This window comes from Thermaerobacillus caldiproteolyticus (assembly GCF_013761245.1).
Lineage (GTDB): Bacteria > Bacillota > Bacilli > Bacillales > Anoxybacillaceae > Thermaerobacillus > Thermaerobacillus caldiproteolyticus.
The window spans coordinates 287319-344989 of sequence record NZ_JACDUT010000002.1; the positions used below are offsets into that span (position 1 = coordinate 287319).

The 57671-nt window shown below is 41.2% G+C and carries 55 protein-coding genes, 1 CRISPR repeat array and 3 riboswitches (2 of these 59 cut by a window edge); of the genes, 18 read left to right on the forward strand and 37 right to left on the reverse strand.

Translation table 11 applies throughout. The annotated features are described in order from the left end of the window. Positions 1-466 carry the 5' portion of a spore germination protein gene (locus tag HNR31_RS04970; protein WP_181555156.1) on the reverse strand. 1049 nt of this gene lie to the left of the window's left edge, so only the first 466 of its 1515 coding nucleotides appear in the window; it begins with the start codon at positions 464-466; the stop codon falls past the left edge of the window. Between the two features lie 145 nt (positions 467-611). On the opposite strand from HNR31_RS04970, the gene HNR31_RS04975 reads away from it, so the two are divergent. Continuing rightward, a complete protein-coding gene (locus tag HNR31_RS04975) occupies positions 612-2231 on the forward strand; it encodes a methyl-accepting chemotaxis protein (protein ID WP_181555157.1) in 1620 nt (539 codons plus the stop codon). Between the two features lie 48 nt (positions 2232-2279). On the opposite strand, the gene HNR31_RS04980 is transcribed toward HNR31_RS04975, so the two are convergent. Continuing rightward, positions 2280-3320 (reverse strand): YkvI family membrane protein, encoded by a 1041-nt coding sequence (locus HNR31_RS04980; protein WP_181555158.1) that lies wholly within the window; start codon positions 3318-3320, stop codon positions 2280-2282. Between the two features lie 104 nt (positions 3321-3424). Next, positions 3425-4165: a FixH family protein gene (locus tag HNR31_RS04985; RefSeq protein WP_181555159.1), complete on the reverse strand. Its 741-nt coding sequence runs from the start codon at positions 4163-4165 to the stop codon at positions 3425-3427. 214 nt (positions 4166-4379) lie between these two features. On the opposite strand from HNR31_RS04985, the gene HNR31_RS04990 reads away from it, so the two are divergent. After that, on the forward strand, positions 4380-6533 hold the full coding sequence (locus HNR31_RS04990) for an ATP-dependent Clp protease ATP-binding subunit (RefSeq protein WP_181555160.1): 2154 nt from the start codon (positions 4380-4382) through the stop codon (positions 6531-6533). A gap of 29 nt (positions 6534-6562) precedes the next feature. On the opposite strand, the gene HNR31_RS04995 is transcribed toward HNR31_RS04990, so the two are convergent. From HNR31_RS04995 to HNR31_RS05020, 6 genes are all read right to left on the reverse strand, one after another. Continuing rightward, entirely contained in the window at positions 6563-7219 is a 657-nt protein-coding gene (locus HNR31_RS04995; RefSeq protein WP_181555161.1) for a TetR/AcrR family transcriptional regulator, read from the reverse strand. Positions 7220-7232: 13 nt separating this feature from the next. Next, positions 7233-8261, reverse strand: coding sequence for an ABC transporter permease (locus tag HNR31_RS05000; RefSeq protein WP_181555162.1), 1029 nt, complete (start codon positions 8259-8261; stop codon positions 7233-7235). Continuing rightward, positions 8258-8986, reverse strand: a complete 729-nt coding sequence (locus HNR31_RS05005) for an ABC transporter ATP-binding protein (protein WP_181555163.1) — start codon at positions 8984-8986, stop codon at positions 8258-8260. The genes HNR31_RS05000 and HNR31_RS05005 overlap by 4 nt, the downstream gene beginning before the upstream one ends. Positions 8987-9114: 128 nt before the next feature. Further along, positions 9115-9633 carry a GNAT family N-acetyltransferase gene (locus tag HNR31_RS05010; RefSeq protein ID WP_181555164.1) on the reverse strand — a complete coding sequence of 173 codons (519 nt, stop codon included), beginning with the start codon at positions 9631-9633 and terminating at the stop codon, positions 9115-9117. An 11-nt stretch (positions 9634-9644) separates the two neighbouring features. After that, positions 9645-10115, reverse strand: coding sequence for an NUDIX domain-containing protein (locus HNR31_RS05015; RefSeq protein ID WP_181555165.1), 471 nt, complete (start codon positions 10113-10115; stop codon positions 9645-9647). A gap of 89 nt (positions 10116-10204) precedes the next feature. Next, entirely contained in the window at positions 10205-11899 is a 1695-nt protein-coding gene (locus HNR31_RS05020) for a M3 family oligoendopeptidase (protein ID WP_181555166.1), read from the reverse strand. 159 nt (positions 11900-12058) lie between these two features. Further along, positions 12059-12228: riboswitch (Lysine riboswitch) on the forward strand. 98 nt (positions 12229-12326) lie between these two features. On the opposite strand from HNR31_RS05020, the gene HNR31_RS05025 reads away from it, so the two are divergent. After that, on the forward strand, positions 12327-13751 hold the full coding sequence (locus HNR31_RS05025) for an amino acid permease (protein ID WP_181555167.1): 1425 nt from the start codon (positions 12327-12329) through the stop codon (positions 13749-13751). A 35-nt stretch (positions 13752-13786) separates the two neighbouring features. Here HNR31_RS05025 and HNR31_RS05030 read toward each other — a convergent pair whose 3' ends face one another. After that, complete coding sequence (locus tag HNR31_RS05030; protein ID WP_181555168.1) at positions 13787-14353, reverse strand: phosphate propanoyltransferase; 567 nt, start codon at positions 14351-14353, stop codon at positions 13787-13789. 230 nt (positions 14354-14583) lie between these two features. Then, positions 14584-15024 carry a MarR family winged helix-turn-helix transcriptional regulator gene (locus HNR31_RS05035; RefSeq protein ID WP_181555169.1) on the reverse strand — a complete coding sequence of 147 codons (441 nt, stop codon included), beginning with the start codon at positions 15022-15024 and terminating at the stop codon, positions 14584-14586. An 861-nt stretch (positions 15025-15885) separates the two neighbouring features. Between HNR31_RS05035 and HNR31_RS05040 the strand changes: the two genes are divergently transcribed. Both HNR31_RS05040 and HNR31_RS18565 read left to right on the forward strand, forming a co-directional pair. Further along, positions 15886-16737 carry a GNAT family N-acetyltransferase gene (locus HNR31_RS05040; RefSeq protein WP_181555170.1) on the forward strand — a complete coding sequence of 284 codons (852 nt, stop codon included), beginning with the start codon at positions 15886-15888 and terminating at the stop codon, positions 16735-16737. Between the two features lie 67 nt (positions 16738-16804). Continuing rightward, positions 16805-17260, forward strand: coding sequence for a DMT family transporter (locus HNR31_RS18565; protein ID WP_258561012.1), 456 nt, complete (start codon positions 16805-16807; stop codon positions 17258-17260). 438 nt (positions 17261-17698) lie between these two features. On the opposite strand, the gene HNR31_RS05050 is transcribed toward HNR31_RS18565, so the two are convergent. From HNR31_RS05050 to HNR31_RS05070, 5 genes are all read right to left on the reverse strand, one after another. Then, positions 17699-18232, reverse strand: a complete 534-nt coding sequence (locus HNR31_RS05050) for a 1,2-dihydroxy-3-keto-5-methylthiopentene dioxygenase (RefSeq protein ID WP_181555171.1) — start codon at positions 18230-18232, stop codon at positions 17699-17701. A 41-nt stretch (positions 18233-18273) separates the two neighbouring features. Then, positions 18274-18903 carry a methylthioribulose 1-phosphate dehydratase gene (locus HNR31_RS05055; protein ID WP_181555172.1) on the reverse strand — a complete coding sequence of 210 codons (630 nt, stop codon included), beginning with the start codon at positions 18901-18903 and terminating at the stop codon, positions 18274-18276. After that, the gene (locus HNR31_RS05060) at positions 18900-19559 is read right to left on the reverse strand and encodes a 2-hydroxy-3-keto-5-methylthiopentenyl-1-phosphate phosphatase (RefSeq protein ID WP_181555173.1); all 660 of its coding nucleotides are present in this window, start codon (positions 19557-19559) and stop codon (positions 18900-18902) included. The genes HNR31_RS05055 and HNR31_RS05060 overlap by 4 nt, the downstream gene beginning before the upstream one ends. Further along, entirely contained in the window at positions 19556-20797 is a 1242-nt protein-coding gene (gene mtnW, locus HNR31_RS05065; RefSeq protein WP_181555174.1) for a 2,3-diketo-5-methylthiopentyl-1-phosphate enolase, read from the reverse strand. Before mtnW ends, HNR31_RS05060 begins: the two co-directional genes overlap by 4 nt. Positions 20798-20865: 68 nt before the next feature. After that, positions 20866-20973, reverse strand: a riboswitch (SAM riboswitch). 84 nt (positions 20974-21057) lie between these two features. Beyond that, the gene (locus HNR31_RS05070) at positions 21058-22245 is read right to left on the reverse strand and encodes a pyridoxal phosphate-dependent aminotransferase (RefSeq protein ID WP_181555175.1); all 1188 of its coding nucleotides are present in this window, start codon (positions 22243-22245) and stop codon (positions 21058-21060) included. A gap of 96 nt (positions 22246-22341) precedes the next feature. Here HNR31_RS05070 and HNR31_RS05075 point away from each other — a divergent pair, with 96 nt between their 5' ends. The 7 genes from HNR31_RS05075 (at position 22342) to HNR31_RS05105 (ending at position 29943) form a co-directional block, all read left to right on the forward strand. Further along, a complete protein-coding gene (locus HNR31_RS05075) occupies positions 22342-23157 on the forward strand; it encodes a carbon-nitrogen family hydrolase (protein WP_181555176.1) in 816 nt (271 codons plus the stop codon). Between the two features lie 106 nt (positions 23158-23263). Further along, a riboswitch (SAM riboswitch) is annotated at positions 23264-23421 on the forward strand. Between the two features lie 74 nt (positions 23422-23495). Further along, positions 23496-24698 carry an S-methyl-5-thioribose kinase gene (mtnK, locus tag HNR31_RS05080; protein ID WP_181555177.1) on the forward strand — a complete coding sequence of 401 codons (1203 nt, stop codon included), beginning with the start codon at positions 23496-23498 and terminating at the stop codon, positions 24696-24698. Positions 24699-24715: 17 nt separating this feature from the next. Next, positions 24716-25786, forward strand: coding sequence for an S-methyl-5-thioribose-1-phosphate isomerase (gene mtnA / locus HNR31_RS05085; protein WP_181555178.1), 1071 nt, complete (start codon positions 24716-24718; stop codon positions 25784-25786). A 34-nt stretch (positions 25787-25820) separates the two neighbouring features. Continuing rightward, the gene (locus tag HNR31_RS05090; RefSeq protein WP_233414574.1) at positions 25821-26906 is read left to right on the forward strand and encodes a sugar ABC transporter substrate-binding protein; all 1086 of its coding nucleotides are present in this window, start codon (positions 25821-25823) and stop codon (positions 26904-26906) included. Then, complete coding sequence (locus tag HNR31_RS05095; RefSeq protein WP_181555180.1) at positions 26903-28450, forward strand: sugar ABC transporter ATP-binding protein; 1548 nt, start codon at positions 26903-26905, stop codon at positions 28448-28450. The genes HNR31_RS05090 and HNR31_RS05095 overlap by 4 nt, the downstream gene beginning before the upstream one ends. After that, positions 28395-29405: an ABC transporter permease gene (locus tag HNR31_RS05100; RefSeq protein WP_181555181.1), complete on the forward strand. Its 1011-nt coding sequence runs from the start codon at positions 28395-28397 to the stop codon at positions 29403-29405. Before HNR31_RS05095 ends, HNR31_RS05100 begins: the two co-directional genes overlap by 56 nt. Before the next feature lie 82 nt (positions 29406-29487). After that, positions 29488-29943: a chemotaxis protein CheX gene (locus tag HNR31_RS05105; RefSeq protein ID WP_181555182.1), complete on the forward strand. Its 456-nt coding sequence runs from the start codon at positions 29488-29490 to the stop codon at positions 29941-29943. A gap of 122 nt (positions 29944-30065) precedes the next feature. On the opposite strand, the gene HNR31_RS05110 is transcribed toward HNR31_RS05105, so the two are convergent. Next, the gene (locus tag HNR31_RS05110) at positions 30066-30599 is read right to left on the reverse strand and encodes a methylated-DNA--[protein]-cysteine S-methyltransferase (RefSeq protein ID WP_181555183.1); all 534 of its coding nucleotides are present in this window, start codon (positions 30597-30599) and stop codon (positions 30066-30068) included. Beyond that, positions 30574-32814, reverse strand: coding sequence for a PAS domain-containing sensor histidine kinase (locus HNR31_RS05115; RefSeq protein WP_181555184.1), 2241 nt, complete (start codon positions 32812-32814; stop codon positions 30574-30576). Before HNR31_RS05115 ends, HNR31_RS05110 begins: the two co-directional genes overlap by 26 nt. Positions 32815-33000: 186 nt before the next feature. Here HNR31_RS05115 and HNR31_RS05120 point away from each other — a divergent pair, with 186 nt between their 5' ends. Further along, complete coding sequence (locus tag HNR31_RS05120; protein WP_181555185.1) at positions 33001-34770, forward strand: B12-binding domain-containing radical SAM protein; 1770 nt, start codon at positions 33001-33003, stop codon at positions 34768-34770. 8 nt (positions 34771-34778) lie between these two features. On the opposite strand, the gene HNR31_RS05125 is transcribed toward HNR31_RS05120, so the two are convergent. From HNR31_RS05125 to HNR31_RS05135, 3 genes are read right to left on the reverse strand one after another with little or no spacing between them, the layout of a single operon-like run. Beyond that, a complete protein-coding gene (locus HNR31_RS05125) occupies positions 34779-34925 on the reverse strand; it encodes a hypothetical protein (RefSeq protein WP_181555186.1) in 147 nt (48 codons plus the stop codon). Beyond that, positions 34922-35077, reverse strand: a complete 156-nt coding sequence (locus HNR31_RS05130; RefSeq protein WP_181555187.1) for a hypothetical protein — start codon at positions 35075-35077, stop codon at positions 34922-34924. Before HNR31_RS05130 ends, HNR31_RS05125 begins: the two co-directional genes overlap by 4 nt. Before the next feature lie 23 nt (positions 35078-35100). Continuing rightward, positions 35101-35244 (reverse strand): hypothetical protein, encoded by a 144-nt coding sequence (locus HNR31_RS05135; RefSeq protein WP_181555188.1) that lies wholly within the window; start codon positions 35242-35244, stop codon positions 35101-35103. A gap of 99 nt (positions 35245-35343) precedes the next feature. On the opposite strand from HNR31_RS05135, the gene HNR31_RS05140 reads away from it, so the two are divergent. Then, positions 35344-35688, forward strand: coding sequence for a DUF3905 domain-containing protein (locus tag HNR31_RS05140; protein WP_181555189.1), 345 nt, complete (start codon positions 35344-35346; stop codon positions 35686-35688). Positions 35689-35721: 33 nt separating this feature from the next. Here the strand turns inward: HNR31_RS05140 and HNR31_RS05145 are convergent, their stop codons facing one another. The 7 genes from HNR31_RS05145 to HNR31_RS05175 all read right to left on the reverse strand — a co-directional run bounded on the left by HNR31_RS05145 (position 35722) and on the right by HNR31_RS05175 (position 44678). Continuing rightward, positions 35722-36858: a zinc-dependent alcohol dehydrogenase gene (locus HNR31_RS05145; RefSeq protein ID WP_181555190.1), complete on the reverse strand. Its 1137-nt coding sequence runs from the start codon at positions 36856-36858 to the stop codon at positions 35722-35724. Further along, the gene (locus HNR31_RS05150; RefSeq protein WP_181555191.1) at positions 36855-38117 is read right to left on the reverse strand and encodes an MFS transporter; all 1263 of its coding nucleotides are present in this window, start codon (positions 38115-38117) and stop codon (positions 36855-36857) included. Before HNR31_RS05150 ends, HNR31_RS05145 begins: the two co-directional genes overlap by 4 nt. Before the next feature lie 117 nt (positions 38118-38234). Further along, entirely contained in the window at positions 38235-39062 is an 828-nt protein-coding gene (locus tag HNR31_RS05155; RefSeq protein WP_181555192.1) for a carbohydrate ABC transporter permease, read from the reverse strand. 13 nt (positions 39063-39075) lie between these two features. Then, on the reverse strand, positions 39076-39975 hold the full coding sequence (locus HNR31_RS05160) for a carbohydrate ABC transporter permease (protein WP_181555193.1): 900 nt from the start codon (positions 39973-39975) through the stop codon (positions 39076-39078). Positions 39976-40114: 139 nt separating this feature from the next. Then, entirely contained in the window at positions 40115-41386 is a 1272-nt protein-coding gene (locus HNR31_RS05165) for an ABC transporter substrate-binding protein (protein ID WP_181555194.1), read from the reverse strand. Between the two features lie 57 nt (positions 41387-41443). Next, entirely contained in the window at positions 41444-43543 is a 2100-nt protein-coding gene (locus tag HNR31_RS05170; protein WP_181555195.1) for an amylo-alpha-1,6-glucosidase, read from the reverse strand. 118 nt (positions 43544-43661) lie between these two features. Further along, the gene (locus tag HNR31_RS05175; protein ID WP_181555196.1) at positions 43662-44678 is read right to left on the reverse strand and encodes a LacI family DNA-binding transcriptional regulator; all 1017 of its coding nucleotides are present in this window, start codon (positions 44676-44678) and stop codon (positions 43662-43664) included. A gap of 193 nt (positions 44679-44871) precedes the next feature. On the opposite strand from HNR31_RS05175, the gene HNR31_RS05180 reads away from it, so the two are divergent. Beyond that, on the forward strand, positions 44872-45081 hold the full coding sequence (locus HNR31_RS05180) for an alpha/beta-type small acid-soluble spore protein (RefSeq protein ID WP_181555197.1): 210 nt from the start codon (positions 44872-44874) through the stop codon (positions 45079-45081). A 465-nt stretch (positions 45082-45546) separates the two neighbouring features. On the opposite strand, the gene HNR31_RS19235 is transcribed toward HNR31_RS05180, so the two are convergent. From HNR31_RS19235 to HNR31_RS05200, 4 genes are all read right to left on the reverse strand, one after another. Continuing rightward, positions 45547-45666 carry a ferritin-like domain-containing protein gene (locus tag HNR31_RS19235; protein WP_181555198.1) on the reverse strand — a complete coding sequence of 40 codons (120 nt, stop codon included), beginning with the start codon at positions 45664-45666 and terminating at the stop codon, positions 45547-45549. A gap of 127 nt (positions 45667-45793) precedes the next feature. Further along, a complete protein-coding gene (locus tag HNR31_RS05190) occupies positions 45794-46885 on the reverse strand; it encodes an anti-sigma factor domain-containing protein (RefSeq protein WP_181555199.1) in 1092 nt (363 codons plus the stop codon). Then, a complete protein-coding gene (gene sigI / locus HNR31_RS05195) occupies positions 46882-47631 on the reverse strand; it encodes an RNA polymerase sigma factor SigI (RefSeq protein ID WP_228485608.1) in 750 nt (249 codons plus the stop codon). The genes HNR31_RS05190 and sigI overlap by 4 nt, the downstream gene beginning before the upstream one ends. 185 nt (positions 47632-47816) lie before the next feature. Continuing rightward, positions 47817-49232 (reverse strand): amino acid permease, encoded by a 1416-nt coding sequence (locus tag HNR31_RS05200; RefSeq protein WP_181555201.1) that lies wholly within the window; start codon positions 49230-49232, stop codon positions 47817-47819. Positions 49233-49623: 391 nt separating this feature from the next. Between HNR31_RS05200 and HNR31_RS05205 the strand changes: the two genes are divergently transcribed. Together HNR31_RS05205 and HNR31_RS05210 are read left to right on the forward strand one after the other, a co-directional pair. Beyond that, complete coding sequence (locus HNR31_RS05205) at positions 49624-49968, forward strand: DUF485 domain-containing protein (RefSeq protein WP_181555202.1); 345 nt, start codon at positions 49624-49626, stop codon at positions 49966-49968. After that, positions 49968-51509 carry a solute symporter family protein gene (locus HNR31_RS05210; protein ID WP_181555203.1) on the forward strand — a complete coding sequence of 514 codons (1542 nt, stop codon included), beginning with the start codon at positions 49968-49970 and terminating at the stop codon, positions 51507-51509. The genes HNR31_RS05205 and HNR31_RS05210 overlap by 1 nt, the downstream gene beginning before the upstream one ends. A 43-nt stretch (positions 51510-51552) precedes the next feature. Here HNR31_RS05210 and HNR31_RS05215 read toward each other — a convergent pair whose 3' ends face one another. Further along, the gene (locus HNR31_RS05215) at positions 51553-52734 is read right to left on the reverse strand and encodes a GNAT family N-acetyltransferase (protein ID WP_181555204.1); all 1182 of its coding nucleotides are present in this window, start codon (positions 52732-52734) and stop codon (positions 51553-51555) included. Between the two features lie 415 nt (positions 52735-53149). Between HNR31_RS05215 and HNR31_RS05220 the strand changes: the two genes are divergently transcribed. Next, a complete protein-coding gene (locus tag HNR31_RS05220; RefSeq protein WP_181555205.1) occupies positions 53150-53293 on the forward strand; it encodes a hypothetical protein in 144 nt (47 codons plus the stop codon). 374 nt (positions 53294-53667) lie between these two features. Further along, positions 53668-54028: direct repeats of the CRISPR family, unit length 30 nt; unit sequence CTTCACATCATACATAGTTTCTTCAGAAAC. 293 nt (positions 54029-54321) lie between these two features. Here the strand turns inward: HNR31_RS05220 and HNR31_RS18570 are convergent. From HNR31_RS18570 to HNR31_RS05240, 4 genes are all read right to left on the reverse strand, one after another. Then, positions 54322-55596 carry an RNA-guided endonuclease InsQ/TnpB family protein gene (locus tag HNR31_RS18570; RefSeq protein ID WP_258561013.1) on the reverse strand — a complete coding sequence of 425 codons (1275 nt, stop codon included), beginning with the start codon at positions 55594-55596 and terminating at the stop codon, positions 54322-54324. Between the two features lie 530 nt (positions 55597-56126). Further along, positions 56127-56504 (reverse strand): hypothetical protein, encoded by a 378-nt coding sequence (locus HNR31_RS05230; RefSeq protein WP_080862640.1) that lies wholly within the window; start codon positions 56502-56504, stop codon positions 56127-56129. 21 nt (positions 56505-56525) lie between these two features. Continuing rightward, on the reverse strand, positions 56526-57125 hold the full coding sequence (locus HNR31_RS05235) for a DUF4879 domain-containing protein (protein ID WP_181555206.1): 600 nt from the start codon (positions 57123-57125) through the stop codon (positions 56526-56528). Between the two features lie 197 nt (positions 57126-57322). After that, positions 57323-57671, reverse strand: partial view of an N-acetylmuramoyl-L-alanine amidase gene (locus HNR31_RS05240; protein ID WP_181555207.1) — the 3' portion only. The gene runs 338 nt beyond the window's last position; only the last 349 of its 687 coding nucleotides appear in the window; the start codon falls outside the window, past its right edge — the gene reads right to left on this strand; its stop codon occupies positions 57323-57325.

Below are 57671 nucleotides of genomic sequence, written 5' to 3' on the forward strand. Positions count from 1 at the left end.
TCCCGATATTCTCCACAAAGCCGACTTTCGGACCAACAACGCTAAATTCGTTTTCGGAATCATTGTTTGGCCGTAATCCTAAATTTTCACTCGCTAAATTAATGAGAACACAACGGCGCTTGTTTTCGTTCAACTGAAGCATCGCAAAGCCTTTTAACAATTTCGTCTCGATCGTTTCGACATTATCTGTTACTTCAATGCGTTGAACAGGAAGAATTTGTGGCAAATCATCAAGGGAAAGGGAAGAACGTCCCGGCACATCGTTTTGTAGATGGCAAAGAACATTTTGCTGCAGCAACTTCGGGTCGATTAATGAGTCAAAATAATAAATCGAAATATGGTTCCCCCTTGTTTCAAACTGAATGTTCGCAAAGTCGCTTGATTGTTTCAATTCGTTCAATAGCTGTGGCAATGTTTTTGTCTTTTCTTTTGATTTGTTTTTTTTGAAAAAGGAAAAAATGGACATGCCTATCCCCTCGTTCGCTCATTTAACGGGTAGTTTTCCAATCATTGTCTCATTTTATGCACCATGCCCATTTTTTACGTTGATATATCAAAATATTCAGTATATATTGAAAGAAGCAGAAATAGAAAAAATAGGAGGGAAGGCGATGGAACAATTATTACTAAAAAAAAGACAAGCTCAACAAGCGCGGCAAAAAGTCGTCGAAGTGGCGGAACATCTTAAACGACGCATGGATGGAACCAAGCCGATCGATGCCCAAATGGAACAACTTCGGGCGTTTCTTGATGAACAGCTACAACAAGATGAATATTTCCTCATTGTAGACGAAACAGGTTATGCTATCATTCATACGAACCGATTGCGAGAAGGAAGAGTGTTTTCCGATGAGGTCGGGCAAAATGCGGCAAAAACAACGAAACCACTTTTGCAGGCATATATGCGGGATACGGGAGAAATGCTCGTTGACGCCAGTTGTCCGCTATTCACTGACAAAGATGGAAAGCGCTTTAATTTACGAATGGGAAGATTGATTCACCAACCGTATTTACAGCTTCGTTTTCTTGTTCTTTCCACTGTACCAGCCGTCGTTAGTTTTCTTATTACATGTTTTTTTTCTTTGTCTCCTTTATTGGTATGTATCCTTACTATTTTATTCAGTCTCGTCATCAGTGCGCTTTTTTACCAAACGATCGCCAACGAACTGCGGCATTGGTATAGAGTCACCCGCTCGGTTTCTTCTGGAAACCTGCATGCGGAGGTGCAGACCGCTCGTAAACGTAACGAATTTCATCAAATTGCTTATGAATTAAACAAAATGATCTTAGGAATCCGTACAATTGTAGCAGAGTTAGCAAAAGCGACAAAAACAGTTCAACAAGTGAGCCGACAACAGCAGTTGGAAACAAAACGAATTTCTGAATCTTTCGATGAAATCGCCGCTGCTATGGAAACATTTCGCGAAGGTGCCAAACAGCAAACGTCATCCGTGGAACAGGCAAACTTGTTAGTGACGGACATGGTGCAAGGTGTACTCGAAATGCAAACTGGCTTTGAAAGTGTCGTTGTACAGGCACAAGAAGCGATGACATCTGTGAACGAGGGAAATCGTCTCATCGAAGCGACGAAACAGCAAATGGACATTATGCAACAAGATATGAACAAGACGACTGCTTTGATTCATTCTGTCGCTGAAGAAGCCCATCGCGTTGGCGAAATGATTTCCGCCATTACCGCGATCGCTAAACAAACGAATTTGCTGGCGTTAAACGCTTCGATTGAAGCTTCCAGAGCAGGCGAATCAGGAAAAGGATTTGCGATTGTTGCTGCTGAAGTGAGAAAATTAGCTGAAGACACGAATGCTTTTGCTGCACAAATTTTATCGTCGCTGCAAACGATGACAAATGTGCTGAATAATGCGGTACAAGCAGTGCAGCAAAATGGGCACAACGTCAATGAAACGATGCAATCTTTATGGAAAACGAGCAAAACAATGAAATCATTTCACCATATGTTTTCAGAAATGAGAGAACTTTTACTGCGCAATCGCAATGACGTCGACACGATTAAAAACAATGGACATTCCTTACAGCAGTTCATCGAAGAGGTGAATACGATCGCTAATGACTTTACGAACATGGTCCATGAGACCACGGCAGGATTAGAGCAACAAATTCACGGGATTCATGAGCTTGCCAAAGAAGCCGAGTTGCTTTCCGCTTCTGTTCAGCAACTCGAACAAATTGTCAACCGCTTTTATAAAACGTAAATGGATACCGGCATTTGTCATATGAAATGATGACAAATGCCCCTCTCATTATTTAGGAAGTTTGCGGAAGACCAATAAAATCATCATCAGAAAACTCATATATCCAAAGAGCGGATATAACAACGATAATAAGAAACTGTATTGAAATGAACTAATCACATAGAAAATGAGAAACAGTACAAAAAGAAAAAGAACATTAGAAACGCGGAACATCGAGCGAAATTGCCGCTGCAAGCCAAAAATTCCGCCGATAATCGACGTGAAAATCTCACCATAAATAACGACAATATACAGCCAATACAGCAACGAGAAAAACGTATGAATCACTTCCGCCATCGGAATATCGTAGCGCAGCAAATGAGGGAATGATAATAAAACGAAATGGCTGCTTAATAAAATCATCGTTAATAAGATGCCGCCGAGCGTCGCTCCTCGTTTCACCGTTTGTTCATCGGCTGCCTCTTGTGACAACGGAACAAGAACGGTTTGCGCCATTGCTAAATTAAAAGCCGCATAAGAAAACGGAGAAAGAAACGCTTTTAATGAATAATCCGGCATGACCGTACCGGTCCCGCACCACTTTTCACTGAGCAACATTTTTCCTAGAACTACAAAACTAAATAATACCATCATCGGAACAATGAAAACATTGACACTAAATAGCCCCTTTATATCGTAAAGCATTACAATAAACGCTAATAATAACGTAACAAACATCCCCACTTGTTTGGGCAGACCAAGCTGTTCTTCAAACACTGCTCCTGCCCCTGCCACCATGACCGATGTCACTCCAATCACCATCAATGTCATTAATATGGTCATAAGCGGACTCATTGCTCTTCCGAATACATAATCGTTCAATTCTTTATAAGAAACTGCTCCGATCCGCCGGGCCATCATCATCATTCGTGTTCCCATCCACGTAAACAGTCCGCCACTAACTACAATGCCGACCGTTCCAAATTCACCGTATTGTGTAAAGAATTCTACAATCTCTTTTCCCGTCGCGAACCCGGCGCCAACAACTGTTCCAACATATACAGCCGCAATTTGCCAAGCCCCTGACCATTTTCCTACCAACCTCGTCACCTCGTCCTTCTTGTCCTATGTATGTTCCATATATATGTAAAAACAGACAAAGAAAGACGAAAGGAATAAGAAAAAGGATGCCCTAATTGCGGGCATCCCTTTTCTTATTGAACAGTGATTTGTTCCACTTGATGATCATGCAATTCATTGGTTTCTACATGCACTTTAACAAAATAAACTCCTTTGTCTTTGAACGTCGTCGTTGCTTTATACTCGCCTTTGGCTTGTTCATGAGCATCAATAAATTCGTGTTTTTCGCTATTTTCCTTCCATACTTCAAAGCGAACAGTAGCGTTAGTCAGCGGCTGGCCGTCATGCGTAATGTGCGCCGTTAATTCCGTCGCTTCATTCACATGATATTGTTGTTCATGAAGCATGATGGTGACGTCTGAATGATGATCATGGTGTTCTTCTCCATCATGATCGTGGTTTTGTTCAGCTGGCATGTTCGATGCTTGTCCAACAGCGATATCTGTTTTCGGCATGTTATGCATATTGCGTGCCGTTACATGAGCAATAACCGAATATGTCCCCGGTTCTGTAAATGTTTTTTTGACGACATATTTTCCATTTCCTTCGTGTTTTGCCTTTAACATCTCATGTTGGTTGTTACCTTGTTTCCAAATTTCAAACTTTACTTCATCAGCGTCGGTAACCTTTTCATTTCCATATGTAACAAGGCAAGCAATTTCCGTTTCCTTATTTAATTCAATATGATCATCGGTTTTAATTTTTACATTTAGAACCGCCGGCTGATTCTCTTCTTGTTTTTCTTGGTTGCAAGCAGCAAGCAAAACAAAAGCGACCATCGTCATAAAAGCTAAAAACAGAAATTTTCTCTTCATTTTCTCTTCTCCCCTTGCTTCCTTTTTCCTTGTTCACTATATCATATTTGCGTACTCTCATATGCCATTGTTCACATTTTTTTCAAAAACATTTCACGAATCAAACAAAAAATTTTAAAAAAAGACTTGAACGTCAAAAAAGGTCAAAGTATAATAAAATCAGAAAGGTCAAAGATAATCAAAGTCAAACTGTTAAAAAAGGAGGTTATGCCTCATGCTTTGTCAAGTATGCCAACAAAACGAAGCAACAGTCTTTTTGAATATTCAATTCAATCATGAGAAAAAACAATTGCATCTTTGCCATACTTGTTATGAACAACAAAAAATGACGATTCCTTCGAACTTTGGATTCGGAAGTTTTCCATCTTTTCCATTTGAAGACTTATTCATGAATGGATTCACACTCTCTCATGAGATGGACGTTCAACAACCGAACGTATCCCAACATCAAAATCGAAATGGCAAAGGTGGCTTTTTAGATAAATTTGGTCGCAACTTAACACAGCTCGCCAAAGCTGGACTTATTGATCCTGTCATTGGTCGCGACAAAGAAATTGAACGCGTCATTGAAATTTTAAACCGCCGCAACAAAAACAACCCTGTATTAATCGGGGAACCAGGCGTCGGTAAAACAGCGATCGTTGAAGGTCTTGCCTTAAAAATTGCCGAGGGACAAGTTCCGGCGAAGCTTCTTGATAAAGAAGTGTATTTGTTAGATGTGGCTTCACTTGTCGCTAACACTGGCATTCGTGGACAATTTGAAGAACGAATGAAGCAATTGATCGCCGAATTGCAACGTCGCAAAAATATTATTCTCTTCATCGACGAAATTCACTTGCTTGTGGGTGCAGGGTCTGCAGAAGGTTCTATGGACGCAGGTAACATTTTAAAACCTGCTCTAGCACGCGGTGAATTGCAGGTCGTTGGTGCGACAACGTTGAAAGAATACCGCCAAATTGAAAAAGATGCTGCACTTGAACGCCGCTTCCAGCCAGTCATCGTCCATGAACCGACAGTCGAGCAAGCGATTGCTATTTTAAAAGGCATTCAAGCGAAATACGAACAATTCCATCATGTCAAATATACAGATGAAGCGATTGAAGCATGCGTCACATTATCGCATCGCTATATCCAAGACCGCTTCTTGCCAGACAAAGCAATCGACTTGTTAGACGAGGCCGGTTCAAAAGCGAACTTACGCGTTGCCCCAACGGATGAAAAGCAAATTCAAGAGCGGCTCGCCCAACTAGCGAAAGAAAAAGAAAAAGCAGTAAAAGAAGAAAACTACGAATTGGCAGCAAAATTACACGATGAAGAACTCAAATTGGAAAAGCAATTGCAAAACGGTCATGTGCAAGAAACACCAATCGTTGACGTTAGCGATATTCAACAAATCATCGAAGAAAAAACCGGCATTCCTGTCGGCAAGCTGCAAGCCGATGAAAAAACGAAAATGAAGCAATTAGAAGAAAATTTAGCGAAAAAAGTGATCGGCCAAGCAGAAGCAGTGAAAAAAGTTGCCAAAGCAATCCGCCGTAGCCGCGCAGGATTAAAAGCGAAAAATCGTCCAATTGGTTCGTTCTTATTCGTCGGACCAACTGGAGTTGGCAAAACAGAATTATCAAAAACATTGGCGGAAGAATTGTTCGGCTCAAAAGATGCGATGATTCGTTTAGATATGAGCGAATATATGGAGAAACATTCCGTTTCTAAATTAATCGGTTCACCGCCTGGCTATGTCGGTCATGAGGAAGCCGGTCAGCTTACTGAAAAAGTACGCCGAAATCCTTACAGCATCATTTTGCTCGATGAAATCGAAAAAGCGCACCCAGATGTGCAGCATATTTTCCTACAAATTTTAGAAGATGGACGTCTCACTGACAGCCAAGGCCGTACCGTAAGCTTTAAAGATACCGTTATTATCGCAACAAGTAACGCCGGTGCTACCGATAAAAAAATTACGGTCGGATTCGAAAAGCAAGGGTCAACGCACACAAGCGTTCTTGAGTCGTTAAATGCTTATTTCAAACCAGAATTCTTAAACCGCTTTGACGCAATTATCGAGTTTAAACCGCTCGAAAAAGAGCATATGTTACAAATTGTCGATCTCATGCTCGATGAATTGAAAAAAACATTAAAAGAACAACACATCGACATTCATGTTTCGCAAGAAGCGAAAGAAAAATTAGCGGAGTTAGGCTACCATCCAGCGTTCGGCGCTCGCCCGCTCCGCCGCGTGATCCAAGAGCACGTCGAAGACCAAATCGCTGATGTCCTTCTTGACGAAACGGCCAATGTTCACGCTATCCAAATCAGTGTCGAAGATGGCAATATTGTTGCTAAGGCATTGAATAAACAAAACGCCTAATCCGTATAAATCGGATTAGGCGTTTCTTTTTATTTTTTCGCAAGACCGTGCATCAAAACTTGAACCGTCCGTTCCATTTCTGCTTCGTCATCCCATTCGTAATCCGGCAACACGATAAACCGCGTCATCAAAAATCCCGCAATCGCCGTAATCGTCATGCGGATGACCGAATCAATAGGAATCGCGGCAATTTCTCCTTTCGCTTGAAAATGTTCCACGATCCGCTTAAATTTTTCATATACGTGCACCGTAAAAATACGCTGAAATTGCTCCTTAATTTCCGCATGAAACGCGATTTCCTGCCAAAACACCCGGATCGCTGGGATGTATTTTTTTACAAATTCATAACGGTTTTTCAAAAGAGTACGAATGAAATCTTCATAGCTTTGATACTGGTTTTCGAACACTTCTTTGACAAACTCTTTCGCTAAAAATGGGGCGACGGATTTAAACAGCGTTGGAGTGACAATCGCCAAGAGTAAATCCTTTTTTGTTTTATAGTGACGAAAAATCGTCCCTTCCGCCACACCTGCCTTCTTGGCGATTTCGCTTGTTGAAGTGGCGGCATAGCCTTTTTCAGCGAACATTTCAATCGCCGCTTCTAAAATTTTCACTTGTTTCTCGCTTAGTTTTACGTCTTCTCCATTTACTTTCAATAGCTCTTCAAGCCATTGTTGCTCATTCATCCATATTTGCTCCTTACAGTTTTCGATATTTTTTCAATGCTATCACATTTAATACCATAAACAAAACGGAAAAGCCAAGTAAAACATATACGTCTTGGGCAATTTCCTGCCAACCGCTGCCGCGGATCATAATTTCCCGAAGCGCATCCGCTCCGTATGTTAACGGCATGACAATGCTTAATGAACGAAGCCACTCTGCCATTGTATCTAAATTAAACAAGCCGGAAAAGAAAACTTGCGGTATAACAACTAACGGAATAAATTGAATCATTTGTAGCTCATTATTCGCAAAGGCAGACAGTAACGTTCCTAATGTTAAAGCGGTCATTGCCAATAAGAATGTAATCAATAACACGTAGAAGAAAGAACCTTCCATCATCATATCAAGAATATCAATAGCAAACCAAGAAATTAAGCTCGCCTGAAACGTTGTAAAAATCCCAAATCCGATGACATAGCCAACAACAATCTCCCAACGTTTTAACGGCGTCGCCAACAAGCGTTCCAGCGTTCCCCCTGTACGTTCACGAAGGAAAGAAACACCGGCGATTAAGAAAACGAAAAAGAAAACGAAAAAGCCAATTAACACAGGTCCGAAATTATCAAATAATGCCATATCCTCCGAACCGTGTAAGTACGTTGTTTTCAATTGCAACGATTGTGTTTGTGGAGCTAATTCTTGAAACGCTTTTTGTACAGCCATAAGTACCGCTTTATTAACAGTTGGATCGCTTCCTTCTAACGTAATTTTCGGAGTTCCTTCATCCATTTCCATAAATGCATCAATTTGTTGCTTTTCTAGCTGTTTGCGAGCTGTCGTTTTCGTAAGCTCTTTGAGGTCAGCATCGGATTTCGCTAATTTTTCAACAACAACTTCTGGAACATTTTTATCAACAGCAATTGTTGGTTTATATTCCTCTCCATTAAACACAAGATTCATTAAAAACAACACAAACATCGGCGCCACAATCATTAATCCAAGCGTTCGTTTGTCACGGAAAAACTGGCGAATGATTCGAATGACGATCGCGCGAACTCTCATTGTCGTGCACCTCCAAAATGCAAAAATGCCTGTTCGATTGTTTGCGAATTTGTTCTTTTCTTTAGCTCTTCTGGGCTGCCTACAGCGATGAGACGACCGTCACGAATCATCGCCAAACGCTGGCATTTCTCGGCTTCATCCATGACGTGAGTCGTCACGACAATCGTTGTCCCGTTTTGTCGAATTCGCTCAAGCTCATCCCAAATGGCTTGGCGAAGCAAAGGGTCAATTCCGACCGTCGGCTCGTCTAAGATTAATACTTCCGGTTCATGTAACAAGGAAACAGCAAGTGACAAGCGCCGCTTCATCCCACCTGAATACTGATTGACAGTCTTCTTAATATGGTCTGTTAAATTGACAAGCTCCATGACTTCATCAATACGCTGCTTTTGCTTTTTCCCTTTTAATCCATAAATCGAAGCGAAAAACTGTAAATTTTCTAACGCTGTTAACTCACCGTATAAGGCATCAGACTGTGCCATAAAACCAATTCGTTTCATGACATGAAGGCTAGGCATTTTTGTATCTAATACATCAATCGTTCCATTGGTAGCTTCATCAATTCCAGCGATCATTTTGACAATCGTCGTTTTTCCTGCTCCCGAAGGTCCGAGCATCCCAAAAATTTCCCCGCTGTATACCTCAAGAGATACATCTTCAATTACTTTCTTTTTACCAAAACTTTTAGATACATGTTTCATACAAATACACGGCTTTTCTGACATAGCATACCCTTCCTTTCGTGAGTGATTACTCACTTCTATTTTATACGAAAAAAATATTTTGTAAAGTGAGTAATCACTCATTATTAAATTTTTTTGGCCGCCATCATAATTCAGGCAGCCATCCGTTACTACGCTAAACATTCAATACTTCTCCATCCATAGCACCATTCGTTTAACTCTTTGCCACCGATATTTATGACTTCTTCAGCGATTTTCTTTCCCCCTAAACGCTCATAAAACTGCCGCGATGGATTATCGGCAAGCACCCACACGACCATGGAACAAATCCCGTCACTACGAAAATCACGCACTAAAGCTTCGAGCAGTTTCGTTCCATACCCTTTTCCTTGCGCCTCTTTCAGCAAATAAATTGCATAAATTTCGCCTTCGTAATCAGCTTCCTTTCCTTTTGTAGCCCGATTGCTGCCCCCGGAAATAAACCCGCATACCTTTCCGTCTTCTTCAGCAACAAAAATATGATGCTTCTGTTGCTGTAATCCTCTTCGCCAATTCTGTTCTCTTTCACTAACGCGCAATTGTGCTAAATAAGATGATGGAACAATTCCCTGATACGTTGTTTTCCAGCTTTCCACATGCACGGTCGCAATTCCGTTCGCATCATTGATCGTTGCTTTTCGAATGTTCATCATTTCCCACCTCATTCGTACGATAATGTATGTTCCTCGATTAAGTTGAATGAGCGGCGATGGTTCGCGTACTCAATAATATGTTGCGAAATATTCGGATACAAAGTAATCCGGGAGAGATGAGAAAGGGGAATCCATTTTACCCCTGTTTGATTTTCGTCCGGTGAAGTCGGACAAGGTTGGATGGAATCGTTAATCCGTTTACATTCAAATACGATGCTTACTTGATGTGGCGATGTCACAGAAATATTCTTTTGCAGGTGAGGAGCTATCTCATGTACAAATGCAATCGAACCGACCTCTACTTCTACGCCTGCCTCCTCTAATGCCTCCCGTTTTACCGCCTCAATCAATGACTCCCCCCGTTCTACGCCACCTGCTGGAAGATTGTAATGTAATCCGTTTTCGTCTTGAAACTCAACAAGAAGTACAGCGTCATTTTCAATAATTAAAGCACAAGCGCGGACACGAATATGATACATATCGCTGTTCTCCCTTCTTTAAAAACTAAAATTATTTCATTCAACAAAAAAAGGAAGAAATCCTTCGTTGATTTCTTCCTTTTCTGTTGTTAAAGCTGTTTGTCATCAACGCTATTAAGCCACCGTTCGATCTCACCGACTACCGATTGAACGCAGCCATCCTCAAACGGGGAAATGAGGTTAGCGACGCTGACAAGTTCAGTAAACGGCTTGCTTCCACCTTCTCGGCATAATTTTACGTAATCGTTCCACGCTTCTTCATAATTTTCACGCGAACGTTTCCAAAATTGGAAGGCACAAATTTGTGCTAACGTATAATCAATATAATAAAACGCCGTTGTGTAAATGTGTCCTTGCCGCTGCCAAAAGCCGCCGCGTTCTAAATACTCGTTTCCATCATAGTCCCTTATCGGCATATATTTCTTCTCAATTTCGCGCCACGCTTGCTTACGTTCCGCCGGCGTCGCATTCGGATTCTCATAGACAAAATGTTGAAATTCATCAACAGCAACGCCATACGGTAAAAACAGCAATGCGGAGCTTAGATGGTCAAACTTATATTTTTCTGTATCTTCTTTAAAAAATAATTCCATCCATGGCCATGTAAAAAATTCCATACTCATCGAATGAATTTCACAAGCCTCTAACGTCGGCCAGTTATATTCCGGAATTTCATAATGACGGCTTTCGTATACTTGGAACGCATGGCCTGCTTCATGGGTTAGCACATCGATGTCCCCGGATGTGCCCGTAAAGTTCGAGAAAATAAACGGCGCTTTGTAATTTTCGATATATGTACAATATCCGCCGCTTGCTTTTCCTTTTTTCGCGACAAGATCCATCAGCTCATTGTCCACCATAAATCGGAAAAATTCATCCGTTTCCGGCGACAGCTCTTGATACATTTTTTTTCCGTTTTCAATAATCCAGTTGGCATCCCCTTTTGGAGTCGGATTTCCTGTTGGAAACGCAAACGCTTCATCATAATACTTCAACCGATCGACTCCGATACGTTCACGTTGACGTTCGTAGAGCTTCACCGTAATTGGAACGATAAACTCTTTTACCTGCTCTCGGAATTTTGCGACCATCTCCGCGTTGTAATCCGTCCGCCCTAAGCGGGCATAACCGAGTTCGACAAAGTTTTTGAATCCGAGCTTTTTCGCGATGTTTGTACGCACTTTGACAAGCTGGTCATAAATCTCGTCAAATTTTTCCTCATGTTCTTTGAAAAAAGCAAATCTCGCTTCGCTTGCCCGTCTGCGCATATCACGGTTTGGCGATTCAACAAACGGCTGAAGCTGCGCTAACGTCCGTTCTTCCCCTTCAAAGAAAATTTTCGACGAGGCAACAAACTTTGTATATTCGCTCGTTAATTTATTTTCGAGCTGCAAATCTTCTAAAATGTCTGGAGAAAACGTTTTTAGTTCCGTCTCCGCCAAAGCAAACAGCTGCTTCCCCCATTTTTCCTCCAACTGCGCCCGAAACGGAGAAGCGACAAGCGCTTTATAATAATCGTTCACAAGTCCTTTCATCAACGGTTCAACTTCATCGAAAAAGTCTTGTTCTTGTTTATAAAACTCGTCATTTGTATCAATTGTATGACGAATATAACAAATGTTCGCCATCGTGCTGAACTCGTTGCGAATCGCATTGATCTGCTTCATCGCTTCATGCTGTCCTTCTATCGTTGTTGCTTCTTGAAACGTTTGTAACGCCTCTTGAAACGCTGCTTTTATTTCTCCCATGTCCGGTCGTTTATACTGAAACTCCGAAAACTTCAAATGAATCCCTTCCTTTTCTTAAAAATTTCCTAATCCTAATTTTTATTCAATCTTGGAGAGCAAAATTCCTGTTTTTCCAACGAAGAAGATGATTGACGAAATTTGTCGCAGAATGTATAATAATGTCGTTAAATGAATATTTTTTCTTTTTATCAACTTAGATGAGATAGAAGTTGCAATGAATAAAAATAGCTTGAACAAGACGCAGAGATTCAATGAATTCAAACGAAAGGATTCATTGTGAGCTCTGGCGCTGCAAGCTGGACCTGCATTCGAACAGAAGCAGGACTGTCATCGTTTCAAGCAAACGATGGAGAGCTATCAACATTAAGTTGGATGCGGATGTTTCATGCACCCGTTGAAAACTTAAGGGTGTATTTTTTTTGGTTAAAAAGATCTGTGCAGCAACAGAAGGGAGTTTACAACATTGCAGCAACATAAATTAGGGCTTTGGGTATTAACAGCGCTCGTCGTTGGAAATATGGTCGGCTCGGGAATTTTTATGCTCCCGCGCTCATTAGCGGAAGCAGCGAGCCCTCTCGGAGTCATTTGCGCGTGGCTATTAACTGGCGGCGGTGTATTAATGACTGCTCTCGTCTTTGGCAACTTAGCAATTCGCAAACCCGAATTAAACGGCGGGCCGCAAATTTATGCAAAAGAGTTGTTTCCAAAGGGCTCAAATGCTTCCATTTTATCAGGATTCATGTCTTCATGGGGATATTGGATTGGTAACTTCGCCGGCAACGTCGCAATTATTACGACATTCGCTAGTTATTTATCGACCTTTTTCCCGATTTTAACAAGCAAGCAATCATTGTTTACCATCGGTTCTCTTGATGTAAAACTCGGAAACTTGTTAACATTTATCGTTTGCACGACTTTATTGTGGGGCATGCACGTTATTATTTTACGCGGAATTGAAGGCGCAGGAAAATTAAACTTTATCGCTACCGCGGCAAAAGTGCTTGGGTTCTTCTTATTTATTGTCATTAGCTTATTCGCGTTTGAAAAAAGCAACATCGGTTCATTTGTCGCTCCCCGTTATGATGAAGCCGGACATTCTATTGGCCTTTTAAGCCAAGTCAATAATGCCGCTGTTGCTACATTATGGGCGTTTATTGGCGTCGAATCAGCGATTGTTTTTGCGTCACGAGCACAAAAACAATCCGACGTTAAGCGGGCAACGATTCTTGGTCTTTTCATCGCCCTTGCAATTTATATCGGAATTAGCGTGCTGGTCATGGGCTTATTGCCGCAAAAAGAGTTGATTCAATCGGAAAAACCGCTTGTCGATGCCATTGGAACGATTTTAGGACCGAGCGGCGGATACATTCTTGCCGGACTTGGATTGATTAGTTTGTTAGGTTCTACGCTTGGTTGGGTGCTATTAAGTGCAGAAGTACCGTACCAAGCCGCAAAACAAGGCTTGTTTATTCCAGCATTTTTAAAAGAAAATAAAAAAGGAATGCCAAGTTTTTCATTAATTCTTTCAAATGGATTGGCGCAAATTTTTATTTTCTCGACGATTTCCCATTCGATGTCAGCGGCGTTTGATTTTGTCATTTACATTGCGACATTAGCGTATCTCGTTCCTTATTTTATCGCCTCTGTCTTTCAATTAAAACTCACATTAACAGGAGAAACGTATGAACGAGCTCGCCGCACTCGCATTGTTGATGGCATCATCGCTGCGCTGGCCACCGTTTATTCCGTATGGGTGATCATTGCAGGAACAGCGGATTTAAAAACATTCATGCTTGGCGTTGCCTTGCTGGCAAGCGGCATTATCTTCTATCCGCAAGTGAAAAAAGCGGTACAGTCAACGAAAACACAACAAAAAATGTCTGCGTAAAGAAAGAGGGGCTTCAGTTCACAGGCCCCTCTTTTCTATACGATCAGTTCTACATAATCCCCGGTTTTTAATCCGGCCGCATTCGCTTCATCGGTGTCAATATGCATATCTAATGCAAACTGTTCGCTCACTCGGATAATAACTTCATCAAAAATTAGGGCGCGTTCTCCTTGTGTTTTGACCTTCACAACCTGCTTATCTTTCACCCCGAACGTTTCTGCATCGCTTGGCGTCATATGAATATGACGTTTCGCAATAATCACCCCTTTGTCGACGGTAATCGTTCCGTTCGGACCATGAATTGTAATGCCCGGTGTTCCTTCGATATCTCCGGATAAACGAATCGGCGCTTGTACCCCTAGCTTGAAACTGTCGGTTTTGGAAATCTCAAGCTGAGTCATCGAACGTGCCGGCCCTAATACGCGGACATTTTCAATTTTTCCTTTTGGTCCTTCCACTGTAACCGTTTCTTTGGCGGCGAATTGCCCTGGCTGTGACAATGGCTTTAACACTGTCAACTCTGCTCCTTCACCGAACAACTGCGCCAAATGTTCTTTGGACAAATGGATGTGGCGATTCGATACTCCTACAGGAATCATCATGACTATCCCCTCCTTTTCCCTTATAGCTTATCCGTTTTTGAAAAAAATAAGTGGCTGTATCACAACAGCCACTTATTTTTTATAAGTTAAGAAAGTATCAACGTTGAAGCGTTGCCCAGCACCAGCGCTTAGCTCTCTTGTCATAAACCAACGGTCTTGGGAGATGACAAGCTCTTCTGTAAGCCAAGAACATTTGGCTTCGAGAGCAGATTACGGCGCTTCCACTTTTCTTAACGTTTTACGCCATATCCCAATTTTTTTAATAGCGAAATTGCCTGTTCTTTTTCTTCCGATGTCAATCCGGCAAGTGTTTCATGAATCGTTTGTTCATGTTGTGGAAATACATTCTCAATAAATGTCTTTCCTTTTTCGGTAATAGAAGCGTAGGTGACACGGCGGTCTTTTTCACACGCTTTTCGGACAATAAATCCTTTTTGCTCTAATTTATCGACGACATACGTAATACTGCCGCTGGCGAGCAAAATTTTCTCACCAATTTGCTGTAACGGCTGATCGCCTTTATGGTAAAGCAACTCCAGAACCGCAAATTCGGTTGGATTGACACCGAACTCTTGAATGGACTTATGAACTTGATCACTAACGGCTCGATACGCCCTTGATAAGACAATAAACAGCTTTAACGATTGCGCAATCTCTTCTTTTCTCTCCATCTATAATCAAACCCTTTAATCTTCGAATTCGAAGCCATTGTAGCGAAAAATACGATTTTTGTCAATGAATTCCTTCAACGTTCAAATCATTCGCAATTTTTTTATTTTATCTATTATTATATACTATAAATAGGCAGGTTCGATGATTTGGGAGTTTATCATACTTTTTGAGACATATAATGTCAAAAGCGCATAAAGGGGTATTAGATGGAATAAGTACTAACCAGCAACATTCTTTCTGCTTTATCGACAGGATTGGGAGCCGTCCCGATGTTATTTTTAGCCTAATCCATTCCCCAGCGTTGGCGCGATAGTTTATTAGTCTTTCAGCGGGAATTATGATGGTCTCTCTCATTCCTGAGGCGCTAGGAACAGAAGGATACCCTGCTTTAGCAATGGGGTTATATTTAGGGGGGCTAACATGAACTTCGCCCGAAACAACGATTGTCCATATGAATTTAGAACATACGAAAAATCATTCAGTTTAATGAAAAAGCGTCACTCATTATTGCGTCCATTATATTGCACAATATTCATGAAGGGGTGTCTGTTGGCATCAGCTATGCTTCGAAGTTTCAGACACAGGAAATAGCAATTGAATTTCAAAATGCACTTGAAGCGTTTTTAGCAGTTCTTTTTAATCCATCAAAATATTTTCGCCTATCATCGCCACACTCACCGGTGCGATCGAAATTGTAACATTGCTTCTCGTTTTTTGTTTAATATCGGCGCTTCAACAGCTTGTTCCATACGGCCTTGCCTTTGCATCTGGAACGTGTTGTTTATTTGTTTATAAAGAAGCTATGGAGATGGAAACAAGCGGATTGCTTTTCATTAAGACATTTGAAGGAGGGAAGAACGTTGCTGGGAAAAATAGAAAAAATCGATGTAAGCTCCATGCCCTCATTACAGAAACTAGCTGAAAGCGTTGGTTGGAACTTTACTACTGAACGCCTTCATATATATTTGTCACTTGGAACAATGTTTGGCCATCGCCTCCATAACGAATGGATTTCCAGTGCGGCCCTCTTTCAATATGGAACGACTATCGCATCAATTGGCTCCGTTATTGTTCATGCAAATTACCAAGGACAAGGTCTTGGAAGAAGCATTATGAAACGATGTTTATATGAAGTAGAACGCGTCGGCGTTCCTGTCTCGCTTGTCGCTACATCAGCCGGGGTTCCTTTATATCAATCACTTGGATTCCAAACGGTGGAATTCATTCATCGATTCACTCATACTCACTTTGTTTACGAGCCGATTGAATGTAAACAAGTGGAAATCGAACAATTGCGAGAAAAAAAGCATATTACGGAAATCATTCACTTCGATAAAATGGTGTTCGGTGCAAACAGAAGCGAGCTACTTCATCATTTAATGAAAAAGAGAAGCATCGGTTTTATAGCAAGAAATGCCGAAAAATCGATTTGTGGTTTTGGGATCGCCTTTCCCGTTGGTAACTTTCTTCACATCGGACCGTTAATGGCGGATCATACCGATATTGCTCTTCAGCTCATTCAAGCATTTCTCTGTCAATCGGCTATACCTGTGAGAATCGATGTCCCTAGTAGACAAAGCGATTTTATGAGGGCACTATGCCAGCTAGGATTTCAAGAAACATTGGTTTCTCCACTCATGCTTCTTTATGCTCAGCAGCTACCGGGAAAGCGAAATCGATTATTCGGTATCGCTGACCCTGCACTCGGCTGATCACTTTTCCCATGAGATGAAAAAGAGTAGGATTCATGTAGAGAGATGATAGAGTAGGATAAAAAGGATGACAAAGCAGCAGGAAGGAAAGTATTACATTCTATTACTAATCACCAGTTTGTTATGGGACGGGAATTTTGTCGCCGGTAAATTTCTTGTCGGTCATACGACATCGTTCGTTTTGCCGGAAATGCGTTGGTTTGTAGCTGTCTCCTGCCTCATTCCGCTCGTTTGGTGGAAAGAAAAACAGTTGTTGTTTCCAAAACAAGTGCTTTTTCCGCTTATATGGATGGAACTTACCGGTGTTATGTTATTTAATCTCTTGATGTTTAAGGCGCTTGAATATACGTCTGCCGATAATGTCGGGCTTTTGTCCACATTAAATCCCGTTTCAATTGCGGTGGTTTCTTATTTTATCGGCAAGGAAACATTGACGCTAAAGCAAAAAATCGCGATGTTCATTTCGTTTGTCGACGTTATGATCGTCATGGTAATTGACAAACACTCTCTCATTTTCAATTGAATATCGGAGATGTATTTATGCTAGGACCGTTGCGGTATAGGGGCTTTATTCGTTGTTTGCGAAACAAGCAATGCAGTTTGTTTCTGCATTCAAGGCAACGTTATGGCCGGGCATCTTCGGCGCAGCGATACTCGCGCCGTTTCCCGTTTCCACTTTCACCGTTCACGAATCTTCGTTCTCTTTTTGGCTTGCCTTTCTATATTCCAGCGTAGGTGCTACCGTGTTGGCAATGATGTTTTGGAATATCAGATTCAACATATTGGCATTACAAAATCGGGAATGTTCTTATTTTTACATCGATTCTTGCCTATATTACTGCAAGAATCGATGTATCCTTTGCAATTTATCGGAAGTATGATTGTCATTGCTGGGGTCATTCTTTTTACTGCGAAACCATTACATCCCCCCTCTTCCGATTAAGGGGAAGAGGGATGGTTGTTACGCGTTGATTCCTTCTTTTTCGTAAATCGGCACCCATCCTTCTGTTGTGACAAAAATGCGAATCGCGACTACGCGGCGATCTTCTTGCAATGTAAAATAGTGGCGTGTATTTTCTGGAACGGAAATTAAATCGCCAGGATTTAATTCGACATCAAAAAATTTTCCGTCTTTTCCTTGAATCGCAAATACGCCGTGGCCGCTGACGATAAAGCGCACCTCATCATCTGTATGATGATGTTCGCGCTTAAAGTTTTCGAGCAATTGATCTAGGTTCGGTGTATTTTCGGATAAGGAAATAACGTCTTGCGCTTTATAGCCGCGGCGTGCAGAAATATCTGCAATTTCGTCTTTAAATGTCTCTAAAATTTCATTTTTTTCTTCATCCGTAAGTAAATATTTTTCGCGTAAATGTTCTGGGAGTTTGTTGATATCCCATTTTTCGTAAATAACCCCTTGCTCCTCTAAAAATTTGACTACTTCTTCTTCAGTGATAATTCTTTCATTTGTTTCATGAAAACGAATCGTTGCCATCTTCTCTTCCTCCTAAAAATTTTTTTTATAAAAAAGGGATTTTAGGCGAACGCCTTTGCTCCCTTTAGCAACAGTAGCTTGATGTGATAGCTAAATAAAAACTCGCACGCTTCTAAAAACTTTTTTGCTTCAAACGCATTTCGCCCCCATACAGTAATGCCGTGATTACGAATGAGAACCGCACCTGCGTCATCGTTAACATGTTGGGCGAACTCTTTCGCCAGCGTCGGAATATGGGCGTAATTGTTAATAATCGGAATGCGAATAACAGCATCTTCTTCCCAAAGACCGAACGCCTTAATAATTTCTTGTCCGGTAAACACGACTTCCCTGTTGTCACCGTATAATTCGGAAATGACGTTATTATCGATCGTGTGGACATGGAGGCTGCAGCCTGCGTTTGTTTTTTTGTAAATTTCCACATGCAAAAGCGTTTCCGCTGATGGTTTCAAATGCGTTTCTTCCGCTGGATTACCGAGCGCATCCACAAGAAGAAAATCTTCATCAGTTTGCTTTCGTTTATCTTTTCCGCTCGCGGTAACAAGAAAGGTGAGCGGGTCATCGGTTACTTTGATCGATAAGTTACCGCTTGTCGCAAAGAACCAATCGCGGGCTGCTAACTCCGCCTTCACATCAGCAAGCTCCCTCCATTTTTTCACAAGAGAACTCATACTCTCACCTCCATCTTCTCAAGAACATCAATCACATCAAAAAACGTTGTAAATGGTGTATGGGAAATACTAAGTTCATTGCATTTTTCCAGTAAGAAATCGCGAGCAATGACATGATCGGCTAATTTTGCCGCTGCCAAATCGGTAATGGAATCGCCGATGACGATATTGAATGCATCAGGTTTTGATAGCTTCCGTAACAGCGATGGTTTGCAACAGCCACAACCGTTATGACAATGCTCATCACACGAATATGGCCAAACAATTTGAATCGTTTCCCCGCTAAAATCGGAACCGTTGCAGAAAATGAATTCTTTTTCGATAAGCCCGTCAAGAAGCGGATAGACGAAAAAATCGATGCCACCGCTCACGACATACAGAGGAATGCCGTGTTGTTTTGTAAAAGCGACAAATTCACGAAAGCCGTCACGGATACGTGCCGTTTGCAAAATAAAGTCCGTAATCTCTTCCTTCAATCTCGAAGGAAGAAGGGAAAACATTTTTCCGACACCTTCTTGAACGGTCAGGCGCTGTGCTAGTACATCGTCTTTTAGCGTTTCCCATTCTGGCGGGGCAAACTGTTTCATAATCGCGACGATATTGTCGCTATTTGTAATCGTTCCGTCGAAATCGCAAAAAAGGATTGGCTTTTTCATACTGTCACCTCGTGAGCACCCCATAAAGCAATTGCCTTTTGCAGTGCCTCACTATCTTTAGCGGCATCTTGAAGCGGTCTTCCTGCTAACACCGCATCAATGGCTGCGCAGAACGCTTTTCCTCCGCCTTCTGCTCCATCCGGGTGACCATGTACCCCGCCGCCTGCATTAATAACACTGTCGATGCCGAAATCGCGAATTAAAAGCGGTACTAGTCTCGGATGAATCCCCGCTGATGGAACCGGGAACGCTCGTTTCAATTGCTCATCTTCCTTCGTTAACTCAGCAGCAATGCCAAGCGCTTCTCCTCTATCAAGGGCAACGCTTCCATACGGTGATGGGAAAAGCGCAAAATCTGCTCCAGCAAGACGAAGCAATTTCCCAAGCAATAGCGGGCTCTTAATTCCATAAAATTCCGATGGTGTTAGCGCGCCGCTGATTGCCGGATGCGCCATAATTGGAATTGAAATGTCCTCATCTTCACGCAAACCTTGCAATACATCTAATCCATAAGCGAACACGTTAAAAAGAAGCACATCGGCATCTAGCTCCACTGCCCGCTTCGCTTTTTCTTTCAACTCGAACGTTTTCCCTGTTAAATTGACAGCGTACAATATTTTCTTTCCCGTTTTTTCGTATATATCGTTTAACACCGTTTTTCCGGCAGCGATTCGCTTTTCAAACGGAGTTAAGTCATTTTCAAACAAAATTTCGTCATCTTTGACAAGATCAACTCCACCGAGTGCCTGTTGTTTTAACTGTTCCGACAAATAATGCAAATCGCGCCCGATAACGCCTTTAAAAATGCTCATGAGAAGCGGGCGATCATACACGCCAACTTTTTCGCGAATCCCGTCAATTCCAAAGCATGGACCAGGAAACTGCTTTTTCAATTCATCGGAAAATGTCATATCGATTAGCTTCACTTCTCCATCGAGCGATAGCTTGCCAAACACCGTTGTCAATATCGCCGGCAAATCAGCACTGAAATTGACGCTTGGATAAGCAATACGGACAAGCCCTCGCTTCACGCGTTTGCCGAGATACTCATTCACCCGCTCACTTTCTTCTATCTGTGTGACGCTGACGACAACCCCTTTATGTTTTCGTAATTGTTCTTGCTCTAACAGCGGCAAATCGGTCCAAGAACCAACGGTGAGGCCAAGAGCAATCCCTTCTGCTTTTTTCTCTAAATCTTTCTCATCATGAATGAGATATGTGGCAATTACTTGACTCATCATCTGTCCCTCTTTCTAAGCATCAATAAAAAAACCTCTTCATAAGAAGAGGCTAGATGTTCAGACTCTTCTTATCTCTCAGCATATCGCTGCAAGAATTAGCACCGTGCTTAACAACTGTTAAGTCGGTTGCCGGGCTTCATTGGGCTCGTCCCTCCACCTACTCTTGATAAGAATGCTTGAATCATGTATTCACTTTTCGAAATTTTCGCGGTAGTAAATTTAATTTGAATTATGACAGGGATTTTCAACTATGTCAATCATTTTTTTACGGCATGGAAAAGACCAAGCTTGGCAACGCGTTGTGCAGCTTCTTCTAAGCGCTCTTCACTCGTCAATAGACCGACGCGTACATACCCTTCTCCATGTTCCCCAAATCCGATTCCTGGGGCAACAACGACATGAGCTTTTTCAAGCAGGAAATCAGCAAATCGCTCCGATGTCCAGCCGTTCGGTACAGGTAACCACGCAAAAAACGAACCAGCTGGTGCTGTGACATCCCATCCGATTTGTTGAAGCGCCTTTACAAGTGTGTTCCGTCGCGATTCGTATAACGAAACAAGCTCTTTTACGCAATCTTGTGAAGAAAGAAGCGCGGTTGCTGCCGCCTCTTGAATCGCACCAAACAAGCTGACGTATAAATGATCTTGCAACAAGTTAATCGCTTCAATCACACTTTCATTCCCAACGGCAAATCCAACGCGCCAACCAGCCATATTATACGTTTTCGAGAACGTATAAATTTCAATACCGACGTCTTTGGCCCCTTTCGCCTGAAGAAAACTGATCGGTTTTTTCCCGTCAAATCCGATCGCTCCATAAGCAAAATCGTGTACGACGCAAATATCGTGTTTCGCCGCAAACAAAGCCGTTTCCTCAAAAAACTCTTTTGTCGCCACCGCACCGGTCGGATTGTTTGGATAGTTTAAAAACATTAACTTTGCCTTTTCCACTACGTCTTTCGACAGCTCACCGTAATCCGGCAAAAACTTGTTTTGCGCGCGAAGCGGCATCATTGCCATTTCTGCTCGCGCTAAAGCGACACCCGACCAATAATCCGGATACCCCGGATCTGGAACGAGAACGACATCCCCCGGATTTAATAAACATTGTGGAATCTCCACAAGCCCTGCTTTTCCCCCAAATAAAATAGCGACTTCTTTTTCCGGGTCAAGCTTCACCCCATATTCGCGTTCATAAAAGGCAGCGACCGCCTCTTTGAAAAACGAGTAACCGCGAAACGGCGAATATTTATGATAACGCGGATTAGCCACTGCCTTTTGCAGCGCCTCAACAATATGGGACGGCGTCGGTTGGTCAGGATTTCCTTGGCCGAGATTAATGACATCATGCCCTTGTGCAATGACGTTTCCCACTTTGTCAACGAGCGAAGCAAAAAACTGCTTCGGAAGGCTCTGTAATAGTTCTGATTGTACAAAATGTTTCATCGCTTACACCTACTCAAAAATTTCTTGAAATTCTAGTCAAACATCATATATCGTAAAAATCAAAATGTAAAGTTAAAATTTTTGAGGTGAACGATCATGACATTAAAAATCTCTTGTCTCCAGCTTAACATTGCCTTTGGCGATCCAGCTGAAAATCAACAGCGTGTTCAAACCGAAGTAGAAAAGCTCTCTGCCCAACGCCCTGACATCATCGTTCTTCCAGAATTATGGACGACCGGATATGATTTAACGCGCCTTGATGAAATTGCTGATGAAGACGGGGCGCACACAAAAGCGTTCATTAGCGAGCTTGCACGTTTGCATCACATCAACATTGTAGCTGGTTCCATCGCCAAAAAAACAAAAGACGGAATTACGAATACGATGTACATCGCCAATCGAAACGGCGACATCGTAGGCGAATATAGTAAACTTCATCTTTTCCAACTTATGGACGAACACCTTTACTTGCAATCTGGAGAAGCACCGGGATTGTTTACTCTTGAAAACACGTTATGTGCTGGCGTTATTTGTTATGACATTCGCTTTCCGGAATGGATTCGCGTTCATACTGTACAAGGAGCAGAAATATTATTTGTCGTTGCAGAATGGCCTTTACCCCGCCTTCATCATTGGCGCACGCTACTTCAAGCTCGTGCCATCGAAAACCAATGTTACGTTATCGCCTGCAATCGTGCCGGTCACGACCCGAATAATACGTTCGCCGGACATTCTCTCATCGTCGATCCGTGGGGAGAAATACTGGCAGAAGCAAAAGAAGAACCTTGTCCACTCACCGCCGAAATCGACTTGCAAAAAGTCAAACAAGTACGCAAACAAATTCCGATTTTTAGCGATCGTCGTCCAGAGCACTACATTACGAGTGAAAAAAATTTTCCAAAAAAGTATTGACAACATCGCCAATTACGATGTATGATTCGAATCAAACGCAAAACAATCAACAAATTGCAACAATAATGAAAATTTGAACAAAATCGAATATACTTACTGATAAACACTCTTATCAAGAGTTGGCTGAGGGAATTGGCCCAATGAAGCCCAGCAACCGACCGTAATACTATCGTGAGATAGGGCGCATTTAAGCGCCGGAAGTAACTTCCGTAAGGCACGGTGCTAAGTCCAACAGAAAGAGTCATTCTTTCTGAAAGATAAGAGGTGCGAAGAAGTATCTTCAAGCCTCTTTCGATATGCGAAAGAGGCTTTTTATTTTACAAAGGAGGCGTTCATGTATGGCAGTTTCAAAACAATCCGTTTACGAACCTTTAACAGAAAGTGCCGCGATTGCTCTTGCAGTTCGCTTGCGCCTATTCCCAGAAGGGGCACCGTTAGTATGCCGAGAAATCGGCGATGGAAACTTAAATCTTGTTTTCCATATCGTTAACCAACAAACAGGAAAAGGAATTATTATTAAACAAGCATTGCCATATGCAAAAGTAGTCGGCGAAAGCTGGCCTCTTACGTTAAAGCGTGCCGCCATTGAAAGCAACGCATTGCGCACATTTGCCAGCTATGTTCCAGAATACGTTCCGAAAGTGTACTATTCCGACGAATCTCTGGCTATCACCGTCATGGAAGATTTATCCCATTTGCAAATCGCTCGCAAAGGTCTCATTGAAGGAAAAACGTATCCACTTCTTTCGCAACATATCGGTGAATATGTGGCAAAAACATTGTTTTATACGTCTGACTTTGGTATGAATCAACAAGAGAAAAAACAACTTGCCCAAAGCTTTGTCAACCCTGAACTATGCAAAATTACCGAAGACCTTGTCTTTACCGATCCGTTCTTTGACCATGAAACGAACAATTTTGAAGACGAGCTTCGCGAAGATGTAAAAGAGCTTTGGAACAATGATGAACTCCATCTTGAAGTGGCGAAATTAAAGCGAAAGTTTTTAACAGAAGGAGATGCCCTCATTCACGGCGATTTACATACCGGAAGCATTTTCGCCAGCGACGAGGAGACAAAAGTGATTGATCCGGAATTCGCCTTTTACGGTCCTTTCGGTTTCGATCTTGGTCAATTTTTCGCCAATTTACTATTAAATGCGTTGTCCCGCCCAGAACAAGAACAAGAGCCTTTATTCGCCCATGTTGAAAAAACGTGGGAAGTATTTGCAAACGTCTTTTCCGACCTTTGGGAGCAACACAATGTTGAGCCGTACGCAAAAACGCCTAGGTTGTTGCAAGACGTTTTGCACAGCACGTTTGTCGATGCGATTGGATTTGCCGGATGCGAAGTGATTCGCCGTACAATTGGTTTAGCACACGTCGCAGATCTTGACGGCATTGAGGACAAAGAGGAACGCATCCGTGCAAAACGCCACGCCCTTCGTCTTGGACGAAGCCTTATTTTACAGCGCAATTCGCTGAATGATATTCAAGAAATTCGTTCTCTTTTCTTGCAGGCACCATTGGCACCGACTAACTAAACGAAAGGAAGAAACATATGACTGAACGATTCATCATTCCACGTTCGGTTGAATGGAACGATACGCATATCACTATTTTAAATCAACAAAAATTACCTTCAGAGACAGAATATTTGGAATTAAAAGAAATTAGCGATATATGGGATGCAATTGCAACGCTGAAAGTTCGTGGAGCGCCCGCGATCGGTATTACGGCTGCCTACGGGCTCGCCCTCGCCGCTCAACGTTACAAGGCAAGTTCGATAGACGAATTTAAGCAGCAGCTTCAAAAAGACCGCGACTATTTAGCAAGCTCGCGCCCAACGGCCGTTAACTTGTTTTGGGCACTAAATCGCCTTGTATCAAGCATTGAAAACGCTACTTCTGTTAACGAAGCGAAAACAACGCTCATTCACGAGGCAATTCGCATCCAAGTAGAGGATGAAGACGTATGCCGCCGCATCGGGGAGCATGCACTATCTCTCTTTCAAGATGGCGACCGCATCCTAACAATTTGCAATGCCGGTTCCATCGCTACCGCCCGCTACGGTACGGCACTCGCTCCATTTTATCTGGCAAAAGAAAAAGGCATTCACCTTCACGTGTTTGCCTCAGAAACACGCCCTGTTCTGCAAGGAGCGAGACTCACAACATGGGAGCTCATGCAAGCCGGCATTGACGTTACACTCATTACAGATAATATGGCAGCGCAAACGATTCACGCCAAAAACATTACGGCAATCATCGTCGGTGCGGACCGAATTGCCGCAAACGGAGATACCGCCAATAAAATCGGTACATTTGGCCTTGCGTTATTAGCGAAATCATTCGGTATTCCGTTTTACGTTGCTGCACCGTTATCAACGATCGATTTAGCAACTAAAACGGGAAAGGACATTCCGATTGAAGAACGAAATCCAGAGGAAGTCACACATATCGCCGGTACACGCATTGCTCCTGAAGGGGTGAACGTCTACAATCCAGCTTTTGACGTAACCCCTCACGAACTTATTACTGCGATTATTACCGAAAAAGGGATTATTAGCGGCAACTATGAAGCAGCATTACCAGCATTGTTCGAGGGGGGCGAAACAAGTGAAACGATTTAAAATATTTTTTATTGCTGCCTTGTTATTTGGCATCATGCTCAGCGGCTGCACAAACGAACAGGATGCCGTAAGCAGCGAGCCAGCCAAACAACAAGAAACATCCAAAAAAACAGAGACAACAACGACAGCAACAGAACAGGCAGACATTCCTGCCAAACTCAAAAAGCCGATAAAAATCGCGGCCATTATGCAAATGTCTATCGGTACATTTTCTTCCCAGTACATTGCCGGAGTGAAAGAACAAGTGCAAAAATTCGGCGGTGAAGTGCAAATCTACAACGCTGACAATGATTTAACGAAAATGGCTTCATATGTGGAAACGGCAATTACACAAAATGTCGATGCAATTTTGTTAGACCATGGGCGTGCCGATGCGTTGCAAGGCCCGGTGGAAAAAGCAGTCGCTAAAGGAATTCCTGTCGTGGCGTTCGATAACGATTTAAACGTACCAGGCGTCACCGTCATCGACCAAGATGATTACAGCTTAGCATGGAAAACGTTAAAAACATTAGCCGAAGACTTAAATGGAGAAGGACAAATCGTCACTATTTGGGTCGGCGGATTTACCCCAATGGAGCGACGCCACGTCATTTACGATGCGTTCAAAAAACGGTATCCGAACATTAAAGAAGTCGCCAAATTCGGCACAGCAAGCTCTAATACGGCATTAGATACACAAACGCAAATGGAAGCAATTTTAAAAAAATATCCAAATAAAGGCGATATTGATGCCGTCTTTGCGACATGGGATGAATTTGCAAAAGGGGCAACGCGCGCAATTCAACAAGCAGGCCGCAACGAAATTAAAGTGTACGGCATCGACTTAAGCGATGAAGATTTACAAATGATCCAGCAATCAAGTAGCCCATGGGTCGCAACAACTGCGACTGATCCAGCGGAAGTTGGGCGCGTGCAAGTTCGATTTGCTTACCAAAAAATCGCCGGTGAAAAAACGCCAAATATTTATTCCCTTGAGCCACACTTAGTCAAAAAATCTGACTTACCAAACAAACAAATCTCGATGAACGATCTTCATAATTACATTACTGGCTGGGGACAGTCTAATGTCGCCGTCTCTCCTTGGATGAAAACGTTAGAAGAACAGGTGAAAAACAAATGAATGGTCTCTTCATGGAAAATATTTATAAATCATTCGGCGATGTGAACGTATTGAATGGCGTGAATTTCCATGTACAGAAAGGGGAAGTTCACGCCCTTTTAGGAATGAACGGAGCTGGCAAAAGCACATTAATGAAAATTCTCGCTGGCGATCTGTCTCCTAACGAGGGGACTATTACCATTGACGGAATAGAGTATCAATTTTCTTCCCCTTCCGACGCAAAAAAAGCGGGAATCGGGTTAGTCGTTCAGGAAGTCGACACTGCCCTTTTTCCTTCGCTTACCGTGTATGAAAATATTGCCGCTGACGACATCGTTGAGACAAAGCGGCGACCGTTTCTTTCTTGGAAACAACAAAAACAGCGTTCTGAAGAATTATTGCGCCAAGTCGGTTTATCTATTCCGCTAAATAAGCTTATTCATGAATGTACGTTACACGAAAAACAACTCATTTTATTAGCAAAAGTGCTTTCTTCTTCGGCTCGCTACATTATTTTGGACGAGCCGACCGCCCCATTAAGCGAAACAGAAACGAAACGCCTCTTTGACATTATGAAACAATTAAAGTCTCAAGGAGTGTCGTTTATTTATATTTCTCACAAACTAAAAGAAGTAAAAGAGATTTGTGACCGAGTTACAATTTTGCGCGACGGAACGGTCGTCCATCGCGGTGACGTTTCACAGCTTTCCATCGAAGACATGATTCGCCATATGGTCGGGCGCTCTTATGAAACAAGAAAAAAAGAAACGCGTACCTACAGCGATCAAGTCATCTTTGAAGTGAAACACTTACTCATTCCAAAAACAAATACGACTGTTAACTTACAAATTCGCCAAGGAGAAATCGTCGGCATCGCCGGGTTGGTCGGTGCTGGAAAAACCGAATTGGCAGAAAGTTTATTTGCCCATACAAAAACGACGGGCGAATGGTTCATTCGCGGAAAACGGTATACGTTCTCCTCTCCCAAAGAAGCAATTGAAGCCGGCATCTGTTTTATTCCAGAAGAACGGCGAAAACAAGGGCTTTTTATGAGTGAAACCGTCCGTACCAATCTAACTGTACGCTTATTATCATCGCTGACAAAAGGGCAATGGGTGATCAAACGAAAAGAAGCTGAGGTAGCTCAGCAACTAATCGAAACGTTACACATCCGCCCATCTTCCCCTCATGCGCTTGTTAAACAGTTAAGCGGCGGCAATCAACAAAAAGTCGTCATCGGCAAATGGCTGCAAACGAATAGCGATGTATTTATTTTTGATGAGCCCACAAAAGGAATTGACGTCAACGCCAAAGCGGAAGTATTTTCGATCATCCGCTCCCTTGCCGACAAAGGAAAAGCGATTTTATATTTAACAAGCGAATTTCAAGAACTGCTTGACATTGCCGATACGATTTACGTGATGGTCGACGGTCAACTTGTCAAACGCTTTTTAGCCAAAGAGGTAACATACGAACAGCTCATTTACTACAGCAGCGGAGGTGATTTCCATGGAACAACCAGTCCTTTCATCAATAAAGAAGAAACAAACGTTATCTCCTCTTGATTTTTTATACAAACACGGAACATTGCTCGCGATTCTCGTCGTTATCGCCTACTTCGGCATTACGCTTGATCGTTTTTTTACGTACGACAATTTTAGCGATATTTTGCGTTCCATTTCCATCGTGACGCTTGTGGCAATCGGCATTACTTTTTCTCTCATTGTCGATGGATTTGATTTATCAGTCGGCTCTACCGTTAGCCTAGCAACCATCTCCAGCGCAGCAGCACTGGTTTTATACCGCCAAGAAATTTTCGTCACTCTTCTTGTACCGATTTTATTAGGAATTGTCGTTGGTCTCCTTAATTCGTTGCTCATTGTCAAACTCAGGCTGCCCGATTTATTGGCGACATTAGCGACCATGTATGCGATTAACGGCGTGCAGCTAACATATACAAAAGGATTTTCGATTTACAACGATATGCCGCTTCCTGACGGCGGAACCGCACCGGGAAAATTTATTCCTTCCTTTTTATTTATCGGTCAAGGGGAAGTGTTCGGCATCCCTTTTTCCGTTTTGCTCATGCTGTTGATCGTCATCGTATCTCATTTGTTTTTAACATACACAAAACCAGGTCGATTGTTTTATATGACGGGAGAAAATCGTGAGGCGGCTCGGCTTGCCGGGATTCCAGTGAATCGTTATCGAACATATGCCTATGTAATTAGCGGTTTTTTCGCTGCGCTTGGCGGTATTGTCCTTGCTTCCCGTATCGGGACAGGACAAGTGTCTGCAGGGGCTTCGTTTTTAATGGATGGAGTTGCTGCTGCCTATATCGGCTTTTCCGTATTTGGTGCAGGAAAACCGAACGTAATCGGCACGCTGTTCGGCTCCATTTTAATCGGTGTGCTCCTCAATGGACTCACAATGATGAATGTTCCATACTATGCCCAAGACATTGTCAAAGGAGTGATTTTAGTCGGCGCCTTAGCGTTGTCCCATATGCAAAAGAAATAGGAATATTTCCCCATCCGTTCGACCTACAATTTATGGTATGATAGAACTACTAGTGGCCATAGTTGACGAACGGGGGAAAAATATGACAGCAACAACAACAACGATAACTCACATCTTAAACAGTGCAATCGAATCAATTAAAACAGTCATTCCAACGGGGGTCGAAATTCAAAAACCGACATTATACAACACTCATTCGATTCAATCTTCCTTATCCGTTCTCATTGGAATGACGGGACAAATTCAGGGACAGCTAGTTATCGGCGGAACGAGCAACCTTTTCGCACAAATTAGCGAGCTTATGTACGGCATGACGTTAGAGGGCGATATGCTTGAATCGTTTACATGTGAGCTTGGCAATATGATTGCTGGACATTTAGTGACATATGCGTCAAAGCGAGAAATGACGATGGATATCACCCCGCCGACATTACTGATTGGAGAAGCGAGCATGAAAGGGTTTCAAAAAGCAATTCTCGTTCCTGTTACGATCGCGGAAAAAGGAACGCTGCATGTGATTGTTACATTGCACGACTAAGAAAAGCGGAAGCGCCTTGATTTTCTCTCGAAGCCAATGCAGCTATTTGACGCAAGAGAACAAGGCGCTGAAGCTATGCAGCGGTTCAAATTTATTATACTTCTTATCATTGAGCAGAAAAACTAGAAGCGATGATCGCTTCTAGTTTTTTTATTCCCTTCTATCGCCCGATATCGCTCTTCGAGCAACAGCAGCCTTTCCTTCACGTCCGTTCGGTTTCCTGCATATCCAGTTAACGAACGGTCTTTTCCGATGACACGATGGCACGGAACTATAATCGCAAGCTCATTAGCACGATTCGCTTGGCCTACCGCCCTTACTGCTTTCGGACGACCAATTTTTTCAGCAATATCGCTATAGCTTACGGTTGTGCCATATGGAATATCACAAAGCGCTTGCCATACTTGCTCTTGAAAAGGTGTCCCTTTCCATTTAACAGGCAACTGGAACGTTTTTCTTTTTCCATGAAAATATTCATCCAGCTGCCCCAGCGCCTCTTGAAGCAATAAGGAATCGCTTTTGACCATTTCGTATTGGCGACATAGCTTTTTCCATTCATCTTCAAATAGCTCGACATTGACGATCGCTTCTCCGTCTGATATAACGTAAATAAGACCTAGTTCTCTCGATCTATACACATTGTACTCCCGCTTCATCTTCATCCTCTTTCTCGATTCGTTCGATCGGCAATGTAATATGAAATGTAGTTCCGACGCCGACTTGACTTTCCACATCAATTTTCCCTTGATGCTCCTCAATAATTTTATAGCTTACCATCAAACCGAGTCCAGTACCACGTTCTTTTGTCGTATAGAAAGGTTCACCGAGTTTTTTAATCTTGTCTTGTGGAATTCCACAGCCCTGATCCCTAATTGAAATGCAAATTTGATTTCCAGCCGTTTTTTGAATATTAACGTTAATATCCCCGCCTTTTGGCATTACTTCAATAGCATTTTTCAATATATTAATGAACACTTGTTTGAGCTGGTTTGGTTCACAATAAATGAATGGGATATTTTCTTCGAATTCCGCGATAATTTGTACATTATGCATCATGGCTTGAGCGCTAATTAAATCAATGGTGTCTCTCATAATTTTGCAAACATCATTTTGTTGATATTGAATCGCTTGCGGCTTAGCGAGGACAAGGAATTCAGTAATAATGGATTCAATTCGTTTCAGTTCAGACATGATGACATTGAAGTACATGGAGTAGTCTTCCTTAATGCTTCCTTGCAACAACTGAATAAAGCCTTTTAACGCAGTCATCGGATTGCGAATCTCATGAGCAATTCCTGCCGCAAGCTCGCCGACGACGTTGAGAGTATCGGATTTCCGCAGCTGCAATTCCATCTCTTTTCGCTCCGTAATATCTCGAAGTGTCATCATTCCAACACCGGGGATAATTTCTTTTTTCAGTGAAAATTCAATAATTTTTTGCTCCTCTTCCCCGCTTGGAAAGTTCATTTCCGCATATGCCTCTCCTGAACGCTCACATTGGCTGACGAGCTTATAAAAGTTTTTCCGTTCTTTTTCTGGTATAAACTGAATCACCGATTGATAAAGCAGTTGATCTTTCGGTGCCTGAAAAATTTCGCAAGCTATCGGATTGACATCCAAAATTCGATATCCTTCCCCCCATAACAATATACCGTTCATGGCATGGTCAAAAATACTGCGAAACTTTTGCTCGCTCTCCCGTAATTCTTTTTCGATTTTTCTCCGTTCAGTTACGTTCCGGAAAATGGTTAAATGATAACCGTCAATAACACCTTGTTTCATCGTAAACTCAAGTTGCTTATCTTCCCCGTTCGGCATATGGAACGTCAATTCATCACGAATTTCTCCCGTTTTTTGGAACTGTTCAAACACATGGCGTACTTTTTTGTCACTATAGTCGACAAAATCAAGCAAGTTTTTCCGAACAAGCAGATTAAGTGGAAGTTCAAACGTTCGGCTTGCTGCTGGATTCGCATTTAAAATATGACCGTGATTGTTCCAGATGAGAATCGCTTCATGAGCTTGTTCAAAAATCGCACGAAACCGTTCCTCGCTTTTTTGAAGCTTAATTTCCATATTTTTCTTTTCTGTGACATCGCGCATAATCGCCATGTAAAAACCACTGTAGACGTTCGACGTTGTCGTTAGTTCAAACATTTTCACTGTGCCGTCGAAGCGAACTAACGACAGTTCCCCTTTCGCTGTTCCCTTTTCTTTCAATTCAACCAGAAGTTTGACAAAATCATCCGTACACTCTTTCGCGATAAATTGCTGAAACGACAAACTCAATAATTTCGCTTTTTCTAAATTTAAGCTTATGCAAAAAGCAGGGTTTACATCAATAAACCGCCCGAATTCATCAAAAATCACAATCCCATCCACAGCGCGGTTAAATACATCTTTAAAGAGAAACTCATTAATAATCCGCTCTCGCTCTAATGCTTTGCGAGCGGAAATGTCACGCATAATCACTAAATCAAACTCGTTAAAGGCATCCTTTTTCATTGAAAACTCAATGTGCTTGATTTTTCCATTCTTCAACTTCAAAAGCAGCTCATCACTAAATGAGCCGAATTTATGTAACATCGATTGCTGAAATAACAAAATATCAGGAGGGACTAAGTCAAGGAACATATGAAACTGTTTCCCAAGAAGCTCCTCCTTCTCCATTTCAAAGAGCTGACAAGCTGCCTCATTTACTTCAACAAACTCACCATTTTTATTAAAAATCACAATCGCATCCAGTGACCGTTCAAAAATAATGGAGTATCCATTTAATTGTTCTTTTAAACGTCTGTTTTCTTCCTCTAATGATTTTACATTAATCATCAAGTCTTGTTCTTCACGGGGAGAAAGGCTGTTATTCGCCATCTATCTTCCCTCCTTCTCCAACAACTATCAATCATTATATATTCTTCATCAAAACATTTACTCCTTCTACACCTTTTGGAATAAAAATCCCCACAATTCGACAATGTTTTTTTTATTTCTCTTTTGTCTAAAATGTGTTATATTAAAATGTTGTTTTTAAATGCTCTGATGAAGGAGTTTGTACGTATGAACATTATTTGTACTACACTAAATGCAAAGTATATTCATACCAACTTAGCGATTCGTTATTTAAAAGCATACGCTCAACCGGAATTTGATGTCCAAATTGTCGAATATACCATTAAAGACCCTGCCATGAACATTGTCACCGATCTTTACCAACGAAAACCTGATATCATTGGTTTTAGTTGCTATATTTGGAATATTGAAGAAACAATTAAAGTGATTAAAATGCTCAAAAAAATTGCCCCCGACATTACCATTGTGGTCGGCGGCCCTGAAGTGTCGTATGATGTGCGCGAGTGGCTTGAAAAGGTACCCGAGTTTGATTTTATTGTCATTGGCGAAGGGGAAGAGACGTTCAAACAATTTTTATTTCAAATGCATGGAGAGCAAGATTTCACCGCTGTCCACGGGTTGGCGTTTCGTCAAGATGGAAATATCATTATTAATCCACAGCGAAACAAAATCAATTTGGCAAACATGCCATCACCGTTTCGTTTTCCAGAAGACATTCCTCATTTATCCAAACGCATTACGTATGTAGAGACAAGCCGCGGCTGTCCATTTAGTTGTCAATTTTGTTTGTCGTCCATTGAAGTCGGCGTCCGCTATTTCGACCGTGAAAAAGTGAAAGACGACATTCGTTATTTAATGAAACATGGGGCGCGAACGATCAAGTTCGTCGACCGAACGTTTAACATTAGCCGCAGCTATGCGATGGACATGTTTCAATTTCTCATTGAAGAACACGTTCCGGGAACAGTATTTCAGTTTGAGATCACAGCGGATATTATGCGCCCTGAAGTCATTGAATTTTTAAATAAAGAAGCTCCTCCGGGACTGTTTCGTTTTGAAATCGGCGTTCAATCGACAAACGATGAAGTAAACAAGCTCGTCATGCGCAAGCAAAATTTCGAAAAATTAACTCGTACAGTAACAATGGTAAAAGAAGGAGGAAAAATCGCCCAGCACCTTGATTTAATCGCAGGGCTTCCAGAAGAAGACTACACATCATTTCGCAAAACATTTAACGACGTATTTGCCCTTCGCCCGGAAGAATTGCAGCTTGGCTTTTTAAAAATGCTGCGCGGCACCGGTCTTCGTCTTCGCGCCGCAGATCACGGATATGTTTTTATGGATCATGCTCCATACGAAGTGTTGCAAAATAATGTTCTTTCCTTCGATGACATCATCCGCATCAAACAAGTGGAAGATGTATTAGAAAAATATTGGAACGCCCACCGTATGGATGAAACAATTGAATATTTAGTGAGCCATGTATTTCCGACACCATTTGATTTCTTCCAGCAATTCGGCACATACTGGGACGAACGCGGCTGGGCGCGCATCGGTCATCAACTCGAAGACTTATTCCGCCGCCTGCATGAATTTTTACAGGCAAAAAATATAAAGGAACTGCCGACAGTAGAAGCGTTAATGAAATATGACTATTTGCGCAACCAAAAGCATAAACCGCGCAAACCATGGTGGGAAGAAAAAACAGATAAAGAGCTGCGCACCAACCTTTATCGCCAACTGTTAGAAGAACCGGCATTGTTAGGAGAAAAATTCGTCTCACTCCAACTAAACGAGAAAGATTTGTTTAAACATACCGTCATGGAAATTGTTCCGCTTGATGTACAGCATTATGCCGAAACAAAAGAAATTCGCCATATTCCAACCGTCATGATTGCTTATTTTGATCCTATTCAGTTACAAACAATCATCTTTTCCGCTTCGTTATCGGCGTTTCAAGCAACAACAAAAAAGTAGGGGCATCCCTACTTTTTCTTTTTCTTCCGTTTTGTCTCTTCTATTAACTGGATCATTTGATGGGCATTGAAATCTCCAAACTCAAACGCAAATTCCTCACGAGTTTCGTTACGGTTGCGTCCTGTCTCACGATGATTCGTTTTATCGGTTGTCATTCTCCTTGCCGCCCTTTTTTCGAGTTGCGGTTCGCCCTGCGACTCATATCTTCTTCACCTGCATATTGTGCCGCGAATTCCGTATCAGGCAAACTTTCTTTCGGCGTTTTGTTATTGTTTTTCGCCGCATCAAATCCGACTTTTCGTTTCATACTTTATCTCCTTCCTATTTGTTTCACTTTTTTAGACCTGCTTTGTGCTTATACGCAATGAGGACAATTTCTTCCCCTGTTTCTTCTCGCAACGTCTTTTCTAGCTCTCGTACTTTTCTTAGAGCTTGTTCTTGGAGATTCGCTACAGGAAATGAGTCACTTTTCACGGATATCCCCCTTTTCGTTTTTATTACTTTCCGTAAAAGACGTCATTTTTATTCATAACCGATGACGTATCCGGTCACACTACGAATGAGGTGATCACATTGCGCAACGAAAAAGAAATTGAATCACCGATTCTCGATGAGACCCAGCCGCATCAAATTCATGCTCCCTCCTTCAAAGGAACGGGCATTAAAATGCAGCCGCCGTTTATTAACAAATACGGGGTTGTGATTGGCGACAGCAAATACAATTCACCAAACTCACCGCTCAATCAATGGAGCGATGAAACCGATCCTAGCATTATGTCTGGCAACGAGTGGGTGCATCCAACGAATGACATCGGTTGGAACACCGAGGAAAATCGCGAGCTACTTGAAGCCAAAAGGCGACCACAAGCCGCTCCATTTATGCATCCGAGCATCGATACAAGCTACGGACAAGATTAAAGGGATATCCTCATAAAGAGGTATCCCTTTTTCTTATGGCTTTAAGACCACTTTAATGCATCCATCTTTCTTTTCATCAAAAATTTCATAAGCATGTTTTGCTTCGTCTAATGGAAGGCGATGGCTGATGATATCGGTCGGGTCGAACTTTCCTTCAACAATCCATTCGTACAATGTTGGTATATAATGAATGACTGGAGCCTGTCCCATTTTTACCGTAATGTTGCGAGCAAATAAATCCCCCAGTGGAAATTGATTGTATCGCGAACCGTATACGCCGACCAGCTGAATCGTTCCGCCTTTTCTTACGGCTTGTGACGCAATGACAATGGCTCCCATCGCTCCACCTTGTAATTTTAACGCTGAACCAAGCATCTCAAGAGGGGTCATTTTTCCGTCTAACCCGACGCAGTCAATTACCACATCTGCACCGCCTCCAGTAATTTCCTTTATATATTCTCCGACATTTTCATATTGTGTAAAATCAAGCGTTTCAACTCGATTCGTTTTTCGTGCATGCTCCAATCGATAGTCTATATAATCAACAGCAATGACCCGCTTTGCCCCTTTCATCCAAGCAAATTTTTGCGTTAACAATCCAACCGGACCGCAACCTAACACCACGACTGTATCGCCATCTTTTACCCCTGCCTCATCAACTCCCCAAAATGCCGTCGGAATAATATCAGATAAAAATAGCAATTTCTCATCTTCCAATTCGCAATCTTCCGGAATAACAAACGGAGCAAAATTAGCGAACGGCACACGCAAATACTCCGCCTGTCCTCCGGGATAGCCGCCGAATGTTTCCGAATAACCGAAATATGCCCCCGTTTCCCCGTTCGGATTCGAAGCATCACATTGACTTTCTAAATGGTTCTGACAATACCAACATCGGCCGCATGCGATCGTAAACGGAATAATGACGCGGTCGCATTTTTTCACTTTCGTCACATTCGGTCCAACTTCCTCGACGATTCCCATCGGTTCATGTCCGATAATAAAATCGTGCGGCATATTTGGAATCATTCCATGAATAAGATGAAGGTCAGAACCGCAAATAGCGGTGCTCGTAATTTTCACAATGATATCATCTGGCTTTAAAATCGATGGAGCTGGCATCTGTTTCACTTGCACATCTTTTATGCCTTGAAACGTAACAGCTTTCATCCTATTTCCCTTCCTTCTTTTTCAGGTTTGATCGCCATCAATGTGATGATGCTAGACAGCACGCATAATCCAGCAAAACCATAAAACATCGTATTCGTCGCTTGTTTCATTAACAGTGCTGCAACAGGCGGTCCTGCTGCAACACCAATAAACCGCATCGAACTATAAAACGACGTTACCGTCCCCCGCTCCTTTTTCTCAATTCCCTCCGTAATCAAAGCATCTAAACAAGGAAGCACGATTCCAATGCCGACACCTGATACAAAAAAAAGAGCTATCATCCACCAAAGCTGCCGAAACATAAATGCGAATGCAATCGTCGCTGCAGCAATGACTCCGCCAATAACGATGAGCCATTTCATAAGTCGTTTATTTTTTCCTATTTTCTTTCCTGTTATAAAGGAAGCCACACAAAGAGCGCCAAGCGGAATAGCTAATATCCATCCTTTTTTTAGTCCATCAATCCCGTAATCATCTTCTAGCATGCTCGATAAAAAAAAGAGCTCCCCGAATAAAACGAACATAAAAGCTCCCCCGATGAAAAAAACGGCATAAAGCCAGCGTCCTTCCCGATAAAAAATCGCTTTTACATTGCGCAAAAACTCGCGAAATGGCGGCGGTTGTTCCATTTTAGTTGGAGACTTCACAAAAAAAATCATCATCACAATTGAAATCGCGCAAAACAACGGAAATGCAAAAAACAGCAAAAACCAAATGATCCCAGCTAGCACAGATCCTACTATTGGACTTGCCACTTTTCCAAATGTATTCGCGGTTTCAATCGTCCCTAAACAACTGCTGGCTTCACTGTCTTTTTTGAACAAATCACCGACAAGCGGTAATACGATCGGGAACGCTCCTGCTGCTCCTATCCCTTGCAGCATGCGCCCAACGAGAATCATTCCATATGGTTCACTCATCTTCCATGATGCCCATCCGGAAATAATCCCCCCGGCTGCCGCAATGAATAAGCTAGGGATGATCACCTTTTTTCGTCCGATTCGATCACTGAAATATCCAGCAATCGGAATTAACAGAATCGCAACAATAGAATAAACAGTAATGAGCAAACTCGACTGAAATGAAGTAATCTGCAATTGTTTTTCAATTGTTGGCAATACAGGAATCAGCATTGAGTTTCCAAGCGTCATGACTAACGGAATTGAGGCCAGGGAAGCAATGGTCCATCCTTTGCCTGAAATGTTATTCCCCTTTCGTTCCCTGCTCATCTGTTGTGACATCTTCTCTGTCCATTCCATTTACCATTCCTGCCTTATCGTTTATTATTCATCTTTTCACATTTTTATCATCTCCGTTTTCCTCTTTTACATTCGAAACACAAAAAACCTCGCCTAGGAAAAGGCAAGGTTTTTCCATCATTTACTACCTGTAAACGAAATTCCTTTAATAAAATAACGATTGAAAAACGCATAAATGACTAATACTGGCAATGTAAACACCATTGAAGCCGCCATAATGTAATTCCAGTAGCTAATGTATTGCCCTTTAAAGCTATTTAAGCCAAGCGGCAATGTAAAGAGCTGCGGGTCAGAAAGAATAATGAGCGGGCGCATAAAATCATTCCATGAACCCATAAATACAAAAATTGCTTGTGCAGCTAATGCTGGACGAGCGAGCGGCAAAACAATCCGGAAAAAAATACCGAGCCGGCTAAGCCCATCTAATGCTGCCGCTTCTTCTAGCTCTTTTGGAAAATTAATAAAAAACTGCCGCATCATAAAAATAAACGTCGCATTGATCATCGTCGGCACAATCATCCCTTGATAAGAATTCAACCAGCCAAGCTGTTTTAAAATTAAATAGTTCGGAATCATTGTGACTTGTACCGGAATCATTAATACCGCCAAGATGATGATAAACAACGGTTTCTTTCCGGGAAATTGCAACCGTGCTAACGCATAGCCAGCCATCGAATTAAACAATAAGTTTAACAAAGTAACAGTTACCGCAATGATAACACTATTGAACAACCAACGCGGGAACATTTTTTGCTCAATAAAAATTTGTTTATAATTGTCCAGTGTAAAGTGTTTTGGAATAAAATGAATCGTTCCGCTAACAATTTCTTCAAGTGTTTTAAACGAAGAAGACAGCGCCCATAAAAACGGAATCAGCGTAATCACCGCGTAGACAACAAGAATGACATACAGAAAAACCTTTCCAATCCCAGCTTTCTTTTTCATTGCATTTCCCCCCTTAATAGAGAGACTCTTCTTTTGAAAATTTCCGTTGCAATAACGTCGCCACTAAAATGATAATTGCTAAAGCAAACGCCAGTGCCGCTGCATATCCCATTGTTCCTAACGTTTTAAACGCATATTGGTAAATGAGAAGAACGACCGTTAATGTCGAATTGTTTGGCCCACCCGAACCAGAGGAGAAAATATACGACTGATCAAATAATTGGAACGTGCCAATCAATCCCATAATCACAACAAACGATGTGACCGGCCGTAAATATGGCACTGTTACGTACCAAAACTTTTGTAACGCATTCGCTCCATCAAGTTCGGCTGCCTCATAAAGCGAATCAGGCACCTCTTGCAATGCCGCTAAATAAATGACCATAAAGAACGGGGCTGTTGACCAAATGTTCATGACCATAATCGCGTTAAGCGCTATGTCTGGATCGCCTAACCAGTTATACGTCGGCAAACCGATCGCTTTTAAAAAATGGTTAATCAATCCGTTTTGGTTATACATCCACATAAAAATGAGCGTTAACACCGTTGAAGAAGTGAGCGTCGGTAAAAAATAAACAATCCGGAAAAATTTTTGTCCTTTTAGTCCTGCATTTAACGTCGCTGCTAACACGAGCGCTAACATCGTTTGACACGGTACAACGATGATGACGTATTTCACCGTATTCCATAATGCAATTTTTGCCCGTGTATCCTCCAGCATTCTTTGGAAATTGTCGATTCCTACAAATTGAAATGTTGTTGTCCCAAGCAATTGTACTTTATGAAATGCGAGAAAAATGGCAAATACAATCGGACCGATGATAAACAAAAGCAAAACAAACAACGTTGGTGAAAGTAATAAATAGCCAGCACCTGCTTCGCGCCACTCTTTCTTCGAAAATGCTCGTTTCATCTCATTCCTCTCCCTTTGCCAAAGAGAATTCACTAAGCTATTCCCCTCTTTCTAGCAAGGACATAGCCATTACTAGAAAGAAGGGAACAGCCCAATTGCTTCGCTCTGATAGAAGGAATCCTTCTACCAGAACATTACATTACTTGCTTTCAATTTCTTTATTCGCTGTTTCTTGTGCTTCTTTTAACGCTTCATCTAAAGGACGTTCTCCTAAGAAAGCACTTACAAATTGGTTATTAAAGTTGTTCATGATAATTGGTAAGTTCGTTCCATTCTGCCATACGGTTGCATAAGAAGCACCAGCAACAAGCGGACCACGCAATGGATCTTTATCATACCCTAACTCTGCAGCAACAGACTTCCTTGTCGGTAGTGCGTATCCTTTACTTGTCCATGTCTTCATTCCTTCTTTACCCGTTAAGTATGAGATTAATTCCCATGCGGCTTTCTTTTTCTTTGAATCTTTGTTCATCACATAAGCAACAGTGTAAGCCATTGTCGCTTTTTTGCCGTTAATCGTTGGAATTTCTGCAGTTCCATATTCTAAATTCGGGAACGTATCTTGTAAAAATGGAATCGCCCAGTTTCCTTCAATGACCATTGCCGCTTTTCCTTGCCCGAACATCTCGCCGCCCCAGCCGGCTCCTGCTTCACTTGGTTGAGCCGCTGATTTATCTTTCAAATGCATATCCACAATCGGTTGAAGTGCTTCGACCACTTTTGGATCGGCAAAGCTCGCTTTATTATCGGTTACGACTTTGCCTCCCTTTGACTCGGCGATATAGTATAGGCGCGCTAATTCAGGAGCAACACCAAGCCCGTATACTTTTGTCCCTTTTGTTAATTTCTTCGCTGCTTCGCGAAGCTCATCCCATGTTTTCGGCACATCGACACCCGCTTCTTGGAACATTTTTTTGTTGTAAAATAACGCTAATGTCGAATAGTCTTTCGGAAAGCCGTAAATCTTTCCGTCTTTTCCTTTAAACGCATCGAGTAACGGCTTTTCGAAATCGTTAATGTCAAAATCATCGGTGACATATTTATCAAGCGGCTCTAGTACTCCCGTTTCAATTAAAGCAGGAGCTTCAAATGCATCAAGATAAAAAACGTCTGGACCTTCGCCGCCGATTAAGCGCGTTTTAATGACATCCATATACTGTTCCGAAATGACTTCAAGTTTGACTTTAATATCGGGATGTTTCGCTTCAAATTCATCTAGCGTTTGTTGCAATAGCTTTTGTTCACTTGGATTTCCACCCCAACCGGCAAGCGTCACTTCGATCTTTTCGTCTTTTCCCCCACTTGTGTCTTCACCTGCCGTCTTTTCATCTCCACCCCCACATCCCGCTAGCATGCTTCCCATTAATACAGACGTAATTCCAACCATTGTTAGCCACTTTTTTCTTTTCATTTCTCGCTACTCCCTTCTTAGTTATTTTATATAGACAGGGGAAAAACCTATCCCCTGTTAGGAAACGATCACATCGTACCCTGTCGTGTTTTCGTGGATTTCTACTTTCATATCTTCTCCTTGGCGAATCACCGTCAGCGACAACCGGCCTTCACCAATCGCCATATTCTCGACTTTTAAAAATTTCATCGAGTCAAGCAATATTGGTGAAAGGCGAATTTCTTTTCGTAAACTATTCGGAAATAGCCCTAACAGCGTTTGAATGAATACAAGCGGCGTTCCGGCTGCCCATGCTTGCGGTGAGCAAGCAACCGGATATTTGACAGGTTTACCTGCCGAACGGCCATATCCACAGAATAGCTCTGGAAGGCGATTGTATTCAAAATGTGCTGCTGCTTCAATCAATCCATTCATCACAACAAGTGCTGCATCCTGTTTTCCTACTTTACTAAGCCCGAGTAAAATGAGGCTATTATCATGTGGCCAAACACTGCCATCATGGTAGCTCATCGGATTGTATCCGGCTTCTCCCTCAGCCATCGTCCGAATACCGTATCCAGAAAACATTTTTGCTGACAGTAACATGTCAATGACAGCGTTGCATCGATCTTTATCAAGCATATCAGCAAATAAGACATGCCCCGGATTCGATGTAATCGTACCCACTTGTTGTTTCTCTCCATCTAAAGCAATCGCATAAAACTGGACATCTTCCATCCAAAATGCCTTATCAAACTTTTCTTTTAACTCTTTCGCTTGATGTCGAAGTTCTGCTGCTCGCTCCGGCTCGTTCATCTGCTCAAAAATATCGGCCAGCCCCATCTTCGCTTGATACACATATCCTTGTACTTCTACAAGCGCAATCGGCGATTTCGCATACTCTCCATTGCGGTGAACAATCGAGTCACCGGAATCTTTCCATCCTTGATTCGCAATGCCCTTGCTTGATTCTTGATGATACTCAACAAATCCATCACCATCACGGTCGCCATATTGATCGATCCACTCAAGCGCTGCGTCAATATGCTCTCTTAATTGACAGACGATGCCATTATCACCCGTCCACTTCACGTATTCCGTTAACAACACAAGGAATAACGGTGTTGCATCAATCGTTCCGTAATACGGCGTAAACGGAATTTGGTTCGTATTCGCTAACTCCCCAAAACGCAATTCATGCATAATTTTTCCCGGCTGTTCATCTCGCCAATGGTCAAGACGTTTTCCCTGATATTGCGCCATGGTGACTAATGTTCCTTTAGCAACTTTCGGGTTAAACGGAAGCATTTGTAACGCCGCGATTAAGCTATCGCGTCCGAATGGAACTCCAAACCAAGGAAGACCAGCCACCGGAAATTGACCGTATCCTAAATCAGTCAACAACACACGCAAATCATTAATGCCCCGGTCAACAAGACGTTGGAGCGGCTCATAATCTGTCGTTATCTTTGTAATCTGTTTCTCCCAATCCATATAAGAAGATTTGAGCTGATCCAGTGCCGCGTCACAATCCATCATCATTTCTCTTTCCGCTTCATTTCCAATTTGGGGGTGAATCATGAGTGTGACCGCTTGCTCTTCCGCATGGCCGAGAGAAAAGGAAAAGGCGATTTCTCCTTTTTCAGACACTGATTTTGCTTGGCGGTCCCAAATAATTTTTGTCGCTCGCTTGATCCCATCCGCTCCTTCATAATGAAATGTTAATGCATTTCCTTCGATCGTTTGACCTACCCGCATTCCTACGTTTCCTGTCTGAAATCCCCGAACAATGAACATATCAGCAAAATCAGCATCAACATGAACACTTAGTTCGAATTCCACACTTTTTGGAAAATAATTTTTCAACTTAATCGTTTCATAAAGAACCTCGTCATAAATAAAGCGCTTTCTTTCGATCTCTACCGATTCTCTCCATAAAACAATTTCTCCATTTTTTTCAATCGGTGGATTCGTTAGTAAAATCGTCGCTACATAATTTTCCGCGGCATCGGAAGATAATAAAATCGGCTCTTTCCCATTAATTCGTAACGCAAATTCACTTAAAAAGCGTGTATCTTTTGTATACAATCCTAACCCGTACGGATGATGTTTCGGAATATTGCCTTTTTCATCTGTCAGCAAAAATACGTCATTTTCTTTAATCACACGATAGCCCATTAAAACCCTCCTGTTACCGAAACGTTTTGGATTTTGAGAAATTTTACTCCAAAACGTTTTCGATTTTTGATAAAACTCTTCCAAAACGTTTTGAATCGCTGGCCAGTTAAAAACCACACTATTTGTGGTTTTTAACTGTCGATTCGCGCATTTTTAATTCTGTTTCCAAAATTCTAACATGAGATTGTGCCTTTCCTTCTAACATTTGAATGAGCAATTTCGCCGCTTCATAGCCCATCGCAAATTTATTTTGGGCGATTGTCGATAACGTTGGAGTCGCATAAGAAGCAAGAATAATATCATCATATCCGATAACGGCCACATCGTCTGGCACTCGCTTGCCGAGCTGTTTTACCGCTTTCATAACTCCTAATGCCATCAAATCGCTCGCACAGAAAAATGCCGTAATGTCCGGATATTCTGTCAACAATCGTATTGCTTCTTGTTCCGCTTGTTCTTCTTTAAACGCACCGTTTGCCACCCAATGCTCATAAAACGGTAAATCGGCTTCGAATAACGCCTCTTTGAATCCTTTCAGCCTTTGTTCACTAACAAAGGCATATTCATAGCCATTGATCATAGCAATACACTTGTGGCCTAACTCCACTAAATGTCGGACAGCTTTTTTTGCCCCAAGAACATTATCGGTTGTGACATATCCTACTGTCTCTGATTCAATTGGGATGTCGATGAGGACACACGGAATATCGCTCTCAACTACTTCTTGCAAATACGGATCATCGACTCGAATTCCTTGTAAAATTGCACCATCCACTCGTCGTTCACGGCATAATTGTGTATACGTTTTTTCCCGCTGCTTCGTGGAAGTTGTGCTGAATAAAACCATGTCATAATCCACTTCACCGACATATTGGTTAACTCCTGCCAGTACTTCAAACGTAAAATTGTCTTTAGCGCTTTCCCGAGTCAACCCAGAAACAAGCAAGCCAATCGTTTTGGATTTATTCATGACAAGCCCGCGAGCAAGAGTGTTCGGACTATAATTCAATTGTTTAGCAATATCGATGATTTTTTGTCTCGTTTTTTCATTTACATCAGAATACCCATTCAATGCTCTTGAAACTGTTGTAATCGAAACTCCAGCAGCTTTAGCAATATCTTTAATCGTTGTCACAGCTCTTCCTCCAAAACGTTTCGGATTGCTCTCTTGATTGGATTATAACCGAAAATGTAAACGATTTCAATCATTTTTCGCCAATCTTCTTTCTATAAATTTACAACTCCTTCTTCAATTCCCATCATACAAATGCTTTTTTTCTCTCATACTAATGATGCAAGACATATCATGAAACAAGGAGGAATAAAACATGGCAAGAACAAGTAACAAATTGCTTGTACCAGGGATTGAACAAGCCCTTGATCAAATAAAATATGAAATCGCTCAAGAGTTTGGTGTACAATTAGGGGCAAATACCGCTTCTCGCTCCAATGGTTCCGTCGGCGGCGAGATTACAAAGCGCTTGGTTGCGCAAGCCCAAAGCCAATTTGCTGGTTCTGCTCATTCAAAAACTGAATAATATGGCTGCATTTAAAACACTTTTTTGCATAAAGAATGATTACGCGCAAATGTATGTATAAAGCAACGCCTTTTTGACGTTAAATTTTTTCATAAAAACTTTATCTACAGAGGCTGCTTCACCTTTTTCGGACAGCCTCTTTCTTCATTCATTGTGATGGTATATTTTCTATCCGGAGTAAACGTTCTTTTCACAATTTACTATCAAGCATAAAATAGAGTATGACTGCCATTTTCAATTCATTTCAACTTTTGAATGAGGATTCCAAATATTTCCCCTTCCTCGTCTTATCCCACAATAAGCAATTTAAAAAAATTGATCCCAGCATATTCACGTTCGTCCACATAATATCCGATACATGCGTTTTGTCACTTCTTTTTCTTCAATAAATGCTTTTCAACACAATCTACCAAAGAAACAAAGTTGTTGTTTCGAGAGTCAAGTCATGCAATAATGCTCGCTCCCTTAACGCATAACAAAATGATAAAATTTCATCGCATGAAAGTGTTCTTCTTCCGCTTGGAAACGGAAAAAATCAGCTAATCCATTCAAGCTTTCCGCAGAGCAATAAGCCGTCATTTCCATATACGCATGCGCAAAAAAATTTAAAATTCATTGCTCGTTTAAGCTACTTAATAATTTCACTTAATCCACCATCCTGACTCTTAATTATAGCAAAAAGCTCCTTCTATAATAGTGGACAAAAAGGTGTTCATCGCCATTGTTCCGTTCGATGCTCTTCTTTTTGACGTACTCCCTTTTGACGTCCTTCCTTTCGATATTCTTCTCTTTGAAATACTCCCTTTTGGTGTCCTTCCTTTCGATATTCTTCTCTTTGAAATACTTCCTTTTGGCGTCCTTCCTTTCGATATTCTTCTTTTTGACGCACTTCCTTTTGCTGTTTTTCTGCCCTTAGTTTTATTACTTTTTCTTTTTTCTCTGGTTGAAATGAGCGTTCTTCTTGTTTTAATAAATATCCCTTTTCCTCTATCTTTTTGTGTAACGATTGTTTTGGTGTCAGCTGTTTTTCAGAATGGTTTTCCAATTCTTTTTTTAATTGCTTTTCTTCTTTTTTATGATTTGATTCTGTAGGAGCATTGGGCTTAGATTTTTGTAATAAAGGAGTATCGCTTTTTTGTTTTGTCTCTCCTTCATTTTTTTCTTTTTTCTTTTCTATCTGCAAAAATTTTCCTGTTGTTATCCCTTTTTTTATAGCTTCCTTTCGTACCCCCATCGTGCTTGTTGTAGTTTTTACCACAATATTTTTTTGTTGATACGACCGCTGAATTTTCGTTAATTCTGTTGATAGTTCATGTGAAGAATTACGATGATGTTCTTTTTCAACGGTGGCAATTAACACTTGTCCCCCTTTTTGTAAATAGCCTCTCTTCATGCTTAATTCAATAATTTCCCTGGTAACGTCAACAAATTTCTTTTTATTCCAATCGGAAAGACGAGACACGATATCTTTTCCTTCCCGATTATACGCTTGTATTTTGAGCACTTGTAACTGCTCATTGACCCCAATTTCAACGCTCGGATTAATATCAATGGACATATAAGCATACACTTCATTTGAAGGAAGATGAAACAATGTAGCAAAAATAAGCACACATGCAGCCACAAGACTTAGAATTACATATCGAAGCGAATGATGGCGAACAATGGGTTTCCCCATCACCGTTCCTTCAATTTCTTCTCCAATTTCGCAGTCGTGTTCATTTTTTACTTGAACAAACTCTCCTTCAGGGGTCAATAGCGTAACAAAATCATCATCCACTTCTAATACAATCCCTTTTTTCACGATAGAAGCACCCCTTTTATATAATCTTTTAAATAGACGTAGTCCCCCGCTAAAATAATGGCAACTGCAATAATATATTTTCTATTTCTCTCAATGGTTTTTCGGCTTACTTCTGCCTTTGTCTGCAATTGTTTAATGGGCAATTGTTTTTTCTTAAATAACATTTCACATAATTCTTCATTGTCCACTAACAACTTTGCGACTTTCATAGCATTCAAACGGGCATCTTTATGCTTCGGTGACTGTTCGACTAACTCTTGAAAGCTGAGCCCAAATTCCTTTAGCACTTTCTGATAATGGATGATTTCTTCACGGCGTTGCTCTTGCTCAATTTGCCTGTAAAACTCATCCATCGATAATTTCGTGTCTAAATACGTTTGTGCTAATTCCTCTTCCTCCTCTTTATGTATAATAATGTTTCTTGCTTTTGCTTCTTTCCGAATATAATCAATGGTACGTCGTTTAATTAACAGTTCTGCAAAAGCAATGAAAGATCCCCCTTTGTGAGACGCGTATTTCTCAATTGCTTCATTAAAAGCGATTAACCCAATGCTTAATTCATCATCCCCCTCCCCAATAAATCGTTTACATACACTTGAAACTGTTTTTGCAATAAATGGTTTATATTGATCAATTAATTGATTATGCAGTGTTTTATTTCCACGCTGAATTTCAGCGACTGTTTGTTCAATCGTTTTCTCTTTTTTTATTTTTAATGGAAATAATATACTGAGCATGTACTTCACCTCATTTGTGAAAGAGACGAAAGATACCTCTCCCTTTGAATATCATTCGTACATCTTATCGAACTTTTGTCTGTCATTCAATCGGAAATTTGTTACATCTTTTGATTTCCAATATAAGAAAAAAGACCTTTGCAATGGTGCAAAGGTCTTCGTGTAGAAATTTGTTACAGCATATTTTGTCACGTTTAGCTTACCTTTTCGTTTAAACTTTGTTCATTGTTTAATGTGCTATGCTTGCGACCATAGATAAAGTAAATAACAAGTCCAACGAGCAGCCATGAGACAAAGCCAATCCATGTCATCACTGGCAGCTGTAAAACTAAATAGCCACAAAAAGCAACTGCTAATAACGGAATGAGTGGAACCATTGGTACTTTAAATGCACGTTTTAAGTCTGGTTGTGTTTTCCGTAAAATGAGCACACCGATCGAAACAGTAATAAACGCGAATAGTGTTCCGATATTCGTTAATTCAGCCAATTTACTTAAAGGAACAACTCCAGCAAAGAAAGCGACTAATACGCCTGTTACCCATGTATTCACATACGGAACTTGTCGCACAGGATTTACCTTTGAAAATAACTTTGGTAATAAGCCATCGCGGCTAATCGCATAGAACAAGCGAGTTTGTCCATACATCATCACAAGCAATACTGTGGTAATACCAGCAATCGCTCCTAATGAGATAAAACCAGCGACCCAATCTTGATGAATATAGTTTAACGCAAAAGCAACTGGGTTTTTCACACCGAGTTGATTATAAGGAACAATTCCTGTTAATACGAGCGAAACAGCAATATATAGCAACGTACAAACAACTAAGGAAGCGATAATGCCGATTGGCATGTTCCGTTGCGGGTTACGAACTTCCTCCGCCGCTGTGGAAACAGCATCAAAGCCAATGTAAGCAAAAAATACTGTTGCTGCACCAGCTGCTACCCCTGAGAAACCATATGGCATAAATGGAGTCCAGTTATCTGGTTTTACATACCATACCCCTACAGCTAAAAAGAGAAATACAACCGCTACTTTAATAATTACCATAATCGCATTAAAGCGTGCAGACTTTTTAACGCCACGCGTTAATAAGAACGTAATAAGCAAAACAATGAAAATTGCCGGAACATCGATAAATGTTCCTTTTGCTGGATCGTAAGCGTTTGTCAATGCCTTTGGAAGTTCGATACCGAAGCCAGCAAGCAGACCTTGGAAATAACCGGACCACCCTGCTGCGACGGCAGACGAAGCAATCCCATATTCAAGGATTAAATCCCATCCGAGAATCCAAGCAATTAACTCTCCAAATGCTGCATAGCTGTATGTGTAAGCGCTTCCTGATACAGGTACTGTTGACGCAAACTCAGCATAACATAGAGCCGCGAACACGCAAGCGAGACCGGAAAGAATGAAAGAAAGAACGAGAGCTGGACCAGCATGTTCCGAAGCTGCAACTCCTGTTAGTACGAAAATACCTGTACCGATAATGGCCCCAATTCCAAGCATCGTTAAATCAAATGCACCTAATTCTTTTTTTAACGATGCTCCTTTCCCCCCCGCTTCTTTGAGCAGCACATCAATGGATTTTTTTCTGAATAAATTCATACGTTGTCTCCCCTTGTCGTTTCTCGTTAGAATTTGTTGAAAATTGTTGAAATTTGTTGGATTGTACATAGAAATTCTACATCATTCAATAATTTTTGTAAAGTTAGAAAATAAGAAAAAAAGCAAAAAATACTTTCGCGATTTTATACTTTAACGCAAAAAATAACAAAATTCAACCACTTTCTGCTGCTGGACTTTACTACTTCTTAATATTCTCTTTTTGTTTTACAAATAAGCTACCACTATTTTGAAAGCGGTTATATTTTTATTTAAGTTTTAATTTACAAATTTTTCTGATAAATATATAATGAAATTGTGACAAATTTATGAACATGATGAAAGGAGGATCGTTTGTTTTCTTCCGATTCAAAACAAACAAGGAGGATTTTTTATGGCCATACAGGAACATTCTTCACTACAACAGCACTCTTCTATCGATTACAGCCAGATCGTCCAATCGCCATCGTTTCAACGTTTAATGCGCACAAAGAAACAGTTTATTTTGCCATTATCCTTATTCTTTTTAGCCTTTTACTTTGCCTTGCCGATCTTAACATCCTATTCGAAAGCATTAAACAACCCAGCAATTGGTTCAATTAGCTGGGCTTGGATTTTCGCCTTTGCACAATTTATTATGACATGGACACTGTGTGTTCTGTATTCAAGACGTGCCGCCCATTTCGATGAAATGGTTGAACAAATTAAACGGGAAATAAAGGAAGGAGGCAAGGGATAATGCACGGTTTAGCCTTTTTCTTATTTTTAATCATCGTAGCGTTAACTCTTGTCATTACTTACTTCGCTTCCAAACGGACAAAAACGACAAGCGAATTTTACACAGCTGACAGCAGCTTAACCGGATGGCAAAACGGCCTCGCCATCGCCGGTGATTATATGTCAGCAGCTTCATTTTTAGGTATTGCCGGAATGATTGCTCTCGCTGGATTTGACGGCTTTTTCTACAGTATTGGATTTCTCGTTGCCTATTTAGTCGTTCTATATATTGTTGCGGAACCTTTGCGCAATCTTGGAAAATATACTATGGCTGATATGATTGCTGCTCGCTTCGATGATAAAAAAGTTCGCGGAGTAGCAGCGCTGAACACGATTGCAATTTCTATTTTTTACATGATCGCCCAACTCGTCGGGGCGGGCGGACTGATTAAGCTATTATTGGGGCTTGATTATATTTACTCCGTTTTGATTGTCGGTACGCTCATGACCATTTATGTCGTATTCGGCGGTATGACCGCGACAAGCTGGGTGCAAATCATTAAAGCTGTGTTGCTCATGATAGGCACGTTCATCATTTCCATTATGGTCTTGGCTAAATTCGATTTCAGCTTCATCAAAATGTTCAGCGAAGTCAAAACAGCTACCCCACTTGGAGAATCATTTCTTAACCCAGGCAACAAGTTTAAGGACCCACTTGATACCATTTCATTGAACTTAGCTCTCATCTTAGGAACAGCAGGGCTTCCCCATATTTTAATTCGCTTTTTCACCGTAAAAGACGCGCCAACAGCTCGAAAGTCCGTTGTCCATGCGACATGGATTATTGGATTATTTTATGTCATGACGATTTTCTTGGGATTTGGTGCTGCTGCATTTGTCGGTTATGATAAAATTGTCGCAGCAAACCCAGCAGGAAATATGGCGGCTCCGTTATTAGCGGAAGCGCTCGGTGGCGATTTCTTGTTTGCCTTTGTATCTGCTGTGGCATTTGCAACGATTTTAGCAGTTGTGGCCGGCCTTGTATTATCCGCTGCATCAGCGTTTGCTCACGATTTCTACAGCCATATTATTCGCCGCGGCGAAGCGACAGAAAAAGAACAAATGGTAGCGGCACGCTGGGCTTCTGTCGGTGTCGCTGTACTCTCGATCCTTTTAGCGCTATTTGCGCAAAAAATGAACGTTGCTTTCCTTGTTTCGTTAGCGTTTGCTGTCGCTGCTAGCGCCAACTTGCCAATCATCCTGTTGACCATTTTCTGGCGCCGCTTTAATACAACGGGAGCCGTAACCGGAATGCTTGTTGGATTATTCAGTTCATTATTGCTCGTCGCCCTTAGTCCAAACGTTTGGTCCCCACAACCAGGAGCGGCGATTCTCGTCGGTGATCCTATCTTTAAATTGGCCAATCCAGGAATCGTATCGATTCCACTAGGATTTATCGCGGCGATTGTCGGCACATTGCTATCTTCGAAAAACGCCGACAGCAAGAAATTTGATGAAATTCTCGTGAAAGCGAATACAGGAATTAAGGAACTAACAAATTAAATGGGGAAAGCCTCATTCTCCGAGAAGAGTGAGGCTTTTCTTATCAAAAAAAGTCCATAAAAAACGACGTCCGGTATGGAAGGATCGCTTCGAGTTTCTCTACGTCTTCTTTCCTTCCTCCTAATTTCCCCATTTCGTAAAACGCGAGCGGACGCTCATATCCTAACAACAGCGCGGCTGCCGTGTTAATATCGAGTTGAAGACCACGTTTCGGCGGATGCACACATGCCTCTTTCCCTTGCTCTTTGCGAAATACTTTTACTCCTTCATTGCTAAGCTGGTAAAATCCCGTATTCCATGGTGCATATTCATCGTAAATATAGAAAAACAGCGGCTCTTGTATCCTTTTGAATGGATATTGTTGTAAAAGCTTCTCCATATCAACAATCCTTGCCATAAAATAAGGAACAATTTCTTGCGTAATGCGCGGATTATGCAGTAAATACGGAAGCGGATCGTCCGCCGCTGTTATGATAGTGACTTTATCTGCCATCGAATCATGCTGGCAAATAAAATTCCATAGCGCTCTTTTTGCTTCCGAATCAAGCGCTACCATCTCTTGCACGTCCATATGACGGTTTTTCATTTGATACAACATATAGCCTCTACGTTCATTGTTTTGATTGACATAAACGACCGCATGCGTATCTTTTGTCAATATTTTCTGCTCCCACCATCTCATCGTCCGCTGCAACATTCCGTTATAACGATGCGAAAACTCCTCATAGATTGGATGAATCGTCTGAAACAGCGCTTCTTTTTCTACTCGCTCCATGCGCCCATGAGCCATCGGCAAAAATCGCAAATCTTTTTGTTCTATTGTTAATTTTTTGTATAACGCAAAAAGCTCCCAACCGAAGCGGCGATAAAATGAAATTTGAAACGGATGAAGAAATGAAATCGTTTGCTGTTTCTTCCGCATTTCTTCTAATGCGACCTTCAACAGCTCAGCTACTTTTCCTTCTCTTCGATACTCCGGCCATGTTGCCACTCCCGCAATCCCCCCCATTAAAAACGATTGTTTATGAATGACAACATGCAAAGGCAGCACATGAAGCTTGGCAGTCAGCTGTCCATTTTCGAAATCTCCCCATATGTCTTCTTCATCCATTCGCTGCTTTCTTATCTCTTTTTGTTCTTCCGTTAGTTCGTATTGAAATGCATACTGTGATAGACGAAGACTTTGTTCATAATCCTGTTCTGTCAATAATCGAATCTGTGACATACAATATCCCTCCCGCTTTTTATAGTCCTTCAAATTCATTTCTCTCCTTCTTTCTCTATTCCTCTCTCATTTTTCAGAAAAAGTTTTTTGTTTTCAGACAAAAATGAGTAACTGTTCCTCGATTACATACTAGCGAAGCTCAATGCAACCAATTGGAGAGAATATGCATAAAAAAGAACAAAATCATTTATCACGCCATATAGTGGCGTTTTCCCTAGGAACCATTAACACTATGCCAGCGGAGACAGCTCAATTCAATCGAGTACTACTTCCAACGTTTAAGGAACAAACACAACCAATGAGATACAAATCCTTCGGACACTCAACCATTAACAACAGTCAATGAAACGGACAATACAGCAGCCACCGCTGACATCAGTATAGAAATTCCTTTTCTCTTACCGGGAGATTTTTTATGATAAAAAAAATTCAACTATCATTAACCTTTAACAATGCGAAAAAAGCAAAATTATTCACTGTGCGTTCACCCAAAATCGTATCTCTGAACCCCAAAGCACCGCTAGCTCAAAGAGGAGAACAATTATCAAAAAATGCTTGAAAAGTTGACAATCCCCTCTCATTGAACCAAAAACATATAATAGCTGCTGCTTCCATACTGAACCAAAATAAAAAACCCGAACTCTTCATTTCACGTTCGGGTTTCGTATGATAATTCCGACTGGACTCGAACCAGCGACATTCACCCTGTCAAGGTGGGGGAGTAGGTGAAATCGGGAATTAGTTCATTTCAAAATGGTCGATTTTACAACATTCTAAAGTCATTATGAACCATAAAAAAATTACATGAACAAAAAATTTGGTCGGCAGAATGTCGGCAAGATTGTCGGCATACAATATCCCTCAATCCCCCTTCTCATACGAGAAGGGTTTTTTGAAACTACTTTCCCATCTTCGTACTTTCCATCGAACAAACTTCACATCACACATAGTTTCTTCAGAAACGTGATATTCTTGGATTTTTTGCGGCCGCGACACGTACTTCACATCATACATAGTTTCTTCAGAAACCTGCAAAATTGCTGCGTCATACTGCGTTTCGTATGCCTTCACATCATACATAGTTTCTTCAGAAACCGTTCCAGAATCAATGTTATACACCGGATAGTGTGCTTCACATCATACATAGTTTCTTCAGAAACACGAATAAAACCCCTTTTTAATTTAGATTAAATTTAATCCTTCACATCATACATAGTTTCTTCAGAAACGTATGCCTCATGGTTTCCTTTTTTCATGTGGTTAGCTTCACATCATACATAGTTTCTTCAGAAACCCCAAAAGATATTGATAAAGCAACATTTCACTTATCTCTCTCAAGAGATTTTCTTTTTTAGAAATAACCGTAAATCCCTTAGCTATCAACATTTTAAATGTCGTCGATCCCTTGGGATTTTTGCACGATTATAGTTCGACAACAATTTTCTGTATGATGCCTAGCCGGATTTTGTGGCTAGGGTTTCAGCCTGCCTAGCAGGACTACCTTATCGAGTGTTACCGTTGGGCATTTTTAGATGCTTATTACGGCACTTCTCGACTTAAGGACGCTGAATCGCCCCAAGGGATTTTTTATTGCATTTTTAACGTTTTCCTTATTATCTTGTCAATGTTCGGTATTGCGATATTCCTTGCTGCATTATAGTCAGCATTTGTCTTAAAACCGCATTCGATGCACTTAAATGTAGCTTGTTCTTGCCGATTCTCTTTATCAATATAGCCACATTTACTACAACGTTGAGATGTATATTGGGGTTCAATTTTTATAACTTGTATTCCTGCTTCTCGTGCCTTATATTCGATTTTCTGCTGAAGATCGTAATATGTCCAATTTTTCAAAAATGTACTTTCCTTGCTAATTCCAGTCAAATCTTCCATTTGAATTATCCCACACTTATGTTTAAGCGCCATATCTACAATAAACCTGGAATATTTATGATTGCAAGTGTCACGAAATCTCGCGATTTTATCGCTAATTAATTCAATTGATTTTGTTCTTGTAGCATAACCATGCCCTTTACGCCCGTCTCCACAATATTTGCCTTGATTTAACAATTCCCTCTTCCTTTTTTCTACTTGCCGTCTGAATCGTTCTATTTCCCCCCCTTTAATATGATAACGGTGAAGACTATTATTAAATGCTATATAAACAGGATAGACAATTCCTAGATCAACTCCCATGACATTATTGGGATCCAAGGCTGCTTCTTTAGCTTCAAATTGATAGGTGAGGTTAATAAACCACTTATTTTTATGATTGATTATTTGAGATGCCGTATATGTATAATCGCCATTTATAATTCGTTCTAATATGGTTTGCTGGGTTTTATCGTTTGCTTTTATAAGTACATCAAATACTCCGTTTTTCCGTCCCAATTCATTTTTATACTCTCTATTAATTAAACCGAGGCTTAATACGTATCCATCATTACATTTTTGTATTTTCGTCGATTGCTTAACGATATCAATTGGACAATCTTTTCTGAAGTTAGGGATGGAGCGGTCACCACGCAGAATTTCTTTTAAGTCACTATTCCATTTATCTACCGCTCGTTTGATAGTTTGCGCAAGGTTTGCACTTGCGATTTTGCTAAATTCATTCTTTAAATGTTTATAAGCGTATCCGTGCATACTTGTGTATCTTAAAACATCTTTTGGTTTAGGATACTGACCGTGTATCTGCTTATAATCCGCACTAAATCCTTGATATTCCCAACACAATTGAATCGTCTTGTTTAATGCCGCGCGAGTTTCTTTCTGGATGTCACGGAGAACCATTCCCAATTCATCCCATTCTGCGTTTAAGGGTTTGATAATTTGATACCTCATTACTTTCGTATACTTCATCAATTAACAACCCCTTTTTTACAACAAGTGTTACTTTTGAAACAATACCACCTCCATTTTTGACATTAAATTTCCATTTAATACTTTTTACTAACGTGGAACATTTTTGTCTTTGGTTTACGTAAGCTGTCACATGATTTTTTATTCATTTTGCAAAAAACTATGCAATAAAATAAACAAGCCCCTCTCGATGAGAAGGGCTTTTCATATGGAATCATCTTCCTCATCCTCGTTGAAGAATGGATATTTCAGGAGCATTTTCTGGAATGGGCCTTTGTCTTTGATCGGGAGTCTACGTGGGGATTGATAGTAGCACTTCTGATGGATGATGGTGTTGATAATGTCAAGGAAGACCTTCTCGTCTGGTCGAACCACCTCTGAACAAATGGGACAGCGCAGTCAGCCGACGATTTTGAACATGGTATCACCTCCTCGATAGGTAAGATACAACCCCTGATTATTGAAAAAACCAATAAAAAAAGAAGGCGTTCATGCATTACTAAATGAACGCCTTTTCCAGTTTTTCTTGATTATAATCCGTAAGCTTTATATCCTAAACTTTGATTTATGTTTCGATTAATTCGTTGTACAACAGGTGATTTTTGATGCCCATTTGGATCTAGTATTCCTAATTCACCAGCTCTTTTTAATGCTTGAATAAGAAGTTCACTGTTTCCGTTACTGCGAAGTCGACGTTCTTCTTCTGCTGACATGTGTATCACATTATCTGGATTAATGGGTTCAGTTGCATTTTCCATCATATTTCTAAAATCTTTACCATCTAAAGTAACAATATTATTTTTTTCCTCTAATACATGTCCTTTATATCCATAAAGAGATCGAAGCATCCAAAGTTGACGATTAGAATTAAAATTTGCAATCTGTTCTTGGTTTAATCCACTCAACATTATTCTCACTCCTTTTCTATTTTATTGATGTGGAATGTTAATAAAAGCATTCATAGTATTCCAAGGATAATTCATTGAAGTAGATTGACAACGATATTCAACAGAAGAACCACTAGGGATTTTCACATCAGAATCAAAATATACAACATGGTAAAAACCATCTACAATAGTATCACCTTCAAAATCAATAGTTGATGTTTCTATAAGATAAGTTGGATCGTTATAAGTTATTTGTTCTGCACCTAACCATTGGAAATAATGCCCATACCCTATTTCTACAACTCCAACTCCAGTGATTCCTCTAACAGGTGCAGAGGTTAATTCATTATTAATATATTGGATTTGTGGCGTTGTAGTTTCAAGATCCCATCCTACTTGATCAATATATAATGCTGTAACCGGTGGCGCAGATCCTGTTATTGAATTTGTTGTAGCCATCTCTTTACGAATTTCAGAGACTTCTTCTTGGGTTACAGGATTTATTACCCAATCAGGATGTTCTTTTTTGAGATTTTCAATAAAAATAGAAGAGTTTTCTTCAATTGGAGTTGCTGCTTCAGTAGTATTAACAACTACCAAGCTCAAACATAAAGTAAAGAATGCCAGTATAAATTTTTTCATCTTTTACTCCTCCTTCTTTTTTAAGAAATAAAATGGAATAAACTCCCATATTATTTATCGACTTCATTATGCAAATTTTTATAATTTTAACCAAAAAAATTCAACATATTTTAAAATTTTCCCGATTGCAGGATATAAAAATAGGAACAAATGTACGATTTTTATACAAAATAAAAAACCCTGCCACTTGGCAGGGATTATACTATGATTGCTGGATATCCTTTTTTCTTCAATTCCTCCGCAAGCCGTTCTGCGTTTTTTCTGTCGCTGAATGCCCCGACTTGCACGCGATATAATTTTCCGTCAGACACTTTTTGTTGTGGCTGTGATGGTGTTGAGTTTACTTTTTTCTTTAAGCCGAAGGCTTTGACAATACCTTGCACGTGGCCATATGCGATTTGTTGCAGGAACTGCTCTGATTTCAGTTTGGCAGCGTCGTTGGCGTTGTCGATGAACAGGTTTTCTATGAGAATCGCTGGCATCTTCGTTTCACGCAACACCGCATAGTTGGCGCGTTTTTTGCCACGGTCAGTCACATTGATCGCT

Bases quoted from the DNA above. Each gene is read 5' to 3' on its own strand.
- HNR31_RS05005 (WP_181555163.1), bottom strand. From the start codon at position 8,986: ATGTCAGAAAAGCCGTGTATTTGTATGAAACATGTATCTAAAAGTTTT.
- HNR31_RS05110 (WP_181555183.1), bottom strand. From the start codon at position 30,599: ATGAAGCGGGAGTACAATGTGTATAGATCGAGAGAACTAGGTCTTATT.
- HNR31_RS05155 (WP_181555192.1), bottom strand. From the start codon at position 39,062: ATGAAAAAGAAAGCTGGGATTGGAAAGGTTTTTCTGTATGTCATTCTT.
- HNR31_RS05070 (WP_181555175.1), bottom strand. From the start codon at position 22,245: ATGAAACATTTTGTACAATCAGAACTATTACAGAGCCTTCCGAAGCAG.
- HNR31_RS05060 (WP_181555173.1), bottom strand. From the start codon at position 19,559: ATGAAAAAGCCAATCCTTTTTTGCGATTTCGACGGAACGATTACAAAT.
- HNR31_RS05035 (WP_181555169.1), bottom strand. From the start codon at position 15,024: ATGGAGAGAAAAGAAGAGATTGCGCAATCGTTAAAGCTGTTTATTGTC.
- HNR31_RS05205 (WP_181555202.1), top strand. From the start codon at position 49,624: ATGGCCATACAGGAACATTCTTCACTACAACAGCACTCTTCTATCGAT.
- HNR31_RS04990 (WP_181555160.1), top strand. From the start codon at position 4,380: ATGCTTTGTCAAGTATGCCAACAAAACGAAGCAACAGTCTTTTTGAAT.
- mtnW (WP_181555174.1), bottom strand. From the start codon at position 20,797: ATGAGTCAAGTAATTGCCACATATCTCATTCATGATGAGAAAGATTTA.
- HNR31_RS04985 (WP_181555159.1), bottom strand. From the start codon at position 4,165: ATGAAGAGAAAATTTCTGTTTTTAGCTTTTATGACGATGGTCGCTTTT.
- HNR31_RS04995 (WP_181555161.1), bottom strand. From the start codon at position 7,219: ATGAATGAGCAACAATGGCTTGAAGAGCTATTGAAAGTAAATGGAGAA.
- HNR31_RS05200 (WP_181555201.1), bottom strand. From the start codon at position 49,232: ATGAATTTATTCAGAAAAAAATCCATTGATGTGCTGCTCAAAGAAGCG.
- HNR31_RS05235 (WP_181555206.1), bottom strand. From the start codon at position 57,125: ATGAAAAAATTTATACTGGCATTCTTTACTTTATGTTTGAGCTTGGTA.
- HNR31_RS05150 (WP_181555191.1), bottom strand. From the start codon at position 38,117: ATGGAATGGACAGAGAAGATGTCACAACAGATGAGCAGGGAACGAAAG.
- HNR31_RS05015 (WP_181555165.1), bottom strand. From the start codon at position 10,115: ATGTATCATATTCGTGTCCGCGCTTGTGCTTTAATTATTGAAAATGAC.
- HNR31_RS05095 (WP_181555180.1), top strand. From the start codon at position 26,903: ATGAATGGTCTCTTCATGGAAAATATTTATAAATCATTCGGCGATGTG.
- HNR31_RS05120 (WP_181555185.1), top strand. From the start codon at position 33,001: ATGAACATTATTTGTACTACACTAAATGCAAAGTATATTCATACCAAC.
- HNR31_RS05145 (WP_181555190.1), bottom strand. From the start codon at position 36,858: ATGAAAGCTGTTACGTTTCAAGGCATAAAAGATGTGCAAGTGAAACAG.
- HNR31_RS05050 (WP_181555171.1), bottom strand. From the start codon at position 18,232: ATGGCAACGATTCGTTTTCATGAAACAAATGAAAGAATTATCACTGAA.
- mtnA (WP_181555178.1), top strand. From the start codon at position 24,716: ATGACTGAACGATTCATCATTCCACGTTCGGTTGAATGGAACGATACG.
- HNR31_RS05105 (WP_181555182.1), top strand. From the start codon at position 29,488: ATGACAGCAACAACAACAACGATAACTCACATCTTAAACAGTGCAATC.
- HNR31_RS05030 (WP_181555168.1), bottom strand. From the start codon at position 14,353: ATGATGATTCCTGTAGGAGTATCGAATCGCCACATCCATTTGTCCAAA.
- HNR31_RS05075 (WP_181555176.1), top strand. From the start codon at position 22,342: ATGACATTAAAAATCTCTTGTCTCCAGCTTAACATTGCCTTTGGCGAT.
- HNR31_RS05160 (WP_181555193.1), bottom strand. From the start codon at position 39,975: ATGAAACGAGCATTTTCGAAGAAAGAGTGGCGCGAAGCAGGTGCTGGC.
- HNR31_RS05170 (WP_181555195.1), bottom strand. From the start codon at position 43,543: ATGGGCTATCGTGTGATTAAAGAAAATGACGTATTTTTGCTGACAGAT.
- HNR31_RS05180 (WP_181555197.1), top strand. From the start codon at position 44,872: ATGGCAAGAACAAGTAACAAATTGCTTGTACCAGGGATTGAACAAGCC.
- HNR31_RS05100 (WP_181555181.1), top strand. From the start codon at position 28,395: ATGGAACAACCAGTCCTTTCATCAATAAAGAAGAAACAAACGTTATCT.
- HNR31_RS05215 (WP_181555204.1), bottom strand. From the start codon at position 52,734: ATGTCACAGATTCGATTATTGACAGAACAGGATTATGAACAAAGTCTT.
- HNR31_RS18570 (WP_258561013.1), bottom strand. From the start codon at position 55,596: ATGAAGTATACGAAAGTAATGAGGTATCAAATTATCAAACCCTTAAAC.
- HNR31_RS05130 (WP_181555187.1), bottom strand. From the start codon at position 35,077: ATGAAACGAAAAGTCGGATTTGATGCGGCGAAAAACAATAACAAAACG.
- HNR31_RS05165 (WP_181555194.1), bottom strand. From the start codon at position 41,386: ATGAAAAGAAAAAAGTGGCTAACAATGGTTGGAATTACGTCTGTATTA.
- HNR31_RS05125 (WP_181555186.1), bottom strand. From the start codon at position 34,925: ATGACAACCGATAAAACGAATCATCGTGAGACAGGACGCAACCGTAAC.
- HNR31_RS04975 (WP_181555157.1), top strand. From the start codon at position 612: ATGGAACAATTATTACTAAAAAAAAGACAAGCTCAACAAGCGCGGCAA.
- HNR31_RS05230 (WP_080862640.1), bottom strand. From the start codon at position 56,504: ATGTTGAGTGGATTAAACCAAGAACAGATTGCAAATTTTAATTCTAAT.
- HNR31_RS05010 (WP_181555164.1), bottom strand. From the start codon at position 9,633: ATGAACATTCGAAAAGCAACGATCAATGATGCGAACGGAATTGCGACC.
- HNR31_RS18565 (WP_258561012.1), top strand. From the start codon at position 16,805: ATGACAAAGCAGCAGGAAGGAAAGTATTACATTCTATTACTAATCACC.
- HNR31_RS05000 (WP_181555162.1), bottom strand. From the start codon at position 8,261: ATGAGAGTTCGCGCGATCGTCATTCGAATCATTCGCCAGTTTTTCCGT.
- HNR31_RS05210 (WP_181555203.1), top strand. From the start codon at position 49,968: ATGCACGGTTTAGCCTTTTTCTTATTTTTAATCATCGTAGCGTTAACT.
- HNR31_RS05220 (WP_181555205.1), top strand. From the start codon at position 53,150: ATGATAAAAAAAATTCAACTATCATTAACCTTTAACAATGCGAAAAAA.
- HNR31_RS05090 (WP_233414574.1), top strand. From the start codon at position 25,821: ATGCTCAGCGGCTGCACAAACGAACAGGATGCCGTAAGCAGCGAGCCA.
- HNR31_RS19235 (WP_181555198.1), bottom strand. From the start codon at position 45,666: ATGGAAATGACGGCTTATTGCTCTGCGGAAAGCTTGAATGGATTAGCT.
- mtnK (WP_181555177.1), top strand. From the start codon at position 23,496: ATGGCAGTTTCAAAACAATCCGTTTACGAACCTTTAACAGAAAGTGCC.
- HNR31_RS05115 (WP_181555184.1), bottom strand. From the start codon at position 32,814: ATGGCGAATAACAGCCTTTCTCCCCGTGAAGAACAAGACTTGATGATT.
- HNR31_RS05055 (WP_181555172.1), bottom strand. From the start codon at position 18,903: ATGAGTTCTCTTGTGAAAAAATGGAGGGAGCTTGCTGATGTGAAGGCG.